Here is a 56,734-nt window from a genome sequence, read left to right on the forward strand (position 1 = left end):
GACACCGATCTGCTCGATGATGACCGGCGCCAGGCCCTCGGTCGGCTCGTCCAGCAGGATCAGATTGGCGCCGGTGCGCAGGATGCGGGCAATCGCCAGCATCTGCTGCTCGCCGCCCGACAGGCGCGTCCCCTGGGTCGAGCCGCGGCCCTTCAGGTTGGGGAACAGCTCATGGATCTGCGGGACCGTCATCCCGCCCTCCTTGACCACCGGCGGCAGCGTCAGGTTCTCGTCCACGCTGAGGCTGGAGAAGATGCCGCGCTCCTCCGGCACATAGCCGATGCCGAGGCGGGGGATCTTGTGCTGGGCCATGCCGATCAGCTCGGTGCCCTGGAAGCGGATCGAGCCGGTGCGCTTGCCCATGATGCCCATGATGGCGCGCATGGTCGAGGTCTTGCCGGCGCCGTTGCGGCCCAGCAGCGTCACCACCTCGCCCTGCCGCACCTCCAGGCTGACGCCGTGCAGCACATGGCTCTCGCCGTAGAAGCCGTGCAGGTCGGCGATCTCCAGCATGGCGGTCTTGGTCATCGCGCCGTCAGGCATGTCCGTTCCCCCCCGTGCCCATATAAGCTTCCATCACCTGCGGGTTCTTCGAGACGACCTCATACGGTCCCTCCGCCAGGATCTCGCCGCGGCGGAGCACGGTGATGGTGTCCGACAGGTGGGCGACGACCGACAGGTTGTGCTCCACCATCAGCACGGTGCGGTCGGCGGCGACGCGCTTGATCAGGGCGGCGGTGCCTTCGATGTCCTCATGGCCCATGCCGGCCAGCGGCTCGTCGAGCAGCATCACCTCCGGGTCGAGCGCCAGCGTGGTGGCGATCTCCAGGGCGCGTTTGCGGCCATAGGGCAGCTCGGCGGCCAGATGGCCGGCCCAGGGGGTGAGGTTCACCGCCTCGATCAGCTCCAGCGCCCGGTCGTGCAGGTCGTAGAGCGACGATTCGGACTTCCAGAAATGGAAGCTGGTGCCGAGCGGGCGCTGGAGTGCCACCCGGACATTCTCCAGCACGCTGAGATGCGGGAAGACGGCCGAGATCTGGAAGGAACGGACGAGCCCCATCAGGGCGATGTCGGCCGGCTTGGTGCGGGTGATGTCGCGGCCCTTGTAGAGGATCTGGCCGCGGGTGGGGGTGAGGAACTTGGTCAGCAGGTTGAACACCGTGCTCTTGCCGGCGCCGTTCGGGCCGATCAGCGCGTGGATGGTGCCGCGGCGAACCTGCAGGTTCACGTCGCGAACCGCGACGAAGCCGCCGAACTCCTTCGTCAGACCACGCGCTTCCAGGATGATGGTGTCATTCATGGTCGCGTTCTGGCGTCCTTCTGTTGCTGGCGGTGGGCCATGGCAATCGGGCCATGGGAATCCCGATGGCGACACGCGATGAACTGTGTTGCGTGAGCTGTGCTTTGACGGCCGTGCGGTATCCGCCGCCGGTGACCGTCGTTCCGCTTATTTCTGGCTGCCCGCGGTGCTGACCAGCGGGCAATCGCTCTGGCTCAGCGGCAGGTAAGCCTCGCTCGCGGGGATCGTTGCGACCACCTTGTAATATTCCCAAGGACCCTTCACCTCGGCCGGCTCCTTGACCTGGACGAGATAAAAATCATGAATGAGCTTGTTGTCCGCACGCAGCTTTGCCCCACGCGCAAAGAAATCGTCCACCGGCGTCGACCTCATTTTTTCCATGACGGCATCGGTCGAATCCGTGCCGGCCGCCGCGACGGACTTCAGGTAATGCAGCACGCCGGAATAGACCGCCGCCTGGGGGGCTGTCGGCATCCTGTTGCGGGCTTGGTAGAACCGCCGGCCGAACGCCCTGGTCTCGTCGTTCAGGTCCCAGTACCAGGCGGTGACCGTCGTCAGGCCCTTTGCGATCTCCGGCCCCATGCTGTGCACGTCAGTCAGGAACATGAGTTCCGCAACCACCTTCTGCGAGCTCTTGTCCATTCCGAACTCGTTCCACTGCTTCATCGCGGCGACGAGCTGGTCGCCGGCGTTCGCGAAGGCAACGACTTTTGCCTGCGAGCTGCCGGCCTGAAGAATGAAGGAGCTGTATTCGACGGTACCGAGCGGATGGAAGATCGCACCGGCCGACCTGCCGCCGACCTCGGACAAGATCCGCTGGGACTCCGACACCATGTTCCGGCCGAAGGCGTAGTCGGCCGCCACGAAAAACCAGCTGTCCTGGCCTTCGGAAACGAGCCTGCGGATCGGGGCGGCGACAAGGTTGTAATTGTCGTGGAGCCAGGCGATGCCGGTCGGCGAACACTGCTTGCCGCTGATCTCGGTCGTTCCGACCGCCGAATAGATGACGATCTTGTTCTTGTCCCGGGCGACCGACTGGATCGCCAGGGCGACGGCGGAGTTTCCGACATCGGCGACCATGTCGACGCCGTCGACGTCGATCCACCGGCGCACGATCTGGGACCCGATGTCGGCCTTGTTCTGATGATCGGCCGTGACAAGTTCGACCTTCAGGTCAGGCTTCAGTTTTTTAAAATCTTCGATCGCCAGCTTGGCAGCGACGACCGAGCCGGGCCCCGTTATGTCTGACAAGGCTCCCGATTGATCGTTGATGATGCCGATCCTCACCACGCCGTCCGAGATTTCAGCCGCCGAAACGGTCGCCGCCGAAAAGGTCGTCATGATCGCCATGGCCGACAGCGCGGCAGCGGCCGTCTTCGATTTCCGGATGGCGGACCGGTACCAGGGCTTGATGAACCGGCTTCGATGATGGTGCATGTTTCTCGTCGTCCCTGCTCTAGTCGGTCATTGCGATTGCTGTGACGCGATGGATTTTTCCGCCCGGCCACGTCCGTGCCTCCGATCCCCTCGCGAGCCGGGTATTCCGACACTCACCGAAAAGACGGCATGGCTCAACCCGGTGCCCGGCCCCGCATTCGGCCTTCAATGGCGAAGAATCCGTGCAAGCTCCCTGTTCTGGTTACAGCACCGCCGCCGACCATGGAGGTCCGGCGGAATGCCTGCCAGATTATGTTAACTTTCTTACTTTGGCCGGGCGTGCAGCAGCCCGCCATCCTCCCAAGGGAGGATGGCGGGTGGATCCGTGCCTCGCCCGGTAGCGGGTACCGTCAGCGGGTCGGCGAGGGGGCCTTGGCTTCGCGGGCGGCGCGGCGCAGGGATTGCGGTGCTTGGCCGAACGCACGGATGAAGGCGCGGCGCATCCGCTCGGGATCGCCGAAGCCGGTGATCAGGGCCACACGCTCGATCATCTCGCTGGAGGACTCGATCCATGCCCGTGCGACTTCGATCCGCAGCTTCTCGATTGCCTTCGACGGAGTCATGCCGGTCTCGGCAATGAAGGTGCGGGCGAAATGCCGGGAACTCATGCCGACGCGTTCGGCAAGATCCTCCACGGTCAGAGTTTGGTCGAGATGCTCGCGCGCCCAGGACAGCAACGCGTCGAAGCGTCCGTTCGGAGCCTTCAATTCGAGAAGAGGCGAGAACTGTGTCTGTCTGCCGCTGCGGCGATGGTAGAGCACGAGCTGGCGTGCGGTTTTCTGCGCGACCGCGTCGCCATGATCCTCGGCGACCAGCGCAAGCGCGAGGTCGATCCCGGCGGTGATGCCGGCGGAGGTCCACACCCCGCCGTCGCAGGTGAATATCTTGTCCGGCTCGAGCTTCACGTCGGGATAGCGTGCCATGAAGTCCTGCGTGCGGCACCAATGGGTGGTGGCGCGGCGGCCTTCGAGCAGCCCGGCCTCGGCCAGGACATAGGCGCCGGAACAGACGCTGGCGATCCGCACCCCCCGGCTTGCGAGCCGCCGCACAAAGGCGACCGTCGTCCTGCACGACGCCGCCGCGGTGACGCCCTCTCCTCCGGCGACGATCAGGGTCGTGACGGGTTTGGCCGACCGCAGCCCGTATGCGAATGTCTCGACGCCCGAGGAACTCCGCACCGGCCCCGCCTCAACGGCATACATCCGGATCGCCGGCGCCTTGCCGGCGAAGCGTCCGGCGATCTCGAACACGGAAATGGGCCCGGCGGCGTCCAGCAGCTGGAAGTCCGGATAGATCAGCACTCCGATCATGCGTCCGTCCGAAAAGGAGGGAATTACGCCGTTTCTGACCCGATGCCATCATGGCAGATTTCTGTCGTCAAGCCGAATATTTGGAGCCAAGCGATGGCAACACCGTTGCAAATCGGACTAATGGTCTTCCCCCAGGTCACGCAACTCGACCTCACGGGGCCATTACAGGTCTTTTCCAGTGTGCTGGGCGCCGAAGTCCACTTGGTCTGGAAAAACATGGAGCCGGTGCCGAGCGATTCCGTCCTTGCGATGACGCCGACCGTGACATTCGCCGACTGCCCGCAACTCGACGTCATCTGCGTGCCGGGCGGATACGGCACCGACGGCCTTCTCGGCGACGACGAGGTGCTCGGCTTCCTCCGCAAGCAGGCTGTGGGCGCCCGGTACATCACCTCGGTCTGCACCGGATCGCTGGTGCTCGGGGCGGCCGGCCTGTTGAGGGGCTATCGCGCGACCACCCATTGGAGCGCGGTCGAGGCGCTTCCGCTGTTCGGGGCGACGCCGTCGCGCGAACGGGTCTGCATCGACCGCAACCGCATCACCGGCGGCGGCGTCACCGCCGGGATCGATTTCGCGCTGACCCTGGTGGCGACCCTCGTCGACCGTGCGACCGCGGAGATGGTGCAGTTGCGCCTGGAATACAATCCCGCCCCGCCGTTCGACGCCGGCTCGCCGGACACCGCGCCGGCGGAGGTTCTCGCAGCGATGAGCGAAAGGATCGCACCGTTCCGGGCGCGCCGGATGGACGCGGTCCGGCAGGCCGCAGCGCGGATGTCCTGATCCCCGCACGGCCATCACGCGGACGGACCCTCCCCGCCGGCCCCCCGCCGGCGGAACCGCCGCGGCCGCTTGGGAAAACACGACCCCGACCTCTACGAAACGAGGGCGAAATGCTGTGTCATGGAGATGCGCAAGGCTGCACCGTTTCCCACCATGGCCTTCTGGCCTCCTGGGCGGAGACGTCGGCGGACCTTGTCGACGCGATCGAAGATCCGGTGTTCCCGAGCATCTTCTCCCGCTCCCTCGCCACATTGATCTCCTTCGAGGAATGCACCCAGCTCCTGTACGACGGCAACCGGCGGCAGGGTCTGGTCGGCCGCGACCGTTCGGGGACCGGATTGGAACACCGGAACGGCGGTACGGCGCGCCATCCATTCGACCGGATGTACCGCGCCGGCGTGAGATCGGGTGTCCACCTGCTGCGCGAGACCTCGCGCGATCCGGCCGGGGCGTTGGGATATCCGGCCAGGGACTGCCGGGCTGACGGGATGCATGAGGGCGGCGAAGAGCTGTGCATCGCCCTGCCGATGTCCGGCGACGCCTGCACCTTGATGGTGATGACGCGCAGGCGCAGCGGACGCCGGTTCACGGACGAAGAGGCCGGGCGGGTGAGGAGCGTCCTCCCGTTCCTGACGTCGGTGTTCCGCCGCCATCGGCACAGTGCCGGACTGCCGGCCGACGGCCGGGGCGACACCATCGACCACAGGCTGCTGCAACGGATCGAGCGGCTGAGCCCGCGTGAAAAGGAGATCGTCGGTCTGCTGATCGGCGGCCACTCGACGCTGTCAATCAGTCTCCGACTGGATATTTCCGGAACGACGGTGAAGACCCACCGCAAGAACCTGTACTCGAAGCTGGGGGTTGGAACGATACACGAGCTGTTCAGTCTTTATGGAAACTCCCTGAAAGAGCGGATGGTGCGCAGCTGATGATACGGGGTCTTGCAATTTTAAAATATTCGCCCCGGTCCTGCGATGGACGGGGCGTCGCGGGAGCCGGCGGCGTGCAGGCCGCCGGCACATGGATCGGGGAGTGACGGGGCCTTGTCGAAAGATACATTTGATCTGGTGATCCGCGGGGGCCGTGTCATCGATCCCGAAAGCGGCCGGGACGAGATCGCCGATGTCGCCATCAGGTCGGGGACCATTGCCTCGGTCGGCGCGATCCCGGCGGCGTCCGGCGAAAAGACCCTCGATGCGTCGGGGAAGGTGGTGTGCCCCGGCTTCGTGGACATCCATGCGCATGGCCAGTCGGTCGCCGCGGATTGGATGCAGGCGTTCGACGGCGTGACCACCGCGCTGGAACTGGAGGTCGGGGTCCTGCCGGTGGCGGCCTGGTACGACCGGCAGCGGGCCGACGGGCGCGTCCTGAACCACGGGGTGTCGGTCGGCTGGATCTTCGCGCGCAAGGCCGTCAAGGCCGGCATCGCCCCCGATCCGGAGCTGCATCCGATGGAGATGATGGGCCAGGGCGCCGGCGACGAGGGCGGATGGTCGAGCGCGGTGGCGTCCGCCGGCGAGATCGCCCGAATCCAGGACATCCTGTCGGCCGGCCTGCGCGAGGGCGGCATCGGCATCGGCATCCCGCACGGCTATGCGCCGGGAGCGGGCGTCAAGGAGATGACGGCGGTCTGCGGAACCGCGGCACAGGCCGCCGTCCCGACCTTCACCCACATCCCCTTCATGTCGAACACCGATCCGCAGAGTTCGGAAGAGGCCTATGTCCGGCTGATCGGCTATGCCGCCGCGACCGGCGCCCACATGCATGTCTGCCATCTGAACTCCACCTCGCTGCACGACATTGGCCGGTGCCGGGAGCTGCTGCTGAACGCGCAGGACAGGGGCTTGCCGATCACGGTCGAAGCCTATCCCTACGGCACCGGCTCGACAGTCGTTTCCGCCGCCTTCTTCGCCGATCCGGCATTCCCGAAACGGACCGGCACCTCCTATGGCAGTATCGAGCTGATCCACAACCGGCACCAGATGCGCGACCGGGACGACCTGCTCGGCGCCCGGCGGGCCGATCCGGGGGCGCTGGTCGCCTGGCATTTCCTGGATCTGGAGCGTGACGACGCCCATCGGGATCTGCTCGACCTGTCCGTCCTGTATCCGGGCGGCGCGATCGCATCCGACGCGATGCCCTGGGTCGAACCGGACGGGTCGCTCTACCGCGGCGCGGAATGGCCGCTGCCGCGGCGGCTGTCGTCCCATCCCAGATCGGCCGGCACCTTCAGCAGGTTCCTCGGCGACTACCACCGCAAGCGCGGGAAGATCGGCCTGGCGGAGGCGATCGGGAAATGCACCCTCATCCCGTCGCGGATCATCGAAGGATGCGTTCCGCAGATGCGCCGGAAGGCCAGGCTGCAGGAGGGCTGCGATGCCGACATCGCCGTCTTCGATCCCGAGACCGTCGCCGAGCGCGCCAGCTTCACCGACATGACCGCGCATGCGGCCGGGATGCATGCCGTGCTGGTGGGAGGTACACCCGTCATCCTCGACGGGATGCTGGACACGCAGGCGCGGCCGGGCCGCGCGGTGAGAGGAGGGAGGCGGAACGATGACTCATGACGCTGTCGCCGGTCCCGTGCCGGTGATGCTCGTCACCGGCGTGCTGGGGTCGGGGAAGACCACGCTGATCAACCGCATCCTGCATGTCAGCGGCGGGCGGAGCTTCGCCGCGATCGTGAACGACTTCGGGGCGGTCAACATCGACGAGGCGATCCTGTCGGCCTCGGGCCGTCCGGTCATCGGCCTGAAGAACGGCTGCATCTGCTGCTCGCTCCAGGGGGATCTGCTGCGGACGCTGCGGACCGTCCTGTCCCACAAGGCCCGCATCGACGGGATCGTGATCGAGGCGAGCGGGGTATCCGATCCGCGCGGCATCGCCGAGGCGTTGTACGACCCGATCCTCCGGGGCGCGGTCAGGCTCGACTCCGTGGTGACGGTCGTCGATGCGGAAGAACATGACGTCTCCGACGGCCTGTGGCGAGCCCAACTGGATGCCGCCGACTTCGTCGTCCTGTCCAAGGCGGACCGCATCGCCGACAAGGAGGTTCTCGGCCTCAGGGCTCTGTTGCGCGCCATGGGGGAGAAGATCGTGTTCGTCATCCGGGAGGATGCCGACATCCCGATCGACATTCTTTTCGGCAGTCCACCGGAGCGGACGGACGGACCGGAGGGCAGCCCCCCTCCACGCTTCTCCGACGATCGGTTCGCGCATCTCGAATGGTCGTCGGAAACCCCGGTCTCCTTCCCCGCTTTCCAGGGCGCGGTCCAGACATTCGCCGCGCAGTTGGCTCGCGGCAAGGGCTTCCTGTCGTTCCGCGAACGGCCGGGCGAGCGGTTCCTGTTCCAGCTCGTCGGCACACGGGCGAGCCTGTCGCCGTCGATGCCGCCGCAACCGGGCCCCGGCGCCCAGCTGGTCTTCATCGGCAGGAAGGAGCAGTTCGACATCGGGCGGGCGAAGGCGGCCCTCGACGCGATCAGGGTCGCCTGAGCAGGGAGCGCGGCGACAACGGAAACACGGAACGGAAGGCGCGGAATGGCGCAGGTCGCGATACTGGGAGCGGGCATGGTCGGCATCTGCACGGCCCTTGCCCTGCAGGAACGGGGACATGATTGCGTGGTCTTCGACCGGCGGCCGCCGGGATCGGAGACCAGTTACGGCAACGCCGGCATCATCCAGGCCGAGGCGGTCGAACCCTACGCCCTGCCGGCTAATCCGCTGGTGATGCTCCGGATGGCGCTCGGCTGGAAGAACGCTGTCGCCCTTCACTGGCCTTCGCTGCCGCGCCAGCTTCCGGCGCTTTATTCCTATTGGCGGTCGTCGTCGGGAAGCCCGCTGGGCAAGGTCGTTCCGGTGTGGCACCGGCTGATCCTGGAAGCGGTGCCGCGGCACAACGCCCTGATCAAGGCGGCAGGAGCCGGTGACCTCATCCGAACGCGCGGCTACTGGGAGGTTCACGCGACCGGGGCCGGACTGGCCGCGGCCCTGCTCGACGCGGAGCGGCGCAAGCGCCGGTACGGCATCGACTTCGAGGCGGCGGATTCGGGCATGCTTGCGCGCGCGGAGCCCAGCCTGCGCGCCGCATTGCCCGGCGCCATCCACTGGACAGCGCCCTGGTCCTGCGTGGCGCCCGGGGAACTGGTCACCGCCTATGCCGACCTCTTCCGGATGCGGGGCGGCAGGATCGTCCAGGCCGACGCAGCCCCGCTGGCGCAGTCCGGCCGCGGCTGGCGCGTCGGCGGTGAAGCGGTGGAGCACGCCGTCGTCGCGCTCGGCCCCTGGTCGCCGGAGCTGCTGAAGGGGCTGGGGTATCGGGTGCCGATGGTGCGCAAGCGCGGCTACCATCTCCATTATGGCTGTGACGACGGCCCCAGCCGGCCGATGCTTCTGGCCGACCATTCGGTCGTCCTCTCCCCCATGCGCGCCGGGTTGCGGATCGCCACGGCGGCGGAGTTGTCAGCAGGGGCGGCGCCGGCGGCCTATCCCGGGCAGCTGGCGCGGGGAGAGGTGGCCGCGAGAGCGCTGTTCCGGTTCGGCAAGGCGGTGGAGGACTCCGCCTGGTCAGGGACGCGGCCTTGCCTTCCCGGCATGCTGCCGCTGGTCTGCAAGGCACCGCGGCATTCCGGGCTGTGGTTCCACTTCGGCCACGGGCATCAGGGCTTCACCCTCGGCCCGGTGACCGCCGAGCGCCTCGCACGCGCCTTCGACGGCGACATGGGGGCTGTCGAGGGCCTCGACGGCGGACTGTCCTAGAGAGCGGCTTCGGTTCACGGATGGCGGCGAGGGCGCACTGAGCCTCGTCGCGACCTTAATTCAGGTGGGCGGGCGGAGTTCGGGCGCGTTCGATCGGTCATCCGTTTCGGGATGGTGGCGCCGCTGATGGCCTCGGCTTGCCGGCCAGGCAGCCGTGCTCGGCGATGCCCTGGATGTGGCGGTCCCGCTGCGTCGGCTCGGTGGCGGCGGTTGCCCTGGGCACCGCTGGTCCGGCAAAGCAACGGGCCGACCTGGAAGGCGTCGCCGTCCGCCGGTCAGCTTCCGCCGTTGGCGGCACTGTTCGGCCGGGCCGGGCCTTCGAACGCCGACATCGCAAGATACCACTGGTCGGACAAGGCTTTTGCGAGGCTGTCGGCAGTGGGGAAGGACCGGCACAGCAGTGCGTCGCCATGGACGAATCTTTCGCGCAGGCTCTCGATCGTCATCGCGATCAGCAGGCGCAGGACGCCCTCGAACCTGCCGCGTTCCTCCAGGCCGAAGGGCCGTCCGCGACGGCGGGCGACGGCCAGGATGATGCGGTCGACCCATTCGGAATTCATCCGCTCACGCATGCGCAACATCTCGGGATCCCGCGTGGCCAGTTCCGAGAACAGGCTGTAGAAGCCTGCGTTCGCCTCATAGGCGCGGCAATAGTCGGTGTTGGCGGTCAAGATCGCCTCGTAGCTGCTTCGTGGCCCCTTCGATGCGGTGCGGCGGTGGGTGACATATTCGAAGAAGAGATTGACGAGGACGACGGCGCATTCATCCATGTCTTTGAAATGATTATAGAAGGTTCCGCGTGAGAGCCCGGCTTCGTCCAGCAGGGCCTCTACCGTCATCAGCTTTCCCCGTGTGGTGCGCAGGTGGCGGGCGACAAGGGAAAGCAGCATGTAGCGCGTCCGCTCCCGCTTCGGCCGCGTCCGCTCCCGGCTCTTGATCGCCAGAACCTCCTCGAAGAAGAGAGGGGGAACGGCTTCATCCCGCTCAGGCCCGCGGCCCTGAATTTTCTCATCCTGCTGCATTTTTATGCCCTCGCTCCCCAACCACCATGGCCCCGGCAAAAATGTTCTGCGAGCTGACGTTCACAGCTTGACGAGGGCTATTTTTATACATAGCGTCATATTTAGACAATGCGTCATCACTGGACAGGCCGATGGTACCTACGATGGTGGACGTCAATAAACCCTCCAGCGGCACCTTGAACAGGGAAGCTTTTTCAAAAGCGAAGGCGACCGGTGCGACGATCGAGTTCCAATCCGTCCGCAAGGCCTATGGATCGGTAACAGCACTGCACGATTTTTCCCTGACCATTCATCCCGGCGAGTTCCTGACGATCCTCGGGTCGAGCGGATCGGGGAAAACAACGGCTCTGAATGCACTTGCGGGCTTCTCCGGGGCGGACTCGGGCGACATCCTCATCGACGGCAAGTCGGTGATCGACGAACCGCCGGAACGCCGGAATCTGGGGATGGTGTTCCAGAACTATTCGCTGTTCCCGCACATGACGGTGTTCGACAACATCGCCTTCCCGCTGCGGATGCGCCGCGCTCCGCGGCGCGAGATCAACGAACGGGTGGAGCGGGTCCTGGAGATCGTCCGGCTCGGCGCGCTCGCCAGGCGGATGCCCCGCGATCTCTCCGGCGGGCAGCAGCAGCGTGTGGCCTTCGCCCGCGCCATCGTGTTCGAGCCGCCCGTCCTGCTGATGGACGAACCGCTCGGCGCGCTCGATCTCAAGCTGCGCGAAGCGTTGCAGTTCGAGATCAAGGAAATCCAGCATCAGCTCGGCTGCACCGTGGTCTATGTGACCCACGATCAGCGCGAGGCGCTCGCCATGTCATCGCGCATCGTCGTGCTGCGCGACGGACGGATCGAGCAGGTCGGCACGCCGTCCGAAATGTACGACGCGCCGAAAAGCCGCTTCGTCGCCGATTTCATCGGGCAGACCAACCTGCTGGCCGCGGATCTGTCGATGGCCGGATCGGTGTCGATCTCCGAACTGGGTGCCGTCTACCGGGACGCGGACTCCCGGGCCCGCCAGGGGGCCTGGTACGCCAGCGTCCGCCCCGAAAAGCTTCAGCGCCGTCCGGCCGAAGGGTCGGACATCGCCGTGGACGTGACCGTTCAAGAGGCGGTGTTCCTCGGCGACGTGATCGAATACAGCGCCCGCACCGCCCATGGTGCGCTCATCCACTTCCGGGAACAGAGACGCGACAGGGACCGGATCCCGGAACGCGGCGAGACCATCGGTCTCGTCCTGCGCCCCTCCGACGTTGTCCTCGTTCCGGATCTCGCCAAGACCGGTCGCTAAAGAACTGATTGGGAGTGCCGTTATGAAGAAGCTGCTGTGGAGCCTCTCCGTTGGAGCGGCGATTGTCGGCGGTGCCGGCGACGCCGCCCTGGCCCAGTCCGGCAACAAGTCGATCACGATTGCCAATTACGGCGGTGCATGGGCGGAAACCCTGAACCGCATCTGCATCGAGCCGTTCACCAAGGAGACCGGCATCACCGTCACCCAGGCGGCGACCGAGGACTCCCTTGCCCAGATCCGCGTCCAGCAGACCACCCGGAACATCCTGTGGGACATTGCGCCCACCGAGCGCTCGGGCCTGCCGGTCTCGTCCAAGAATGGCTGGCTGGAGCCGATCGACTGGTCGGTGGTCGACCCGGAGAACAAGCTCCCGCCGGTTGCCCGCAAACAGTACGCCATCGGCGCGATCGCCTATTCCACCACGATCGGCGTGCGCACCGACAAGCTGCCGGAAGGCAAGAGCTTTAGCGGCTGGAAGGACTTCTGGGACGTCAAGACCTTCCCCGGCCCGCGCACGCTGCGCAACTCCCCGGCGGAAAACCTCGAATTCGCCCTGATCGCCGACGGCGTGAAGCCGTCCGATGTGTACACCGTTCTGCGGTCGCCGGACGGCGTCGACCGCGCGTTCAGGAAGCTGGACGAGATCAAGCCGGCGATCACCGTCTGGTGGACCAGCGGCCAGCAGCCGGTCCAGCTTCTCGCCAGCGGCGAGGTCTTCTACGCGACCGCCTTCAACGGCCGCATCCAGCAGCTGCAGAAGGACAAGCTGCCGGTCAAAATCATCTGGGACGGCGGGTCGCTGGACGTCAGCTACTATTCCATCGTGAAGGGCGCCCGCAACATGGCCGACGCCCAGAAATTCATGAACTACTGCTGGAACACGCCGACGCGCCTGGCCGAGATCGCCCGCGCCATGCCCTATTCCTCCTTCAACCCCGACATCTACAAGATCCTCTCGGCGGACGAGGCCAAGGAGCTGCCGACCAGCCCGGCGAACCTCGACGTTCAGTTCGCGCTGGATTCCGAATATTGGGCTGAAAACCTGCCGCGCATCCAGAAGCGGTGGGAAGCTTGGCGCCTGCAATGAGCGACGGCGTCGCCATGCCGCGCGATGGGAAAGGGGCGGCGCGCGGCAGGCGCGCGCCTCTCTCCTCCCTCTGGCTGCTTGCGCCGGCGGCCGTGCTGTTCCTCTTCGTGTTCATCCTCCCGGTGGGCGAGGTCGCGTTGTGGAGCGTGCAGGGGGAAGCCGGGCTGTCGGCGGAGAATTACGAGGCGGCACTCGGCGCGGGGCCGTACCGGACGATCCTGTTCGGAACCTTGCAGCTTTCCTTCGGCGTGGCCTGCGCCTGCATCCTGGTCGGCTATCCGGCCGCCTATTTCCTTGCATCCCGTCCGCCGCGCAACCGGACCTTGCTGCTGCTCCTCATCCTGACCCCGCTGTGGGTCAGCGTGCTGGTGCGCACCTTCGGCTGGATCGTCGTTCTCGGCCGGGAAGGGCTGGTCAACTCCATGCTGATCGGGATCGGCGCCGTCGATGGGCCGCTCCAGATGCTGTACACGCGCGGAGCCGTCTACGTCGCGATGGTCCAGGTCCTGCTGCCGGTTGCCATTCTGGTCATGTTCTCGACCATGACCACCATCAACCGTTCCCTGCTGATGGCGTCCCGGATTCTGGGTGCATCGCCGTGGCGCGGCTTCGTCCACATCTTCCTTCCGCTGAGCGCGGGGGGAGCGGTCAATGCCTGGATGCTCACCTTCGTGCTGGCTCTCGGTTTCTTCATCACCCCGGCACTGGTCGGCGGTCCGAAGGAGACGATGATCGCGAACCTGATCGCGACGCAGATCACGCTGACCCTCGACTGGGGCCTAGGTTCCGCGCTCGGCATGGTGCTGGTGGTCGCGGGCTTTGCCGTGGTGGGTGCCATCGCTCTGCTCTTCCGGCGGGTGACGGGGCTGAGCGGCCATGGAGGCTCGCGATGAAACGATCGCTTTGGGAAAAATCCGGGCGCTACCTGCTTCCGGTCTATTTCGTCGGCGTCCTGCTTTACCTGCTGCTGCCGTTGCTGCTGGTCATCCCGATGTCGATCAGCGAAACGCGCTATCTGAAATTCCCGCCTCAGGGCTTCACGTTCCGCTGGTATCAGGAGTTCTTCGCGTCCGCCGGCTGGATCGACGCCACCCTGCGCAGCCTGCTGATCGCCGCGGCGAGTGCTGCGCTGGCCACCGCCATCGGCACCGCGGCCGCCCTGGTGCTGAGCCGGGAGGGCAGCAAGGCCGCGCGGGCGGCCGGACCGGTCTTCCTGGGGCCGCAGGTGGTGCCGGTCATCATCCTGGCGCTGGGCACCCTGCTGGTCTTCAGCCGCTTCGGCCTTTACGGCTCGCTGTGGGGCGTGGCCCTGGTCCATGCCGTTCTGGCTCTGCCCTTCGTCACCACCACGGTGTCCGGGGCGCTGCGTCAGACCGGCGACACGCTGGCCCGTGCCGCCCGCGTGCTGGGGGCCCGGCCGCATGAGGCCTTCTGGCACGTCACCTTGCCGACGATCCGTCCGGCGGTGATCTCGGCCGGCGTGTTCGCCTTCTTCATCTCCTTCGATGAGCTGGTCATCGCCCTGTTCGTCATGGGGCAGAACGAAACCCTGCCCATGCGCATCTGGGCGGACATGCGTCACGACCTGACGCCGGTCGTGGCCGCCGTCGCCACGCTGCTGATCGTCGTCACCTTCGCCGCCGTCTTCATGAGCGATCTGATCCAACGCCGCGCCCAACGGCGCGCGGGGTGACGGGTCGCCCGGCACCGCGCGCCAGCGCCGCACCTCACATGGGCCACCGCACCCGACGGCCCCATCACCCAGGGAAAGTGTGATGTTCTCAGATTTCCGCAGGGAAGAACCCGATGCTCTCGCCCGCCGCCTGGAGGCGATGACGCTTCCGGATTCGGTGTACGACCTGCTGCTGACCACCGCCACCCGCGTCCCGGCGGCGCCCGCCTGGCGCTTCCTCGACGATGGGGTGGAACGGAGCTGGGGCGAGGTTCTGGCCAGCGTCGACAGCGCCGCCGCCGCGCTGTCCGCGGTCGGCATCGGACCGGGCGTCCATGTCGCGGTGATGGCCTGGAACCGCGAGGAGTTCCCGATCACCTGGCTGGCGCTGTCGCGTCTCCAGGCGGTGATGGTGCCGGTCAACGCCACCTACACCGCGCGCGAGGTCGAGTATGTCCTGAAGACCTCGCTCGCCACCCACATGGTGCTGGAGGCGGAATTCCTGCCGCATCTGGACAGGCTGGAAGCGGTGAGGCTCGATCCCTCGCACGTCATCGTGATCGGGGATGCGGTGTCGGACCGTCACCGCAACTGGCGGGTGCTGATGGACGAGGCCCGCGGCCGTCAGGCTCCGGCGATCCCGCGGTCGATGGACGCCACGCTGAACCTCCAATACACCTCGGGCACGACGGGCTTCTCGAAGGCCTGCATGCTGAGCAACGAGTACTGGCTGTGCCTCGGCATCAGCTCGACCGAGTTCTTCGCCACCGACCTGCGCCGCTTCTATGTCGGCTCCAGCTTCTTCTACATGGTGGGGCAGCGCATCCTGCTGAACGCCATGGCCAGCGGCGGCTGCGCCTTCTTCCCGCGCAAGCCGGGCGCCAAGCGCTTCATGCCCGACGTGTCGGCGCTGGATTGCGATTACTGCGCCCTGTTCGAGATGGTCTACAAGCAGCCGCCGCGCGCCGGCGACGCAGACAACAGTCTGAAGATCGCCACGATCTTCGCCTTCGGCCCCGAAAGCCACGCCGACTTCCAGCGCCGCTTCGACGTGTATGGCCAGGAATTCTACGGCATGACGGAGATCGGCGGCGGCAGCTACGTCCCCGCCCATCGCCTGCCGGAGATGACCGGTTCGGGAAGCTGCGGCGTGGCCGCGCCCTTCCGCGAGCTGATGGTCGCGGGCGAGGACGGCAAGCCGGTTCCGACCGGCGAGACGGGCGAGCTGTGGGTCCGCGGCCGCGGCATCCTCAAGGGCTATTTCGGCAACGAGGACGCGACGGCGGACGCCTTCACCGACGGGTGGTTCCGCACCGGCGACCTTTGCCGGGTGGATTCCGGGGGCTATCACTACATCCTCGGCCGCACCAAGGACATGGTCCGCCGCATGGGCGAGAACATCGCCGCGCGCGAGGTCGAGGTGGTGTTGCGCACGCTCGACGACATCCAGGACGCCGCCATCGTGCCGGTGCCCGACGATTACCGCGGCGAGGAGATCAAGGCCTATATCCTGCTGGCCCCCGGCGCATCCCCGGACAGCTGCACGCCGGAGTTCATCGCCGATCACTGTTCCCGCCATCTCGCCGGGTTTAAGGTCCCCCGCTATTACGAGTACCGCGACAGCTTGCCCCTGACCGACTCCCAGCGGGTCCAGAAGAAGCACCTGATCGCCGAGAAGCCCGACCTGCGCGCCGGCTCCTATGACCGGCAGGACAAGATCTGGCGCTGACGCCATCCCCGTCCCATCCCAATCGATCCAATCCGAAAAGGCCAGCCGGCCTTGAATGAGGACCATTGCCATGCCCGAAATTTCCACGCGGACCGAGGGCGCCATCCGCATCCTGACCATCTCCAACGAACGCAAGCGGAATGCGTTCGAAGGGTCGATGGCGGCGGACTTCCTCCGGCTCCTGAACGAAGCGGAAAGCGATGACGCGGTGCGTGTGATCGTGGTCACCGGGGCCGGGGACATCGCCTTCTCCAGCGGCCATGACCTGAACGAGATCGCGTCCGGCGCCCACGCCGAAAGCAACCTGGGGGAAGAGCCCTTCCTGCGACCGCGCAGCATGCACAAGCCGGTGATCGCGGCGGTCAACGGCCATTGCTATGCCGCCGCCCTGATCTTCGCGGTGAACTGCGACCTGCGGGTGGCGAGCAGGAATGCGTCCTTCGGGTCGCCGGGGGCGCGTCTCGGCATGCTGCCGGAGGGCGGCCAGATCGGCCGTCTGCCGCGTCTGATGACATCGGCCCGCGCGCTGGAACTGATGTTGACGGCGAACCCGTTGTCGGCCGACGAGGCTTACCGGACCGGCTTCATCAACCGGCTGGCCGAAAGGGGCGAGGCCTTGAGCGAAGCCCTCGCCCTGGCGGGCGACATCGCCAGGAATTCCCCGTCGGTGGTCGCCGCGATCAAGGCCGGGGTGATCCTGGGGGAGGTCGAGGGGATCGAGGCTGCGACCGCCTATGAGGCGACCGTCGCCCGTCGCCTGGAGAAGGAGGCCGACGCCCAGGAAGGCGTCAGCGCCTTCCTGGAAAAGCGCCCGCCGGTGTTCGGCGGCGGCAAGCAACGATAGGCCGGGGTGGCGGCAAGCCGCGGCTGCCGGCGCCGACAGCGGGTGCACCTCATGGTCAAGCCGCCGGATGGCGCCTATGTTCACCATGATCCGCCGTCCCGGCATCGGCTGCCTGCCGTTCAACGGCGCCGTGCTGATCCAAAATTCTCATTATCGCGGGGAGGGTCCCAACCATGGCCGAGAACTTCAAGGCCTTCGTGATCGAAGATGTCGACGGCAAGCCCAAGGGCGGCTTCACGACGCTGACACTCGCCGACCTGCCGGACAACGATGTGCTGGTGGAGGTCGCTTACTCCACCCTCAACTACAAGGACGGGCTTGCCGTCTCCGGAAAGGGCAGGATCGCCCGCAAGCTGCCGATGGTCGCCGGCATCGATCTGGCCGGCACCGTGATCGAGTCCCGGTCTCCCGACTGGAAAGCCGGCGACAGGGTGGTCGCCAACGGCTGGGGCATGTCGGAAACGCAGTGGGGTGGCTACACCCGCTTCCAGCGCCTGAAGGCGGAGTGGCTGACCCGCCTGCCGGACGTTTTCTCGTTCGAAGAGGCCATGGGCATCGGCACCGCCGGCTACACCGCCGCGTTGTGCGTGGACGCGTTGGAGCGGTGGGGCGCCGTTCGTCCTGGCGGCAAGGAGGTGCTGGTCACCGGAGCTGCCGGCGGGGTCGGCTCCGTCGCGGTGGCGCTGCTCGCCAAGAGCGGTTACCCGGTGGTGGCCTCCACCGGTCGGCCCGAGACGCACGACTATCTGCGGGAGCTCGGCGCCACCGGCTTCATCGACCGTGCGGTGCTTCTGGAAAAAGGCGCGCCTTTGCAGAAGGAGCGTTGGGCCGGCGGCATCGACTCGGTGGGCGGGCAGACGCTGGTCAGCGCGCTGTCGCAAACCATGTGGGGTGGGGCAATTGCCGCCTGCGGCTTGGCCGGTTCGTCCGACCTGCCCGCTACGGTCCTGCCGCATATCCTGCGCAGCGTCGCACTTCTCGGTGTCGATTCGGTGATGGCTCCGCAGCATCTCCGCGACGCCGCCTGGAAACGTCTGGCCCGCGACCTTGACAGGACGGCATTGAAGGCAATGTACGACGTGCAGCCCTTCGACGCGCTGCCCGATCTGGCAACCCGGATCCTCGCTGGACAGATCCGTGGCCGCGTTGTTGTCGACGTAACCCGTTGAGGCGGTTTCCAGTGCAAAGGGTCCGGACTCATAACCAGTAGGCGACAGTGGCGGCGATGTTTATCGCCGCCATGACGCTGTTGGCGGAGCGGTCATGGCGGGTGGCGATGCGGCGGAAATCATTGAGGACAGGCGCTCGATGACGTCAGGGCTCCGGTGGAGGCAGGGAGAAAAGCGGTTTTTCCAGCGCCCGTGTGCTTCAACATGACGACCCCGCTGATCGCATGGCGATCATCCACACGCGGCTTGCCTCAGGTATTGCGCCGAAGGTGCGGCTCATGCCGTCCGAACTGCTCCACCGTCAACCGGAACAGGCCTTGTTTATCACAATGCCCCTTTACAGGACGTTGAATCACAACGATTCTCTTCAGGAAAGGCTCTTTATCGGTCCGGCCCCAGACGGAAAACCAAAATCTTAGAGTCTGTCTGGTGCTTCGATAAGCATCAGGCAGACTCCAAATCATCGAATTCGCATATTACCTGCAGAATTTCGACCTGTATTGGGTAGGAGAGACGCCGACAAATTTTTTGAAAGACCGCGCGAGATTTGCGCCGGAAGAGAAGCCAGTCGATAGTGCTATTTCGTCAATAGTCATATATGGATCTTTTAAGAGAGTTTTCGCCTTACCGATCCGAACCTCCGATATGTATCGGAAAGGCGACGCACCAGTCGCTGTCTTAAAGGCCCGGCAAAAATGAAATACGCTGAGACAGGCGATCTTGGCCAGATCGTCCAAGGAAAAATCAGTTTCCAAGTTTTCCTGGATAAATTCCACCACCCGGCGGAGGCGGAATCGATCCAATCCCCTGCCTGAATAAGCATAGAAATACGATTCCGACAAACCGCGCTGATCATCGCGCGTGTAACGCTGCATAAGGCGGGCTGCCAAGCCAACCCCGAATGACTCCAAGAGCATTTGAGTTACTCTTTCACTTCTCTCCTCCTGCATCAGTTCTTCTGCGACCGCAAAGCCGATGCTCTGGATAAGGGGATCGTTGATCCCGCCTTTGTACAACAGGCACGCGATATGTGTCCCATCGCTGGTGGTCTGCAAGGCACCGAACAGATCCGTCGGCAGGTAGAAATGAAGCAGCTTGAGGGGGCCGGCCTCGATGTGGAGATAGCGTACCTCCACACCAGCGGGGCAAATGCTTGCAGAGCCGACCTGAGAAAGATATTTCTGTTCCGCACCGTCGGCGCGCCTGCGAAAGTTTGCGCTCCCGGAAACGTTGACCACAATCTCCGTAACAGGCTGCACGAAAGAGTTGCAATTTAGGCGATTGTGTTGATAAATCTCGGCGCATACCGAATTGACATCCCCAGTCTTGGGTGACGCTCTGATGAGTTCGCTGCCTCCATTGGTGTATTTTCCGCCAACGATTGAACCGATGCTTTGATCGTCCTGCGGCGGCACACCAAATTTCAGCGGATAACTCGGACGTGAAGCTGCGGTTGAATTCGCTGCGGACATTCATTCCTCCTGACGTTACCACGCTGGAAACCGGTGCGAGCCTGCTGTTTGCTCACAAACAGGATTCCAGTGATTTCATATTCCCCGGCAACAGCCCGTATGTGCCCACGGTCTCCGCTCTCCCGGACAGATGGCTTTGCCGCGCCAGCCGATCATCGGCCCAAGTAGCTGGATGCAGCATGGAAGAATATTGGGAAGATCGTGCGATATTTTTTTACGAACGTCCACTCAGCTGTGATTGTGGTGAGCGAAGCCGAAGGATTGCCCTCCTTTGACTGCGGTTTCAATCCGGGTGGCCAGAGCCAGCAGCGCATGATCGCTTCCAGGTCCGCCAGACAAAAGGAAACCGGTTGGGATACCGTTATCGTCGAATCCATTTGGGATGGAAATTCCGCACCAGTCGAGGAAGCTGCCGAGCATGGTATTTCGCAATACAAGCATATTGGTGGCGGCGAATAGATGATCGTCGAATTCCAGGAGTCGAAGGAGAGGCGCGGCGATCGCAACGGTGGGGTAACCGATGAATGTTGTGCCATCGAACAGATCCGCCATCTCGTCAATCAGGTGCAGCCGTGCCTGCCTGACGATTTTCTCCGACGCCGCGCTCATATGGTTGCCGAGGAGCATCCGCGTCCGCACCCGTGGGTCCATGCGCTTGGCTGCGGGTGAAGCGAGCCGGCTTTTGTGCAGCTCGAAGGCTTCTTTCCCCACGAGAGCGCCATGCTGTGACGCGACCGAAAGCACCTCATCGAGGACCGGCAAGTGGCGGTGCTCAATTCTGATACCGCAACTCTCCAGTCTTTGGACGGCTTCTTTAAAGTTTCTGATTACCTCGGCGTCGGCGCTTTCCCAGACCGCATTGGTCGGCACGACCAAACGGATTTGGCCGTCGATATCGGGCAGAATCTCGGACGGGGGAAGACCACATGCGGCCGCATCGACGACGATTGCGTCGGCGACTGTGCGTGTCAACACACCCGCGGTATCCAGTGTGCCGGACAATGGAAATGCCCCTTCCAACGGCCATCGCCCCCCTGACGGCTTGAAGCCGACGACGCCATTGAATGCAGCGGGAATTCTGACCGAACCGCTCGTGTCCGTCCCAATCGCGATGGGAACCAGTCCAAGCGCCACCGCGACCGCCGAGCCTGAAGATGATCCGCCGGGAATGCGATTCTCGCCGCGACCCCATGGGTTCCTTGGTGTGCCGAAATGCGGGTTCAATCCCAGTCCCGAAAATGCGAATTCCGTCATATTCAGCTTTCCGGTGGTGACCGCACCACAGGCCGCGATACGACGCACCAGTTCCGCATCACGAGGGGCAGGGCCATTGTCCAACACCAAAGAGCCTGCCCGGGTAACCTCTCCTTGAATATCGAAGAGGTCCTTCCAGGCCACGGGAACGCCGTCCAGTATGCTGAGCGGCCGGTCCTCCAGGTAGCGCCTTGACGCTGCGGCAGCTTCAACTTCCGCTCTTGCAACAGTTTGTCGAGTGAATACAGCCGGGTCACTCGATGCAATGCGGCGCAGCGTTTCATGCAGCAGATGGGACGGTGTCACTGCTCCTGCAGCCAGCAATTTTTGCAGCTCCAGGGCTGACTTTGCAAAAAGGAAATCGCGCACCCTCACTCCTCCTTCTTTCAGCAAAACCGGCGAGAGTATCGATCTCGAAGCGACCCAATCACGGTCGTAACTGAAATGTCAACCAAGGCCAGATAACCCTCTAAGATTGTTTTTTATCGTAAGAATTTCTCTATATGGATGTTTTGAACGGGGGAGGTCTGGTGGAATAGCGCACGGCTTAGAGCTGCTAACTTATTGAATTGACGATATAATAGCGAGCTTGTGACTGGGGAGCGCCAAGTGAGGCACGATCCTCGACCACTTTGCGGGGCGTCATTGATCCCGCACAAGAGACGCAACGAACCGCAATTTGTGCTGCCACACTCCGCAATCCTCGAAAGGGCCGGCGGCGCGATCGGTGTTATTTAATCTCGGAGTTCATCTGAACCAGAACGAATATCCCGAGGCACCAATGACAAAGTTCCAGACTATCGACGTCCCACACTTGGGCGGTTCGAAGATCGGCTGCAGAACCGCCACAGACTACGATCCCCGGCTTCCGACGCTGGTGATGATCAATTCATTCACGACGTCATCGGAACTGTACCGGCGTCAATTCTCCGACGCGTCTCTGACCGGCAAGGTCAATCTCCTCGCACTTGAGCCGTACGGGCATGGAGCGACGCGAACGGCAAGCGAGCAATTCACCTATTGGGACAGTGCGATCGCAAATATCCAGGTTCTCGATCGCCTTGGAATCAAGTCTGCGTTCGTCCTGGGCACGTCGCAGGGCGGTTGGATCGCCATGAGGATGGCGCTTCTCGCTCCATCGAAAATCGATGGCGTCATCCCCCTTGGCACGTCGATGGACTACGAAAGTGCAGCGAGCCGGGACCTCGGATGCTGGGACGCCCCCGCGTTCTGCGATCCGTGGATCGCCGACCTGGCGACGGAGGTGGATTCAGCGTGGGCGCCGTCGGATCAATATTGCAACGACCTGATCGATCCAGCCTTCGGTGTCAACATCGACCAGGAAACGCGTGCCTTCTGGACGTCTCGGCTGAAGGAAAACTACAAAGGCGACGATGGCCGCAGCCGTCTGCGCATGTGTACCATCAATCTTCGCGACCGCGACGGTCTGTGCGGGCGGCTTGACGGCGTCGTGAGCCCGGTGCTGTGGCTGCATGGAACCGAAGACGTCGTGTATTCCGTCTCGCATGCGCAGAGAGAAGCCAAGCTGTTCCCCCGTGCGAAAAGCGTGTCGTTCAAGGCCATCGAGGGCGGACATCACTTCCTGAGTGCGACGAATCCCGAAGAGGTCAATCGGGAAGCCCTGGCATTCATCCAGGAATACTGGAGCGGCGAAGCCAGGCAGGCCGCAGAGTGATGCGCGGGGCCCGCCGGAATCCTTGATCGGCGGCATGCTCAATCCTTGCCTCTGGTTGATGCATGAGCAGCGGGCCGCCTGGCCCGCAAGAGGCAAAGGGACTTCGCTCGCCCAGGCCGATGCGGCCGGAAAGGAGCGTCACAATAAAAAATGCTGGAAACAGGACTTCAACGACCGGAGAGGGAGCAATGACCTCAAACATTCTGCACGCGGCGATTTTTCTCGGAGCAACGGCGATATGCCATCAAGGCATCTCAGCCGGTGTCGCCTTCGCGGAAGAACAATCCGCCATCTTTTCGAAGCCGATCAAAATATTCATCCCCGACAAGAGCGACGTCAAGACGGTGTCGGAGTCGGTCTGGCTCCCCCCGGCGAAAGCCGAAAAGAAAAGCTATGTGTGCGTCAGCTTCCCGACGATGCAGGACCCTTACTGGATTGCGGCCAATTACGGGATCGTCACTGAAGCAAAACGTCTCGGCGTGCATGTGGACATCCTGAACGCCGGCTCGTTCAGCAATCTGAGCGCCCAGGTCAACCAGTTGAACGACTGCGCAGCCAAGGGTGCCGATGCCGTGCTGGTGGCCCCGATCAGCGCAGAGGGCGTGTCTTCGGCGGTGTCTTCTCTTAAGAAGAGCGGTATTCCCGTCATCAACATCATTCCTCGGATCGCCGCCGCCGACAATCTCATGGGGCGTTCGACTTTGGACTATTACCAGGTCGGAATCGCGAGTGCGAAATATCTCAAGGAAAGCATCGGCGACGCAGCTGTCAAAGTGGCTCTCCTTCCCGGCCCCGCCGGCGCAGACTGGGCGGCGCGCACCCTCGAAGGATTCAAAGTCGGGATCGCCGATTCAAAAATCGAAATCGTCGCAATCAAGTACGGCGATACCGACAAGAACACGCAATACAATCTCGTCGCAGATACCCTGAACGCCTTCCCGGACCTGAATTGGGTCATCGGCAACGCCGTCGCCGCGGACGCCGCAAGCGGTGCCGTGAAAGCGGCCGGCCTCTCGGGCAAGGTCAAGATCGGATCGACCTATCAGACGGGACCGGTCAGAGACGGCATCGAGAAAGGCGATATCGAGTGGGCGCTCAGCGACAACGTTGCGCTGATGGCGTCGATTGGACTTGATATGGCGGTCAAGGCGGTCGACGGCTCCTTGGAGCAGGGCACCGAGGTGTGGCCGGTTCCGCAGAAGCTGACGAAGGACAACGCCGCTTCCGATGCAGCAATGGCCGGTTTCGCTCCAAACGGCTTCAAGCCGGTGTTTTCGGTGCGGCCGTGATGGCGGGCGGACTTCAGCACTCGGCGCCCATCCCTGACCCTGGCCTTGGTGCTATCCTCGAAGCGTTCGGCATCGAGAAAAGCTTTCCCGGCGTACGCGTGCTTGACGGCGTTTCATTGGATGTGCGGGCGGGAGAGGTGCATGTCCTGTTCGGCGAAAACGGCGCCGGAAAATCCACGCTGGTGAACGTCATCCTCGGAAACTACGCGCCTGAGGGTGGCACGGTCCGTTTCGACGGAAAGGTCCTGCCGTCGGGATCGCCGCGCGCGGCGCGTGATGCTGGGATCAGCGTGGTTTTCCAGGAATTGAGTCTGATTCCGACCCTTTCCGCTTGCGCCAATATCTTTCTTGGACGGGAAAAGCGACGGTCGGCGTTGCTCGACGAAGGCGCCATGTCGAGGGAAGCCGCGGCGATGTTTGCCCGGCTCGGCATTGCACTCGATCCGCAGGCTCCGGTTGCCGGCCTCTCGCGCGCCGAACAGCAGATGGTCGAGATCGCCAAGGCGCTGCAGAACGATCCCCGGCTTCTGATCCTCGATGAACCGACCACGGCCTTCACCGATGTCGAAACCCAAAGACTGTTCTCGATCGTGGCGGAACTCAAGCGACTCGGTGTCGGAATCATCTACATCACCCACCGCATGGCGGAAATCCAGGCAATTGGAGACCGCATCAGCATATTGCGCGACGGTCGCCGCATCGCCACCAAGCTCGTGTCGGAAACGGATGAAGATGAACTCATCCAGCTCATGACCGGCCGTGAGACGCTGAATGTCTACCCGACAATCGCTTTCAAACCGGCGGATGAAGCCATAGCACTGGACGGGGCAAGCGCCGCGTCGGGGCGTTTCCAGAATGTGTCGATCAGCGTCCGCGCCGGTGAGATTGTCGGCATAGCCGGGTTGGTCGGTTGCGGCAAGTCGGCGGTCGGTCGCAGTCTGTTCGGCGAGGAGCGGCTGGCGGCCGGCCAGGTAAAGCTGTTTGGAAAAACTCTGCGATCCCCATCGCCTCAATCGATGCTCGAAGCCGGGGTCGTCTACCTGCCGCCCGACAGACGCAGGCAAGGACTCGTTCTCAACAGGTCGGTACGGGAGAATGCGACACTCTCTTGCCTCAACCTGCGGTCTTTTGCCTTCGGGCAATGGCTGAGGAAGAAATCCGAAGACGACGCGGTGCAGCGGGTTCTGAACCGCCTGAACCTCACCCCCCCGCTTCTCGATCGGAACGTTTCGGCATATTCCGGAGGCAATCAGCAGAAAGTCGTTTTCGCCAGGGCATTCCTGCGTGAAACGAAGGTTCTCATCGTCGATGAGCCGACGGTCGGTGTGGATGTGGGAGCCAGGCTCGAGTTTTACGGGATCCTCAAGCAGCTGTGCGAGGCCGGGGCCGCCATCCTTCTCATATCATCGGACCTTCCGGAAATCCTTCACCTCACGCACCGGACATACGTGCTGGCCTTCGGCCGACAGACCGCGGAGTTCCAGCGGGAAGAGATCAGCGAAGCGGCGATCCTATCGTCATTCTTCGCGGCCGGTCCGAAAGAAGGCGGCATAAAGACAGGAGCGGCGGCATGACGCCTTTGCAGCAAATCTCCCGACCGGCGCAACCGTTTGCTCTGCGCCGCGTTGCTGACCGGATGCTTTCGCGCCTCAAAACGACCGGCATCATCAGCGCGCTCGTTCTTGTGGTGTTTGCTTTCTTCGCAGTGGCGAACTCCCGGTTCACGAATAGCAATAACCTCATCAACATTCTGAATCAGTCCTCATACCTGATGATCGTCTCACTCGGGCAGGGTCTGGTTCTGATCAGCGGAGGTTTCGACCTGGCGGTGGCCGCTCTGCTCGGCCTCACGAGTGTGGTGTCGGCCACGCTGATGATCGCTCTGGCGGCCAATGGGGTCGACCTCCCGCTTGCCATCGCGATCTCGGTCGCATGCGGCTTGTCGGTCGGACTGATACTTGGCATGGTAAACGGCGTCGCCGTCGCCTACCTGAATGTTCCATCGTTCATCGTGACTTTGGGCATTGCAGGAATAGCGGCCGGCGCAGGATACCAAATTTCCGGGGGTGCTCCGGTCACCGGTCTTCCGGAGAATTTCATAGCAGTCTTTGGCACGCCCGATCTTCGCAGCATTTCCACATCGGTCTACATTGCGGTGCTCTTCGCCGTCGCCCTGCATCTCACGATGACGCGAACGAGGGCGGGACGCTATATTTACGCCGTGGGCGGCAATCCTGTCGCTGCGCGACTGTCCGGCATCAATGTCAGGCGCCATATCGTTTTCGTCTTCATGACCAGCGGCATGCTGGCCTCGCTTGCCGGCATCCTCCTGAGCGCACGCGTATCGACCGGCGACACCAATCTGGGCGGAAATTTCGTCCTTCAATCCATCACCGCGGGCGTGCTCGGTGGAATTTCGCTTCGTGGAGGAGAGGGTACGCTTTTCGGCGCGGCCCTCGGCGCCCTCTTCATCGCCGTACTGAGCAACGGCATGAATCTGGAAAATATTTCTTCCTACTATCAGATGATCATCTTGGGTGGACTTCTTGTTCTGGCCGTCCTGGCGGAACAGCTGCGTCTTCTGATTTCGGGAAGACGATAGGGCAGATCGCCACCCTCATGCGTGCCGGCCGAGGTCGGTACGCATGAATATCCACTGAGTCGTTCATCACATTTGTTCGCGCCCACCTGAGGTTGCCCAGCGGGAGCCGGTGACGGTGGATGCCGTTCGAATTCGCTCGGACAACCAGCGGATCGAACGCATCGGCTTGCGGACGGGAAGGGGAGACAACAATGAAACAGACAAAAAATAAGACGAGCTGGAGGTCGCTGAGCGCAATCTCTGTCGGGAATGCGCTGGAGTGGTTCGACTGGACCCTGTATGCGACTTTTTCCGTATACCTGGCCAACAACCTGTTCGACAAAACCGATTCGCGATCAGCGATGCTATCCACGCTCGCAGTCTTCGCAGCCGGCTTCTTCGCGCGGCCGGTCGGTGGCCTCGTCTTCGGGCGGTTGGGTGATCGATTGGGCCGCAAGGGCGTTCTGGTCGCCACGATGCTGCTGTTGGCTTTCAGCAGCCTTGGAATTGCGCTCATTCCAACTTACGAAAGCAGCGGATTGTTCGCGTCCTTTGCCCTGCTGGTCTTCCGCATGTTCCAAGGCTTGGCCCACGGCGGAGAAACGGGCGTATCCTATACCTACGTGGCTGAAATCGCGCCCAGAAGACACCGCGGCTTGTGGTCGAGTTCCGTCTATGCCGGTGTCATCGTCGGTGTGATCGCCGCCACGCTCGTCGCGGCCGCCCTGACCGCGCTTCTGGATGCGGGCGCGATGAACAGCTACGGTTGGCGCATCGGCTTTGCGATCGGCGGCGTTCTCGGCATCTACGCCATCTTCATGCGGAAATCGGTGGAAGAGTCGCACGTCTTCGAGCAGCAGGAGAAGGTTGCCGAGAAGAAATTGTCGCGAGGCGACATGTTTCGCATCGCCCGCAACCTCGTCATGCTGAATTGCACGACGAACGTCGCCTACTACACCTGGGTGACGTTCGCACCCGCGACCGCAATTTCCAACGGCATGGATCCTGGCGGAGCCTATCGCGCCAGCTTGATCGCCATGGCCCTCTGCGTAGTCTGGCTGCCGGTCTGCGGGATGATTTCGGATCGCTTCGGGCGGAAACCCGTGATGATCGCCTGGGGACTGTCGGTCGTCGCGCTTACTTACCCCATTGCCACAATGGTCACGACGGAACCGCACACTCTGTTCTTCGCCCAGCTGATGGCGCTGGGGGCATGGGGGTTGATTGCATCGATATTCCCCGCGGTATTGTCTGAACAGGTCCCCACCCAGGCACGGGCGCAGGGCGTTGGCTTTGTGTCCTCGGTTTCCGTGGCAATTTTCGGGGGAACCGCTCCCTATCTCAATGCTTACCTTTCCGACATCGGGCAACAGAATCTCTATCACTACTACGTTATGTTCTTAGGCTTGGTGGCGATTGCCGCCGGATTGATCATCCGCGAAACGGCCGGAGTGGATCTCGCAGAAATCGGCACCTCCCATACACGGGCCGATAGTACCGAAATTGGCGGTTCCAACTTGCACGCAACCGAGCTGGCCGAACGGTAACCTCGTTCGCAGTGATGCCGAGATCCATAGTCCCGTGAGACCCGGCCCGTTCAATCCGAACATCCTGACGTCCAGCAAAATAGAGGAAGCGGCCCATGCGCTCGAATCCAAATCATTCGTCTTCCCGATCCGCTGAATTATACGCGATGGATGTCGCAACGCTTTCCGCGGCCTATCGGAAGCGCGAGCTGTCCCCCGTGGAGGTCGTCTGCTCAGCGTTGGAGCGCGCGGAGGAAATCTCCCATTTGAATGCCTTCACCTTTCTCGATTTCGACAGCGCAATGCGAGCCGCCGAAGCGTCGGAGCGACGTTGGTGCAAAGGCGAAGCGCGCTCGCCGATCGATGGCGTGCCGACGACGGTCAAGGACATCCTGCATGTCGAGGGTTGGTCGGTTCGTTATGGCAGCCGTGTGACGGATCCCGCCCCCTTTGAAAAAGACGCTCCGGCAGTTGAAAGGTTGCGGCAAGCGGGAGCGGTTTTCATCGGGCAAACCACCACCCCGGAATATGGCTGGAAAGCTGTCACCGACAGTCCTGCGTTTGGCGTCACGAGAAGCCCCTGGAACCCGAAGCTGACGCCGGGCGGCTCGTCTGGTGGCGCCGCGGTTGCGGCGGCCTGCGGCGCAGGCGTGCTCCATGTCGGCACGGACGGTGGGGGATCGGTGCGAATCCCTGCATCCTTCACCGGTATCGTCGGACATAAGCCTTCCTATGGCAGGGTGGCATTCGCTCCTCCGAGTTCATTTGGCACCGTTGCCCACATCGGGCCAATGGCGCGCAGGGTCGCGGATGCCACGGTGATGCTGCAAATCATGTCAGGCAGGGATTTGCGCGACTGGACCCAGCCTTCCATGCCTTTTCCCGATCTCGATGTCTTCGAATACGGTTGGAAAGGAAAGCGGATTGGCTATTGGCGGACACCGTGCGTGGGAGATGTGGATGTCGAGGTGCTGAACGCCGTAGACGGCGTCATTTCCGATCTGCGGAGGGAGGGCGCGCACGTCGAGGAATTGCGTCTTCCCGATCAAGACGATCTGTTGGAAATCTATACACGGCATTGGTGCGTCGGTGCGGCGAACCGCCTTTCGACAATCGACGTTGGACGAATTTCGGAACTCGATCCGGGCTTCGTTGCCGCAGCGCAGGTCGGCCAGAAATATAGCGGTGCTCAGAGAATGAGTGCTGAAGTCGGCCGTAGCCGTTTTGGCAGTGCCATGGACGCTTTGCTCTGCGAGTACGATCTCATCATTTCGCCGACCGTGCCGATCCTGCCTTTCGAAGCAGGGAGGAACACGCCAGACGGCGACAAGCGGAGCTGGGTCGAGTGGTCGTCCTTCAGTTTCCCGATCAACCTAAGTCAACAGCCCGCCTGTTCGCTGCCTTGCGGTTTCAGTCATCAAGGGCTTCCAATCGGTCTTCAGATCATAGGGGCCAGAGGAGACGACAGGTCCGTTCTCAGCGCCGCACAGAGTTATGAAGCAATGTACCGGGACCGATTCATCCAACCCGGCGGTCGATGGCCCGGACAGCACTGACAGGGCGATGGAAAGGCCCGATAGGTTGCAATCTGTCACTTGGTGTTGGGCTGGTTGGTTTGGTACGGCAACCCTGCGTTTTTGCCGGCGAAACGGAGCGTCAGACGGTTTGCGGCACGCTCCGCCACCGAAATGGGCAGTCAACGGAAAGCATCAGGGCCTGAAGCTCTGTAACAATCCAGGGTTGGCGGGATTGCTGACCCTGGAATCCCGCTTTGCACAGCAAAAACATGTTCTGAGCAATTCAAATTATGGCAGGAGGAAATGATGTCGCGAAAGCCGCTTGGTCAGGTTCCTGGAATCTATCATCGCGCAATCGGTGATATCGTCGTAACCGCGATTTCCGACGGATATGCCGATGCAGGTATTGAACCTTTGAGGAATATCGATCCTTCTGAAGCTTTGCTTTTGTTCGAGGAAAAGCTTCGTCCGGCCAGACGGGCATCGATCAATTGCTACCTCGTCCACTCGGAAGGACAGATCGCCCTGATCGACACCGGCTGCGGCCCCTATTTCGGCCCGACCGCCGGACAGCTTCAGCGAAACCTCAGCGCCATCGGCATCAGGAGCGATGAAATCGATGCAATACTTCTGACGCACATCCATCCAGATCATTCAGCGGGCCTGACGGACGTGGCAGACGGGCGTCGCATCTTCGCGAATGCCAGACTTGCGGTCCACCGGAACGAGTTGGTTCACTGGTTCGATGATGTCGAGATGGCCAAGGCAAGCGACCAGGACCGCCGCTTCTTCTTCGACACCGCTCGCGAGCAGGTCACCCCTTATAAAGACGTCGTTCAAGCTTTCGAAGGTCGGACCGAAGTATTCCCAGGTGTCCTGTCGAAGCCCTTGCTGGGGCACACACCCGGGCATTCCGGCTTCACGATCTCATCGAAGGGGGAAGAGCTCCTGATTTGGGGCGACACAATTCATATTCCCGAAATACAGATTTCCAGACCGGATGTGACGCTCACATTCGACTGTGATCAGGCGCTCGCCGCGGAGACGAGAAAAAACCTCTTCCAGGAGGTTTCTTCGAGGAGAACTCTCATCGCCGGTTCCCACATTGACTTCCCCGGGTTTGCGCATGTCGTACAGCGGCGTGATGGCTATCATCTTTTGCCGGAGCCGTGGTCCTACACCATGCGTTAGCAGGACGCGGAGAACGCGCTGTGCCATGGCGGCTGGTCATGATTCTCTCACTTGGCGAAGGAGGCGGCCGAAAAGAGGGCGATGGGGGCACGGATGAACGCAGCGAAGACGCTGCTGCGGGCTTTGCTGCTTCAGGCCTTCTCCCGGGAGCCTCGGAGCGCACGCCGATCGGAAATGCCGCAGCATCGCGAAGGCCGGAACGGCTCGACGCCATTGACAGGCGTATGGCCTGCCTCTATCACCGGAGGCATTGTCGGTGGTTCTCCCAGGCGCAAGCCGGGAGATTAAAAGGGAACGACGGAAGCGACAGGTGTCAAAGCCTGATGCAAGCCGTGGCTGTCCCCGCAACTGTGAGCGGCGAGTCGGCGCCGAAAAGCCACTGATCGGAGATCCCAGGATCCCGGTCGGGAAGGCGGTGCCGGATGACGACCCGCGAGCCAGGAGACCTGCCTCCGACAGCGTCACTCTGCCTTCGATCGGGGTGTGTCGAAGGTGCGGAAACCCGTCGTGGTGACGCGTCCATTGGCGTTGCCGCGGCCGGAGTCCGGGAAGATCGATCCTCCCTGAAGCAAGTCGCAGCTGAATGGTTCTCCAGGCGCGGGGCCTCGCGTCGTGGCGTCCGTTCGGCAACGCCCGTTCAACGGCTCCGGTCTCCGGGGCCGGCATGGATGTGTGGTCCCGGACGGGCGGCTTTGCGGCCGCATCGCTTGTCCGAACGCGCCTCCATGCCTGTGGCAGGACGTGGCAGAGCATGCAGACAAGCCGTTCCATCAAGTATTTCCACCTTCGGTTCGCCCTGGCCTGTTTGGGGGCCGGTCTCGGGGTTGTGGCTGGAGCGCCCATCGTTTCGCCGGACAACCTTCACCTTGCCCCTCTGGAGATCATGGTGCCGAAGGATGTGGCGGTGCCGCAGGAGCCGGCGACCACCGCCACCAGGGTGATCGGCGGCGAGGAGATCGAACGTCAGCAGATCCGCCGTCTCGACGATGCGCTGGGGCTCGTTCCCGGCCCCAGCCTGTCGGGCCGGCAGGCGCTGGGCGTTGTCCAGACCGTGAGGCTGCGCGGACCGGGGCCGCGCAACACCCGCGTCTTCATCGACGGCGTCGACATCGTCACCCGCCGTCCGGCCTGTCCGCTCGCTGGACAGGTCGGGGCAGAATATGGCGGCTTCGATAGCAAGGCACGCCGCGCAACCCGGTCGATCCGGAGCTTGCCCGCATCCGCCGGACCGCGCGGGCCGAGATGTACCGTGTCCTGGGGGCTAACGGCGCACCGCGGAGCTGGGGCCTGCGGCTGTTCAACGGCACGGGAGACCAGCAGATGAGGCTGTTCTTTCCCAATCCCTTCCTTGGCGAGAACGACCGCATCCTGAAGGAGCCGGACTGGAGCCGCCTGTCGATGTGGGACCGGTTCCGTGAGCGCTATCTCGGGCTGATGCCCGATCCGCTCGACCGCAGCGGAAGGGGGTTCCGGTGCGGCGGCTGACCCTCCGCCTGACAGGGGCCTGCCTTTTGAGCGCGGCCACCCCGGTTGGGATTGCCGTTGCCGCCGACCCCTGGCTGTCGCTGCTGGCCGGCGAGGCGGGTCCCTTCCGGCAGATCCGGCCGAGCGCCGAGGCCTACCTGTCGCTCGGCGTCGGGGTGGTCCTCGCCAATGGCTGGAGCGCCCACAAGACCGTGGAACTGCTGGAGCGGTTCGGTGTGCGGGTGGTGCGCATCCCGCTGGTCGAGCGGTTCGAGGACATCGAGACGGTGACGGCGAAGGTCGCCGAGGCTCTGGGCCATCCCGAACGCGGCGCGGGTCCTGGCGACGGACGCCCCGGTGCTCCTCGCCGACGAGCCGACGGCAGCCCTCGATCCCGGCCACCAATTCCGCATCATGATGCTGCTGCGGGCCGAAGCGGTCGAGCGGCACCGTGCCGCCGTCGTCGTGCTCCACGACCTGTCGCTGGCCGCCCTCTGCAACGATCTTGTCCTGCTGATGCCGGACCTTCGCGTGATCGCGGGAGACGTGGCGACCATTCTGACGCCCTTCCTGCTGCGCGAGGCCCATGGCGTGCCCTTCGCCGTGACACAGGCCGCCGGCACCCCGGTGGTGCTTCCCCAATGCCCAACCATGATTCAATCCGGAAACTGACCAACCATGACCGTCGACGTGATCGTCTGTGAAACCTGCCGCCAGCCCGGCACAGGACCGGGGGTGGACCCGGAGGCCGGGTGGACCGGAGCGATGTTCGCGGCCCTGCTCGAAGGGGTTCTCGCATCCGCCGGGGCCGACGATGTCCGTGTCGGCACCATGCGCTGCCTGATGAGCTGCCGCCGGCCCTGCGCCGTCCACATCCGCTCGCCGGGGCGCATGGGATATGTCCTCGGCGACTTGGCTCCCGAGCGGTCGGCCGTCGAGGCGCTCGTCGGCTATCTGCTGGCCTATCGTGGGACCGACAGCGGTGTCGTCGCGTATCGGGACTGGCCGGATGGCGTCAAGGGCCGCTTCGTCGCACGGGTTCCCGCCCCTGACATGCAACCTTTGGGAAAATGACGCTTATCCTCGATGCGGCTCTTCGGCTATTGTGCCGCACCCGCAACGGACGGACTCACGGACCGGCATGAGCGCGACCCAGGAGAGACTGCGACCCGCGCGACGGGCCGGCCTTGCGGCCGGTGCGATCGCGCTGCTGTTGCAGATCGTCGCCTGGGCCTGGATGCCGGCCATGATCGCATCCGCCAACGCGGCCGAAGCCAGCTGGATCGTGATCTGCACGGCGGACGGGTTCAAGACCGTTGCTCTGGACGATCACGGCGTACCGGCCGACCCGGACGGCGCCCCTTCCGATGCGGCCGTTGCCGATGGCTCCTGCCCCTTGTGCCCCCTGGTCGGCGGTCTGGCGATGCCGCCGCTCGGCCTGCTTCCGGTGACCGTCGGATATGTCCGGCATGGGCCCGAGTTCCTGCCCGGACGCCGCATCGCCGCCGGATGGTTCCTGTCCTCCCTTCAAGCCCGGGCGCCGCCGGCCAACGGTTGATCCGTCTTCGGCATCGGTGGGTTTTCAGACCCGCCGTTGCCGCACCATGACCGATTGACCGGAGCCTCCGCATGCCCGACGCCTGTTTCGGGGACGCGGCCGTCGTACCCGTGTTCGCATCCGTCGTCCCGCCTGCTCGCGCGGCGAAGACGGACGAACCGCTGTTCGACGCCGTTGCCACCTCCAATGACGGCGGCACCCGCAATGGCCGCCTCATCTTCGTTGCCGTTCTGACCGCCTATTCCGCAATCACCCTGTTCGCCTGGCTGTGCCTCGGGGCGTGGCCGATGGCGCTCTATTCCCTGATCGTCCTTGCCTTCGCCATCTGGTCGGTGATCGGCGATGCACGGCGCCGGCGGCAGTCCAAGCGTATCCGCGTCTGGCCGGACCGCACCCTGGTCGAACGCATCGACGTGGCAGGGCGGCGCACATCCAGCGAATGGCAGACCGGCTGGCTGCGGCTGACCGTCGAACACGGTCAACCCGGCGGCCCATGCCTGCGCCTGACCAGCCATGGCCGGTCGGAAACGGTCGGTGCCTTCCTGACCGGCCGCGAGCGGCTGGATCCGGCGAAGGCGCTGGCCCGCCACCCCGGCCCGGCGCCCGCATTGCGCTGATCGCATTGCGCCGATCCGCCGGTTGGCCGGCGGCTTCCACTGAAAATCCCAATCGCACCGACACCGCAGGGCGGAGCCGGCGGCTCCTCTGCGCTACCCTGGAGAATCTCGATGTCAAGACTATGCCCGCGGCGTACCTGCCATCCGGCCCTGCTGGCCGCGCTGATGGTGAGCGCGGCGCCGGCGGCGTTCGCGCAGGATGCCGTGTCTCCGACGCTGCTGCCGCCGGTCACCGTGACGGGAACCTCCGCCGGTTCGCTCACCGTGCCGACGGCTGAGGATGCGGACCAGCGGATCCGGCTAATTCCCGGCGCTGTCGAACTGGTGCCCGACACGGCTTTCAAGAACGGTACGGCGAACACGATCAGGGACGTTCTCGGCTGGGTGCCGGGTGTGGTGACTCAGCCCAAGTCCAACATCGACAACCGGGTGTCGATCCGCGGTTCGGGGCTGACGCGCAACTACGGCAATCGTGGCGTCAACCTCTATATGGATGGCATCCCGATCAACACGTCCGACGGCCTGTTCGACGTGTTCGAGATCGATCCGAGCGCCTACCGCTATGTCGAGGTCTACAAGGGCGCCAACGCCCTGCGCTACGGCGGCAACGCGCTCGGCGGTGCCGTCAATTTCGTCACCCCGACCGGCCGCGACGCCTCGCCGTTCGACGGCCGCATCGATACGGGGAGCTTCGGTTTCCTGAAGGGGCAGTCCAGCACGGGCGGCGCCTCCGGGGCCTTCGATTACTTCGCCAACCTGTCGGTCCAGCGCGAGGACGGCTATCGCGACCACAGCGAGGGCCATATGGGGCGCGGCAGCATCAATCTGGGCTATCGGCTGTCGCCGGATGCCGAGACCCGCTTCTATCTGAACGCAAACAGCTGGAGGCAACGCCTTCCCGGAGAGCTGACCAAGAGCGCGGCGTTGAACGCACCGAAGTCGGCGGATCCGGAGTTCGTGCGCCAGGACCAGCAGCGCAACATCGATTCGATCAGGATCGCCAACAAGACCACGCTGCATTTCGACGGCACCGAGGTGGAGTTCGGCGTCTTCAACCACCGCCGCCATGTCGATCATCCGATCTACCGCTATCTCGATTACACCGTGAACGACTATGGCGGCTTCGTCAGCGCCACCGACGACCGGACCGTCGGCGGCTTCCGTAACCGCCTCGCCGTCGGGGCGAACGCCCTCAACGGCACGATCGACTACAAGGAATTCAATAATCTGAGCGGAGCGGTCAAGGGCGCGCTGGCCTTCTCGACGCGGGACAAGGCCGAGAATTATTCGGCCTATGCGGAGAACTCCTTCTATGTCCTGCCAGACGTTGCCCTGGTTGCCGGTGTACAGTTCCTGCATGCCATGCGTGATCGGAAAGACCGGTTCCTGACCGATGGCGACCAGTCGGGCCGCCGCACCTACGATCTCTGGAGCCCCAAGGTCGGGGTTCTGTGGGAGGTCGATCCGGATTGGCGGGTGTTCGGCAACATTTCGCGCAGCGCGGAGGTGCCGACCTTCGACGCCAACAGTTTCGCGACCCCGGCCAGTTCGACCCTCAATGCCCAGACGGCAACCACCTACGAGATCGGCACGCGAGGCCGCAGGGCCGACGTCACCTGGGATCTGGCGCTCTACCGGTCAGAACTCCGCAACGAGCTGCAATGCGTCACCACCTCGCCCTACAGCACCTGCACCGTCCGCAATGCCGACAAGACGGTGCATCAGGGGGTGGAGTTGGGGTTCGGCGTCGCCATCCTGAAGGCGCTCGCCGCCCAGGAGGACCGCACCTGGCTCAACCTGACCTACAGCTACAACGACTTCTTCTTCGACGGCACGACCTATCACGGCAACAGCTTGCCCGGCGTGCCGCCGCAGTCCGTCCGCGCCGAACTGCTCTACAAGCACCCGAGCGGCTTCTATGCGGGCCCCAGCGTCGACTGGATGCCGAAGAGCTTCTATGCCGACAATGCCAACACCCTCAAGGTCGATCCGTATGGGTTGATGAACGCCAAGATCGGCTTCGACCAGGGTTCGGGTCTGTCCGGCTATCTGGAGGGACGGAACCTGCTGGACAAGCGCTACATCTCGTCCACGATCACGGCGGAAAAGGCCAGTGCCGGGTCGGCCCTGTTCAATCCCGGCTACGGCCGCGCCGTCTATGCCGGCCTGCGCTTCGTCTGGTGAAATTGGTGGGATGAAACCGGTGGGGTGAAAGCGAAGCAGGGGGTTTCCTTGAGGGAAGCCTGCATACCGCCCGGCACCCGCGCCGCTCCGTCCGGTCACGCCCTTCGGCAGTGGCCGGGCGGCCTGTCCACACCTCCGTCGATGCCCGATAGAAGGCCGATCAATGGAGGATCTGGTGCAGGAAGCTGCGGGTCCGTTCGTGACGCGGGGCGTCGAAAAACTCGTCGGGCCCGGCGCATTCGACGATCCGTCCCGCATCCATGAAGACCACCCGGTCGGCGACGCGGCGGGCGAAGCCCATCTCGTGCGTCACCACGATCATGGTCATGCCGTCCTCGGCCAGCGACACCATGGTTTCCAGCACCTCCTTCACCATCTCCGGATCGAGCGCCGAGGTCGGCTCGTCGAACAGCATCACCTGCGGCTCCATGCACAGGGCGCGGGCGATGGCCACCCGCTGCTGTTGCCCCCCGGAAAGCTGGCCGGGGAATTTCGCCGCCTGCTCGGCGATGCGGACGCGCCGCAGCAGATGCATCGCCCTGTCCTCGGCCTCCCGGCGCGGAGTGCCGCGCGCCAGCATCTGCGGCAGGGCGCAGTTGTCGAGGATCGACAGATGGGGGAACAGGTTGAAGTGCTGAAACACCATGCCGACGCCGCGGCGGACGGCGTCGATGTTGCGCACGCTGTCGGTCAACTCCACCCCGTTGACGGCGATGCGGCCGGCCTGATGCTCTTCCAGCCGGTTGATGCAGCGGATCAGCGTCGATTTGCCGGACCCGGACGGACCGCAGACGACGATGCGTTCTCCTGCCGCCACGGTCAGGTCGACCTTCGAGAGAACCTGGAAGGTGCCGTACCATTTGTCGACCGCCTCGATAAGGATGGCGGGGCTTGCGGCGGCAGGGGCAGGGGAGTGGACGGGCATGGGGGAGGTCATCAGCGCAGATCCTTGTCCTGGACGCGGCCTTCCAGCCAGCGGGCGTAGAGAGAGATGGCGAAGCAGATGAGGAAATAGACCGCCCCCACGAACAGGTAGCTTTCCGAATAGGGAGCCGGCCAGACGGGGTCGGATGCGGCGGTGCGCGCGGCGCTCAGCATGTCGAAGACGCCGACGATCAGCACCAGGCTGGTGTTCTTGACCATGACGATGGCGGTGTTGGTCAGCGGCGGGATGACCTTCTGGATCGCCTGGGGCAGCACCACATGCCACACCGCCTTCCACACCGGGATGCCGAGCGCGCGGGCGGCCTCCATCTGTCCGCCGGGGACGCCCTGCAGGCCGCCGCGGATCACCTCCGCCAGATAGGCGGCGGCGAAGATGGTCAGGGCGGCCAGCGTGCGGCCCAGCTTGTCGACCGACCAGCCGGCCGGCAGCAGCAGCGGCATCATGATCGAGGAGATGAAGAGCAGCCCGACCAGCGGCATGCCGCGGATGGTCTCGATCACCAGCACCGACAGGAAGCGCGGGACCGGCACCTTGGATCGGCGGCCGAGCGCCAGCGTGACGGCGATGGGAAAGCCCATCCCCAACGAGAGGATCGCCAGCAGCAGCGTGACCGGCAGGCCGCCCCAGTTGGCGGTGGAGACGAAGGGCAGGCCGGCGAAGCCGCCCCACATCAGCGCCAGCATCGCGCCGATTGCCACCCCCCAGGCCGTCAGCAGGCGGCGCCCCCAATGGCGGGGCGGCAGCGACACCAGCACCATCGCCAGAACCAGACCGATCACGGCCAGCGGCCGCCACTGCTCGTCGGCGGGATAGACGCCGAACAGGATGAAGCGGATCTTGGCGGCGACGAAGGCCCAGCAGGCACCGCCGGCACCGCAGCGGCCGGGATCGGCCGTGCTCCACACGGCATCCAGCACGCCCCAGCGCAGCGCCGGCAAGAGCGCCAGGACGAGGGCGCCGGTCATCACGGTCAGGCCGGCCGCGAGCAGGTCGCCGAACAGGATTTGCAGGATCGGGGTGCGGCGGCGCTTCGGCGGTCCGTCCGCTGCCGCGGCGGGAATGGCGGTGGTCATGGTCATGATCGGAAACTCTCCCTTCGGCCGGCTCATCAGGTGCCCCTCACCGCGTGACCAGCGCGGTTCTGGCGTTGCACCAGTTCATCAGCAGCGAGACGGCGGCGCCGATGGTCAGGTAGACGGCGAGCAGGATGGCGATGCTTTCCAGCGCCTGGCCGGTCTGGTTGATGACGGTGCCGATCACCAGCCCCAGCTCCGGGAAGCCGACGGCAAGCGCCAGGGTGGAATTCTTGACCGTCGAGAGATATTGCGTGGTCAGCGGCGGGATGATGACCCGCAGGGCCTGCGGCATGACGATCCGCATCAGCGTCTGCCGCTCGCTGAGGCCGAGCGCCCGCCCGGCCTCCCACTGGCCGCGGCCGACGGCGTCGATGCCGCCGCGGATGATCTCGCCGATGAAGGCCGCGGTGTAGAACACCAGCCCGACCATCAGCGCCGCAAATTCCGGCGACAGCCGCATCCCGCCGGCGAAGTTGAACCCGCGCAGTTCCGGCAGGCTCGCAGCGGCGCCAATGCCGGTCGTCCAGGCGAGGAGCAGGATAGCGGCCGCCGCCGCTGCAATGGCGGGCAGGGCAGGGGCCGTCCGGCCTCGCCGGCGCAGCCGCCGGACCAGCACCGCCGCGGCCACGAGGATGGCAGCCGTCCCCGCCGCGAAGCCCCAGCCGTTGCCGCTCCACTCGATGCCCGGCAGATAGAGGCCGCGCTGCGACAGATAGACGTAGGGCAGGGGGTGCAGCGCGTTGCGCGGCGCCGGCAGGGCCGTGGTGGCGAGCGCGTACCAGAACAGCAGCTGCACGATCAGCGGCGTGTTGCGGACCGCCGTGACGAAGACCCCGGCCACGCCCGACAGCATCGGGTGCCTGGCCCGCCGGGCCAGCCCGACGAACAGGCCGAGCAGGGTGGCGGCCAGGATCGCCATCGCCGAGATCATCAGGGTGTTGCCGATCCCGACCACATAGGCCCAGGCGAAGCTGTCCATCGGGCTGTAGGGAACCACGCTTTCCGAGATCGGAAAGTTGGCCGGGCGGGCGAGGAAGTCGAAGCCGACGCGGATGCTGCGGACGGCCAGATTCTCCACCGTGTTGGCGGCGAGCCAGACCAGGGTCCCGACGAAGAGGAGCAGCAGAAGTGCCTGGCCGGCCCAGGCCCGGAGGCGCGGGCTGTCCCAAAGGGCAGTGATCTGGGCGGCGAGCATGGGCCGATCTCCCGGTTGCCGTGCGGATGCGGGGGGCTTACTGGAAGGCCAGCGGGAACATCAGCCCGCCGTCGCGGAAGAGGCGGTTGTAGCCGCGGTCGATCTTCAGCGGGCTGCCGGAACCGAGGTTGCGGTCGAAGACCTCGCCATAGTTCCCGATCTGCTTGACGATGTTGTAGGCGAACTTGTCGTCCAGCCCGATCGCCGTGCCGTTGCCGGGCTCCACCCCCAGGAAGCGGCGGATGCGCGGATCGCCGGAGCCGAGTTTCTGGTCGATGTTGGCCTGGGTGATGCCGAACATCTCCGCCGCGGTCAGCGCCTGGAACGACCAGGTGACGATGTCCATCCACTGGTCGTCGCCATGCCGCACCGCCGGGGTCAGCGCATCCATGTAGGGGGTGGCCGGGAAGATGACGTAGTCGGCCGGGTTCTTCGCCTGGGTGGCGCGGATGGAGGCGAGTGCCGCCGCGTCGGTGATCAGCGCGTCGCAGCGGCCGGAGAAGAAGGCCTGCCGCAACGCCGACACGCTGTCGAAGACCACGGTCGTCAGCCCGAGCTGGTGCTCGCGCGACACGTCGTTCACCACCACCTCGGTGGTCGAGCCGGTCTGGACGCACACCGACGCGCCCTTCATGTCCTGAACCTTGGTGACGCCGAGGTTTTTCGGCATCAGGAATCCGGTGAACTCGTAATAGTTGGGGGTGGTGAAATTGATGCCGTTGCCGTCGCGCTGGATCGTCCAGGTCAGGGTGCGCGGCAGGATGTCGATCTCGCCGCTCTGCAGGGCCGGAATCCGCTGCTGGCCGCTGAGCGGCACGAATTCCGCCTTCTCCTTGTCGTTGAACACGGCGACCGCCACAGCACGGCAGGTCTCGACGTCCAGCCCGCGCCAATAGCCCTTGTCGTCCGGGGCGCTGAAGCCGATGGTGCCGGAGCTGGCGGCGCAGATCACCTTGCCGCGCGCCTTCACGGCGTCCAGCGTGGTGCCGGCGGTCGCCGGAAGCGTCGCCGCGGCGAGGGCCAGGAGTGCCACGGCTGTCGCCACGGCAAGGCTGGCGGCGCGGCGACAGCCGGATGTCTGTTCGGTCATGCGGGAAACCCCTGGTCGTCGTCTTGCTTGTTGTCCGGCCGCCTTCAGACGGCCATTGAGATCCTGTCGCCGTCAGGCGGCCTGCGCCCCGGCCGTCCGTGCGGCGATGTCGTCGAGGAAGGCGGTGAGGTCGTCGTGCAGGTCGGACGGATCCTCCAGCCCGATGCTGATGCGCAGGATCAGATCCTCGCCGGTCCATGGCCGGGCGGTGCGGTTGCGCCTGACCGGCATCGGCGCCATCAGGCTGCGGGTGCCGCCCCAGGAGGCGCCGATGGCGAAGGTGCGCAGCACGTCCAGCGCCGGTGAGACATGCGGCGTCGCCGCGGGCGTGAACACGACGCTGAAGACGCCGCTGGCTCCGAGGAAGTCGCGCTTCCACACCGCATGGCCGGGTGAGCCGGGGAGTGCCGGATACAGCACCTCTTCCACCAGCGGATGGCCGGCAAGCCGTTCGACCAGGGCCATGGCCCCATCGGACGCCTGCCGCATCCGCACGCCGAGCGTCTCCATTCCCCGCAGCACCAGCGAGGCGTCATCGGGCGAAACGCCGATCCCGTAGCGGCCGAGAGCGCTGCGGATCGGCGCGATCAGGGCCTCGCTCCGAATGGTGAGCGACCCCATCAGCAGATCGGAATGGCCGCCGACATATTTCGTCAGCGCTTCGGTCACCAGATCGGCGCCATGGTCCAGCGGCTTGAAGTTCAGCGGGGTGGCCCAGGTGTTGTCGCAGCCGACCAGCGCGCCGTGGCGGTGCGCCACCGCCGCGATGGCCGGCAGGTCCTGGACCTCCATGGTGGTGGAGCCGGGGGATTCGCACCACACGACCTTGGTGCGTCCGTCGATCCGCCGCTCCAGATCGGCGACGGAGGTCGGATCGTAATAGTCGACCGCGATGCCGAACCTGACCAGATCACGGTTGGCGAAGTCGCGCACCGGCGGATAGGAGGTGTCGGCGATCAGCATCCTGTCGCCCGCCTGCAGGAAGGGCAGGACGGCAAAGCTGTTGGCAGCCTGCCCCGATGGGAGAAGGAAAGTCCAGGCACCGTTCTCGAGCGCCGTCAGCTTGGCTTCCAGCGTCCGGGTCGTCGGGGTGCCGTAAAGGCCATAGGTATAGCCGGTGTGCCCGCGGTCCCCGCGCGTCGCATAGCCTTCGGCATTGGCGAAGACGATTGTCGATCCACGGTGAACGGGCACGCTGAGGCTATCGAATCCTTCGGCGGGGACCGAGGGATTCACCACGCATTGGGTGAGATCTTTCATGGGAGGCGTCCTTTGACTGACGCCCCCGATTTGATGGCAACGGGCCTATTTCGTCCAATATTGATTTCCAGCTACTCTATTCTCCTGGGTTATAGGGGGGTGCCATGAATCTGCGGCAGGTCGAGGTGTTCCACGCGGTGATGACGAACGGCACCGCATCGCGTGCGGCCGAGGTGCTGCGGATTTCGCAGCCGGCCGTCAGCAAGGCGATCCAGGAGTTGGAGCGGGAAATCGGCTTTCCGCTGTTCCATCGCGCCAAGGGGCGCATGATCGCGACGGAGGAGGCGCGCCTGTTCTTCCAGGAGGTGTCCTCGTCCTTCTCCGGTCTGATCCATCTGCGTGCCGCCGCCGCCCGCATCCGCGATTTCGGCTCGGGCGAAATCCGGGTCGCCTGCCAGTCGGCGATCAGCACCACCGTCCTTCCCAAGGCACTGCGTGCGTTCCAACTCCGGCACCCCGATGTGTCGATCACGGTGCAGGCGCGCATGTCGTCGGTGGTGAAGGACCTGATCGCCTCTGGCCAGTTCGACGTCGGGCTGGCGGCCGACGAGATCGACGTGACCGGGGTGGATGCGACGCTGTTCATGCAGCAGCGCCTGGTGATCGCGGTCCCGGCCGGCCATCCGCTGGCGCAGCGCCGGGTCCTGCATCCCGCCGACCTTCACGGCACGCCCTTCATCGCCCTCGCGCCGGAGGACACCGCGCGCCGCCGGCTCGACGGGGTGCTGGCCGCCCACGGCGTGATGCCGAAGATCGTGCTGGAAACACCCTATTCGACGACGGTCTGCGCCATGGTGCAGGCCGGCATCGGCTGCGGCCTGGTCAGTCCGCTGACCACCGAACCCTATCTCGGCCGCGGTCTGGTCGCCTGCGCGTTCGAGCCGGTGATCCGGTCGCGCACCCTGCTCCTGCTGCCGCCGAACCGCCGTCCGTCCCGCATCGTCGCCGACTGCATCGAGGAATTGATGGCCTTCTCGTCCACCGGGGCGGACGCTTTCGACTGAAGGCAGGACGGCTTGCTCAGCGCGCATGAACCGCCCCGGGTTTCCCGGAAGCCATTCGTGTCGAGTCACGCGGCTATTTCAGGGGCGTATTCGGGCGATGCCTGCTTCATCATGTTGAGCCCAACCGTTCAAGAAGCGGGGGCCTCCAGCAAAGCCGGGGCGCTTCACCCCCCGATGCCGCCGCCGTCAAACCGCGGTTCGGCGGACCACCAGTTCGGGCAGGACGAGATCGACCTCGCGGTTCGGCGGGCTCCCCTTGCCGATGCCCTCGATCATCGCCATCAGCCGGCCGACCTGGCTGTCCAGGTTCGGGCGCAGGCTGCTCAGGCCGAAGGCCGGCCAGGAGGCCATGGGAATGTCGTCGAAGCCGAGGATCGCCACATCGTCCGGCACCCGCAAACGGAAGGTGGCGGCAGCCTGGAGTGCGCCCAGCGCGATGATGTCGTTGAAACAGAACAGCGCGTCGGGGCGGTCCGAGCGGGCGAACAGCCGCGTTGCCGCGTTGTAGCCGCCCTCGAAGCTGTTGTCCTCGGACTCCTCCTCCATGAAGGGCAGGCCGGCATCCTCCAGCGCGGCGGCAAGCCCGGCCCGTCGCCGCCGGTTGGCGTCGGTCTGCGCCGTCTTGGTGACGTAGGCGATGCGGCGCCGGCCGGACTGCACCAGAAAGCGGCCCCCCATCAGCCCGCCGAGCCGGTTGTCGCAGGCCACCCCGCCAAGCCCTTCGATCTGACGGCCGAACTGGAACACCGGGGTGTCGAGCGCGCGGAGCCGGTCGACGACATGGTCCGACACGGTCCCGCCCATCACCACGATGGCATCCACCTGATAATCGAGCGCATGCATGGTCGAGCTGGTCAGATCGTGCTGCCGCGTTTCCGGGATGACCAGGGCGCGCCTGTCGGCCTCCGCGATGGCCACCAGCAGCTTCTTCAGCACCAGATCGGTGTGCGGGTTCTCCAGTTCGGCCAGCAGCAGGGCGACGAGGCCGGTGTTCTGGCCGGTCAGCGAGCGGGCGATGACGTTGGGGCGGTATCCCAGCGCTTCCGACGCCGCCACGATGCGCTTGCGCGTCTCCTCGGACACCAGCCCATCGCCGAAGCAGCGTGAAACCGCCGAGCGTGAAACGCCCGCCATATCGGCCACCTGCTGGGCGGTCACCCGCGATTTCATTGACGACACTGGGGTCCCGTCCCTTGCCCGCATCCGGATCCTTGCCAAGGGATACTGAGGGCGAAGCCGTTTGATCGCAAGCGCTATGCGTCGCGCGGAAATTCCACTGAATGCGGCATCATATTGCACGCGCGTGCAGTGCCGGAAATATTCGAGGCGATGGCGGCTGGGGCGGGGGTTTGGTCCATATGTGGGGGCCGTTTGATCGGCCCCGCTGGGGCAATGCCTTCAACATCGCTATTTTTAGCCATTTCCTGGTTGATGCGCCCACCTTCAGCCATCGGCATGATTCCGGAGGAGCGCGCCTGTCTGGGGATTGACAGTTGTTCGCATCTCAAATAGCGTGACTTACGAATGAACGCGCGTGCATAAACAATTCAAAGCGGTGGGCCATGCCGGCATCGCCGAAAGAAGCCGTCCGTTTCCTTGAAGGGAGGAACTTCATGCATTGCAAAACACGACGCCCGGCCACGGCCGCGGGCCGGAAGCGCCTGCGCTCGATGCTGCTGGCGGTCGCTGCGGCGGCGGGAGTCGCCGTCCTGGCCGGACCGTCGCCGGCCGCCGCGGCGGAGGTGGTCGTCTACTGCTCGGTCAACGAGGACTGGTGCCGCGAGGTGGTGACCTCCTTCGAGCGCAAGACCGGCATCAAGGCGCTGATGACCCGCAAGAGTGCGGGCGAAGTCTATGCACAGCTTCGGGCCGAGAAAACCAATCCGAAGGCCGACATCTGGTTCGGCGGCTCGGGCGATCCCCATTTGCAGGCGGCGGAGGAGGGGCTGACGGAACCGTACAAGTCGCCGGAACTCGACGGGCTGTATGGCTGGGCGATCCGCCAGGCGGAGATCTCCGGTTACCGCACGGTCGGCATCTACATGGGCGCGCTCGGCTTCGGCTATAACAAGGACTTGCTGGCCAAGCGCAAGATCGCGGCCCCCGCCTGCTGGTCCGATCTGGTCAAGCCCGATTTCCGGGACGAAATCCAGATCGCCGATCCCAATTCGTCCGGCACCGCCTACACCATGCTGGCGACGATGGTGCAGTTGATGGGCGAGGATGCTGCCTTCGATTACCTGAAGAAGCTGCACCGCAACGTCAACCAGTACACCAAATCCGGCGCGGCTCCGGCGAAGTCGGCGGCGCAGGGCGAAACCATGCTGGGCATCGCGTTCCAGCACGACCTGCTGGTGGAGGCGATTGCCGGCGCCCCGGTCGCCATCGTCGCCCCGTGCGAGGGCACAGGCTACGAGATCGGCTCGATGAGCCTCGTCAAGGGTGCGCGCAACCCCGACACCGCCAAAATCTTCTACGATTGGGCGCTGACGCCCGAGGTGCAGGCGCTGGGCGCCAAGGCCAGGAATTTCCAGATTCCCAGCAACAGCGGCGCCCAGATCCCGCCGGAATCGCCGCGTGTCGACAAGATGAAGCTGATCTCCTACGACTTCGCGCGCTACGGCTCGAGCGCGGAACGCACCCGCCTGCTCGCCAAGTGGGATCACGAGGTCAAGTCCCTGTCCAGATAGGTCCCGCGATCATGAAACGACATCTCGGTTTCTGGCTGGCCGCGGGCTGGGCGGCTGTGCTTGTCCTGCCCTGGCACATCGGCGGCGTCTGGCCGGTCTTTTGGCCGGCCGGTCCGCAGAACGGCCCCTCCGCCGGTGACGGAATGCCTGCGCTGATCCAGGGGCTGCTGCTGGGACGGCCGTGGCTGCTGGCGTCGGTCCTGCCGCTGCTGGCGGCGCTGGCCGGCCTGTGGGCGAAGGGCCGGGCGAAGGACGGGGCAAAAGGCGAGGCAGACGAACGGGCGCGGTCGGCGTGGCTGACCGCCGCCGGGGGCGGCGGTCTCGGCTGGCTGCTGGTGGAAAGCCTCGCCGTCACCCAGCCGGGCCTGGGGCTCGGTGCCGCCGCCTATGCGGTGGTCTGCCTCGTGCTGGGCGCCCATGGGCTGGCGCTGCGCGGCTGGTGCAAAGGCGATGTCTTCATCGTCGCCTCCATCGGGCTGGTGCTGGGCTCGATCCTGGTCTTCGTCGGCTTCCCGGTGGTCACCATCCTGCTGTCGGCGGTCCAGGACAACGATGGCCGGCTGACGGTCGCGGGCCTGTTCGACAAGCTGACCGACAGCGGCATCTGGGGCCTCGGCTGCGTGCTGGGCACCGGCAGCACCTGCGGGGTGGCGTGGAACACGCTGGCCCTGGCGGGCGTGGTCGGGGTGCTGACCACCGGCACGGGGCTGGCCTTCGCGCTGATCGCGGTGCGCACCGGCTTCCGCTTCAAGGCGGCCCTGCGGCTGGCCTCGATCCTGCCGGTGATCACGCCGCCCTTCGTCATCGGGCTTGCCATCATCCTGCTGTTCGGCCGCGCCGGCGTGGTGACCGATCTGCTGTCCACCCTGTTCGACATTCCGCGGTCGCGCTGGATCTACGGCATGCCGGGGGTGGCGATGGCGCAGATCCTCGCCTTCACGCCGATTTCCTTCCTGGTGCTGGTCGGCGTGCTGCAAGGGGTGAGCCCGACGTTGGAGGAGGCGTCGCAGACCTTGCGCGCCACCCCGTGGATCACCTTCCGCACGGTGACGCTGCCGCTGATCCGTCCCGGCCTCGCCAACGCCTTCCTGATCTCTTTCATCGAAAGCCTGGCGGACTTCGGCAACCCGCTGGTGCTCGGCGGCAATTTCGACGTGCTGTCGACCAAAATCTTCTATGCGGTGGTCGGTGCCGCCCATGACCAGGGGCGGGCAGCCGTGTTGGCGATCATCCTGTTGTCCTTCACCCTGTCGGCCTTCCTGGCGCAGCGACGGTGGCTCGGCCGCCGGTCCTACGCCACCGTGGCCGGCAAGGGCGATGCCGGCCTGCCCAGCCCGCTGCCGTCGGGGGTGCGGATCGCCGCGTCGGCCGTCGCGGCGCTGTGGACGGCGCTGACCGTTCTGGTCTACGGCACCATCCTGGTCGGCGGCTTCCTGAAGAGCCTGGGGCGCGACAACACGCTGACGCTGATCCATTACCAGACCGCCTTCGGCATCGAAACCGGGCCGAACGGCTGGTGGTTCAGCGGGTCGGCCTGGGATTCGCTGTTCACGACGCTGGGCGTGTCGCTGGTCGCCATGCCGCTGACGGCGGCGCTCGGGCTGCTGACCGCCTATCTGCTGGTGCGCCAGTCCTTCCTCGGCCGCGGGGCGTTCGAGTTCCTGACGATGCTGAGCTTCGCCATCCCCGGCACGGTGATCGGCGTCAGCTACATCCTCGCCTTCAACACGCCGCCGCTGGAACTGACGGGGACCGGGCTGATCCTGATCATCGCCTTCGTCTTCCGCAACATGCCCGTCGGCATCCGCGCCGGCATCGCCACGCTGAGCCAGATCGACAAGAGCCTGGACGAGGCGTCGCTGACGCTGGGGGCGCGGTCCTTCACCACGCTGCGCCGGGTGATCCTGCCGCTGCTGCGCCCGGCCATCGTCACCGCCATGGTCTACAGCTTCGTCCGCGCCATCACCAGCGTCAGCGCGGTCATCTTCCTGGTGACGGCCAAATACAACCTCGCCACCGCCTACATCGTCGGCCGGGCCGAAGTCGGCGAATACGGCCTCGCCATCGCCTACTCCTCCGCCCTCATCGCGATCATGGTGGTGGCGCTGCTGGCGATCCAACTGCTGGTCGGCGAACGCCGCCTGGGCCGCCGCACCGCCGCCTTGCCCGTCAGCACTTCAGCCTCGAAGGTCAACGCATGACCCATATCCGGACCCTGTCCCCCGGGACGACGACCCTTGAGCCGGCGCCGGCCGCTGCCAGAGCCCGGCCGGCGGTGGAGTTCCGCTCCGTCGTCAAGCGCTATGGCGCCTTCACCGCCGTGCATGAGCTGAACTTCTCCATCGAGGCCGGAACCCTGGTCACGCTGCTCGGGCCCTCGGGCTGCGGCAAGACCACCACCCTGCGCATGATCGCCGGGCTGGAGCAGGCGTCGTCCGGCACCATCCTGATCGGCGGCGAGAACGTCACCGCCCGCTCCGCGGCGGAACGCGACGTCAGCATGGTGTTCCAGAGCTACGCCCTGTTCCCGCACATGACCATCCTCGACAATGTGGCCTATGGGCTGACGGTCGGCGGCATGGCCAAGCGCGCGGCGCTGGAGGCGGCACGCGACAAGCTGGCCCTGGTCGGTCTCGCCGGGCTTGAGGGCCGCCTGCCCAGCGAGCTGTCGGGTGGCCAGCAGCAGCGCGTGGCCGTGGCCCGCGCCATCGTGCTGGAGCCGCGCGTCCTGCTGTTCGACGAGCCGCTGTCGAACCTGGACGCCAAGATGCGCCGGCAGGTGCGGGAGGACATCCGGCAACTCCAGCAGTCGCTGAAGCTGACCGTGGTCTATGTCACGCACGACCAGGAGGAGGCGCTGGCTGTGTCCGACCGCATCATCGTGATGGCCGGCGGGAGGATCGCCCAGGACGGCACGCCGCGCGACCTCTACCAGCGGCCGGCCAGCCGGTTCATCGCCGATTTCATCGGCGACGCCAACATCGTTCCGGCTCTGCTGGAGGGGCGGGACGGTGCGCTGGGCCGGGTGAGGGTCGGGATGGCCACACTGACATTGCCGCACCGCGATCTGGCCGATGGGCCGGTCGAGCTGGCGGTGCGACCCAACGCGATCCGTCTCACATCCGACCAAGATCCATCCGACGGCCTGCTGGGCCGGGTGCATTTTGCGGCCTATCTCGGCGACCACATGGAATATGAGGTGGCCGTGGCGCTGGGCGGACGCGAGGTCATGCTGTTCGCGCGCACCCCGGATGTCGATGCGCCGCTGTCCGTCGGCGATGCCGTCTGTGTCGGCTTCGCGCCGCGCGGCGTCACCGTCGTTCCCCCCTGATCCGTCCGCCCCGATCCTTCTGCCCCGATCCCTTTCCCCACGACATCCCGGGCCGGCGCTGCCGGCTGCCGGCGGAGCTTTCCTGTCATGACCGATTTCGACGACCGCCTGCGTTTCGCCATCGACCTCGCCACCGAGGCGGGAGCCCTGGCGCGGTCCATGCGCCAAGGGCTGGGCACGGTTGAGACCAAGAGCAGCATCGATTTCTGCACCGCGGCCGACCTTGCGGTGGAAGCGCTGGTGCGCCGGCGCCTCGACGAGGCTTTCGGCGACCCGGTGATCGGCGAGGAGGCCGGTGGCACCCCGGCCGATCTTGTCTGGGTGGTCGACCCCATCGACGGCACGACCAACTACATCCACGGCACGGCCAACTGGTGCATCTCGCTGGCCCTGGTCCATCGAGGCGTGGTCGAGATCGGCGTGATCCATGCCCCCGACCTCGAACAGCTGTTCGTCGCCCGCCGCGGCCAGGGGGCGACCCTGAACGGCCGTCCGCTGCGCACCAGCGGCCTGCGCCATGGCGGCGGGGCGGTGGTCGAGGTCGGCTGGTCGGCGCGGCGCCCGCTGGCGCTCAGCCTCGACCTGATCAGCCAGATGATCGCCGACGACATCGAATTCCGCCGCTGCGGATCGGGCGCGATGGGCCTCGCCAATGTCGCGGCCGGCATCAGCGACGGCTATGTCGAGTTGCACATCAACGCCTGGGACGCTCTGGCCGGCCTGCTGCTGGTGCGCGAGGCGGGCGGCTGGACCAACGACTTCCTTGCCGGCGACGGGCTGCGGCTGGGCAACGTCGTCGTCGCCTGCACGGCCGAACTGACCGGACGATTGCAGGCGCTGGGACCGCTGCGGGGCGTCGCCTGACGCGCCACGGGACTTCGAACATCCAAAAAAATCGGTGGAGGAAACAATGAAGCGAGCCAGGGTTCGGACATCCGCCCTGCTGGGTGCCGCTCTCGTCGTGGGTGGACTGCTGCCGGCACCGGTGCCGGCAAGGGCCGCGGAGACCCGCGAGAGTGTCGAGAAGGTGGTGATCTTCAGCCGTCACGGCGTTCGGCCTCCGACCGAAACCCACAAGATCGTTCCGCTTTCGACCAAGGACTGGCCGTCCTGGCCGGTGCCGGATGGGCATCTGACGCCGCATGGCCGTGAGGGGGCGGTGCTGATGGGCCAGTTCTACCGGCTGCGCTTCGTCAGAAACGGGCTATTGCCGGCCGGCGGCTGCCCGGCGGCCGGCGATGTCTTCGCCTGGGCCAACACCGACCAGCGCACCCGCGAGACCGGCAACGGCATTCTGGAGGGGTTGTTTCCCGGCTGCGGCCTGAAAGCGGCGTCGAAACCACCGCAGGGCGGGCGCGACGTGCTGTTCGCGCCGATTGCGCAGGGGTTGTCGCCGCTCGACCCCGCCAGCGCCAGGGCCGGTGTGCTGGAGGCGATGGGCGGCAGCATCGACGCCTACAAGGCCAGGCTGGCGCCGCTGTTCGCACGGCTCGACCCCGTGCTGCCGGGGCCGCGTCCGGAGACCTGCCGGAAGGCGGGGCTGGCCGAGGGCTGTCACCTGATCGACCTGCCCTGGGCCATCGACCAGGGGAAGGACAAGGGGCGCAACATCGGGTTGGACGGCCCGCTCGATCTCGCCTCCACCATCGCCGAGACCTTCCGGCTGGAATATATGGAGGGCATGGCCGCCGATCAGGTCGGCTGGGGCAGGGTGGGGGCGGACGAGGTCCGCGACCTGATGGCCCTGCGCATGGCGAAATACGACGTGATCGAGCATGTGCCCTACATTGCCCGCCGCGGCGCCTCCTTCCTGTTGCAGCAGATCGTCACGGCGATGAACGAGGGCGCCGGCCCGCAAAGCTCCGGAGCGGAGAATGCCGGTCCTCCGCCGGCCAAGCTGACCCTGCTGGTGGGGCATGACACCAACATCGGCCATATGCGCGCGGTGATGCAGGTGGGCTGGGCGTTGGAGGGATCGCAGCCGAACGATTCCTCGCCGACCGGAGCGTTGCTGTTCGAGCGACTGAAGGACGGCGCCAGCGGCAAGCGCTATGTCCGGCTGTCCTTCGCCGCTCCCACGGCCGATCAGGTCCGCGGCCTGACGCCGCTGACCGGCGATGCCGGGCCGAGGGTGGCGGCGCTGGAGCTTCCCGGCTGCACCGACAGGCTCGGGCCCGGCACCTGCGAGCTGTCGCAGTTCACCGCGCTGGTCAGCCAGCGTCTGGACCCGACCGCGGTGGGGAAGCCGGACTACACCCAGTGACGGCGATGGCCGGGCCGGTTATGCCGGATCGCCGGCCATCGCCGGTCCGCTCTGCCGGCGGACCAGCCGGTGGGGAAGCAGCACCTCCCCGACGCTGTTTCCCCCCCGCAGATCGCGCAGGCTGGTCACGATGGCGTCACCGAACCGCTGGTAGGGGATCTTGACCGAGCTGAGCCAGGGAGCGATCCAGTCGTTGAGGTCGTTGTCGTCGATGCCGACCGGGCGGCAGTCGTCCGGGATGCGCACACCCTGCTCGCCGGCGGCGCGGAACAGGCCGTAGGCCATCAGGTCGCTGGGGCAGAGGATGCCGTCGGGCCAGCCGCCGTCGGCGGTCAGCCGCTTCGCGGCGGCGTAGCCGCAATCGAGATGGTTGCCGCCCGGCCCGTCGCAGCGGCGGACCGCCATGCCGGGCCGCCGCTCCTCCAGCCGGTCGAGAAATCCCTCCACCCGTTCCCGGATGGTCGAGGACAGGTCCGCCGGGTGGATCACCGCCGGCGCTCGCACGCCGCAGGCCAGCAGATGGTCGGCGGCGTCGGCGCCCGCCTGCCTGTTGTCGATCCCGATGAAGGGACCGCCGCCATAGGGATTGCGGCGGTTCACGAAGACGATCGGCTCGCGCCGGTCCAGCGATGCCTCCAGTTCCGGGCTGGCGACCGCGCTCACCACGATGAACCCTTCGGCGAAGCGTGACCGCATCGCGCGCAGATACTCGTCCTGCAGGTCGGGACGGTCGTGGGTGTCGCACAGGATCATCACATAGCCGGCGGCGCGCAGGGCCGCCTCCGTCGACGCGGCAATGGCGGCCATGGCAGGGTTGTCGAGATTGGGCGCCAGCATGGCGACCAGACGGCTGTCGCCCCCGCGCAGGCTGCGCCCGACGGGGTTCGGCCGATAGCCGCGCTCCGCGATCAGACGCTGCACCTTCGCCACCGTCGCCGCCGATGCCCGTCCCAGATCGCCGTTGGCGATGCGCGAGACGGTGGAGACGGACACCCCCGCCTCGGCCGCGATGTCGGCCAGGGAAGTCTGTCCGGAAATCTGTCCGGACGTCTGGCCGGAGGCCTGTCCCGGTTCCCGGCGCTGATCGTTCATGGCCCCCTCCATTTGTGCATCGAACATTGCCGTTGACAGTTTAGGCAAACGTTTGCCATGTTCAAGGAAGAAGAGCGGAGCCGGGAAATTCCGGCCTGCGCCGATCTGCCGGCTTTGGCAGGAAACAGGTCCGGACAGGGACCGACCGAGGGTCCGCAAGCGACCCCATAGGAGGAAACGCAATGAAGAAGGCAGCATGGATGGCCGGCTGTGCGCTGGCGTTGTCGATCCTCGGGGCCGCTGGCGCCCAGGCCGAAACCACGCTCCGCATCATGTGGTACTCGGACGGCAACGAGGGCGAGGTCATGAACGACCTGCTCCGCCGGTTCGAGGAGAAGAACAAGGACGTCAAGGTCGTCCTCGACCAGGTGCCCTTCAAGGCGATCAACGAGACCCTGCCGGTGCAGCTGGCCTCCGGCCAAGGGCCGGATCTGGCCCGCATCACCGACATGGGCGGGCTGGCCCCCTATCTGCTGGACGTCCGCGCCCATGTGAAGGACGCCGCCTATTGGGAACAGAATTACGGGCCGTTCCTGCAATGGATGCGGGTCCCGGGCAACACCACCGCGATTCCCGGCTACATGACGCAGCTGACGGTGACCGGCCCCTTCGTCAACAAGACGCTGTTCGAGCAGGCGGGCGTCGCCATGCCGGGCGCCAACGCGACCTGGGAGGATTGGGCCAAGGCGGCGAAGGCGGTCGCCGACAAGGTGCAGGCGCCGTTCCCGGTCGCCTTCGACCGCTCCGGCCACCGCTTCTTCGGCCTTGCCGTCTCGCAAGGGGCGCAGATGGCCGAGACCGGCGGCGCGCTGAATCCGGTCGATGACGGGTTCAAGCGCGCCGCCAAGCTGGTCGTCGACTGGCACAAGTCCGGCGTGATGTCGAAGGAGCTGTGGGGGGCGGTGTCCGGCACCGCCTATCGCGGCGCCAACGAGGAATTCAAGAACGCGCAGGTCGTCTTCTACGAATCGGGATCCTGGCAGACCGCGCAGTTCGACAAGACCATCGGCGATGCCTTCGACTGGATCGCGGTGCCGACGCCCTGCGGCCCGGCCAACTGCTCCGGCATGCCCGGCGGCGCCGCGCTGGTGGCCCTGAAGACCAGCAGCCATCCGGCCGAGGTCGGGCGCCTGCTCGACTATCTCGCCAGCGAGGAGGTCGCCAGCGAGTTCTATGCGCGCACGCTGTTCGTGCCGGGCCATATCGGCCTCGCCAAGAAGGGCATCGCCTACAAGTCGGCCTCGCTGCAGGCAGCATCCGCGCTGAAGGTGTTCGGCGATGCGGTCGGCAAGCTCGATCCGGTCGCCTACCGCATCCAGGGCGACCCCAGCAGCCGCATCGTCTTCAACGCCGCCATCAGCCGCCTGGGTCAGGTGGTGGTCGGCGAAACGAGCCTGGACGACGCCTATCAGCGGATCTCCGCCGACGTCGCCCAGCAGATCGCCGAGCGCAAGAAGAAGCAGTAACTCCCGGCTTTCGCTCCCAACCCTGGGCCCTCAAACCTGGGCCCCAACCTTGGGCGGTGGAACATGACCGATACCATGAGATCGCACGGCGCCCCCGCGCGCGGTCCGTCCGCCGCCGCGGCTGCCGTCACCACGGGCAGCGCCAACATCCTGATGCGGCTGACCGACCCGCCGATGCGGGCGGTCCAGCGCCTGATCGGTGCTGCGCGCATGCCCTATGTCTTCCTGCTGCCGAACCTTCTCTTCTTCGGGCTGTTCGTCTTCCTGCCCATCGGGATCAACATCGTCTTCTCGGTGACGGGCGGGACGGGGCTGTTCCCGTCGGAGCGGCCCTATGTCGGGGCGGAGCATTACGCCCGCCTGCTCGATTGCGGCTCCTATCTGGAGGCCGGGAGCTGCCGGGAGGATCTGTTCTGGCGCGGTGTGGGAAACACGCTGACCTTCACCGTCTTCCAGATGGTGGCGATGGTGCTGTTCTCACTGGTCACCGCCCTGGTGCTGAACCGGCCCATCCGCGGCCGCGGCTTCTTCCGGGCGGTCTATTTCTTCCCCGTCCTGCTGTCGCCGGTCGTCGTCGCCCTGATCTGGAAATGGATTTTGCAGCGTGACGGCCTGCTGAACGCCGTGCTGACCACGGCGGGCGGCGAAAAGATCCTGTTCTTCGTCGATCCCGGCTGGGCGATGTTCTGGGCGGTCTTCGTTTCGGTGTGGGCCCATATGGGCTTCTACACGCTGATCCTACTGGCCGGCCTCCAGGCCATCCCGCGCGACGTCTACGAAGCGGCGGAGATGGACGGCACCCGCCCCTGGCGCGTCTTCCACCGCATCACGCTGCCGCTGCTGTGGCCCAACCTGCTGGTCGTGCTGGTGCTGGTGCTGATCCGCTCGGTGCAGGTGTTCGACGAGGTGTTCGTGCTGACCGGCGGCGGTCCCGGGACGGCGACGATGATGGTCGTCCAGTACATCTACACCACCGCCTTCGCCAATCAGGTGCAGAATTTCGGTCTGGCCGGTGCGGCATCGGTGCTGCTGGGGGCCGTGCTGTTCGTCCTGACCCTGATCCAGCTTTTCCTGACCCGGCGGAGGGCATCATGACCGGAAAACTCCGCACCGGAAAACTTGGGCGCCTGCTGCTGGCGCGGCGTGGCGGCGCCTCCTGGCATTGGACCGATGTCGCCAGCTATGCCTATCTGGCGCTGGGCGTGCTGCTGATGTTCGGGCCGGTGCTCTGGCTGGCGCTGTCGTCCTTCAAGACGCCGGCGGCCCTGCTGGAATTCCCGCCGTCGCTGCTGCCGATGGCGCAGAGCGAGGTGTCGGTGCAGGGCTATCCGCAGCCGCTGCCGCTGTTCCGGGTGACGATGGAGGACGGTTCGGTCCGCGAGCTGGCGCAGGTCCGCCGCGTCGGCATCGTCGCCCAGATGGTCGATCCGGCAGCGCCCGGCCAGACCATCCGCGTGCCGGCCGACCGCCGGACGCCGGTGCGCCACATGGCGCTGGCGGTCGAGAACTACACCGACCCGCTGACCCAGTTCGACTTCCTGCGCTTCCTGCGCAACTCGCTGGTGGTGACGGTGGTGGCGACCATCATCACGCTGATCATCAACTCGATGGCCGCCTATGCGCTGTCCGTCTACGAGTTCCGCGGCAAGTCGGTGGCGATGCTGGGGGTGATCGGGACGCTGATGATCCCCATCACCATCATCCTGGCGCCGGTCTATCTGGTGGTCACCAAGCTGGGCTTCGTCGACTCGCTGTGGGCGGTGATCCTGCCGGGTGCGGCCACCCCGACCGGCGTCTTCCTGCTGCGCCAGTACATGCTGACCATCCCGCGCGACCTGATCGAGGCGGCGCGGATGGACAAGGCGTCGGAATGGCGCATCTACGCCCGCATCGTCATGCCGCTGTCGATGCCGGCGCTGGCGGTCCTGGCGATCTTCTCGGTCATGTGGCGCTGGAACGAGTTCCTGTGGCCGCTGGCCGTCCTGACCAAGACCGAAGTCCACACGCTGCCCATCGCTCTCAACGCCTTCCAGGGCGAGTTGCAGACGCAATGGCATTATCTGCTCGCCATGACCGTGGTGACCCTGCTGCCGGTGGCGCTCGTCTTCGCCTTCCTGCAGCGCTTCATCACCAGCGGCATCGCGAATACCGGCATGAAATGAGGGGGATGAAATAAATGGCCGGATTGGAGCTTCGCGGCATCCGCAAGGACTATGGCAGCACCGCCGTCCTGAAGGGCATCGACCTCAGCATCGCCGACGGCGAGTTCGTGGTCTTCGTCGGCCCGTCGGGCTGCGGGAAATCGACGCTGCTGCGCGTCATCGCCGGGCTGGAGACGGTCACGGCGGGCGATATCCGCATCGACGGGGCGGAGGTGACGCGGACCGCCGCGTCGGACCGCGGGCTGGCGATGGTGTTCCAGTCCTACGCGCTCTATCCGCACATGACCGTCCACCAGAACATGAGCTTCGCGCTGGAGAATATGGGGATCGCCAAGCCGGAGATCGCGGCAAGGGTGGACCGCGCCGCCCGCATGCTGCGGCTGACCGACTATCTCCAGCGCAGGCCAGCCGCCTTG

50 protein-coding genes, 1 pseudogene and 1 riboswitch (1 of these 52 cut by a window edge) are annotated in these 56,734 nt (G+C 65.3%); of the genes and pseudogenes, 36 read left to right on the top strand and 15 right to left on the bottom strand.

Features of this window, described 5'->3' with window-relative positions:
• The 4 genes from TSH64_RS32715 to TSH64_RS32730 form a co-directional block, all read right to left on the bottom strand.
• A partial coding sequence (locus tag TSH64_RS32715; protein ID WP_109453263.1) for an ATP-binding cassette domain-containing protein occupies positions 1-543 on the bottom strand: 543 nt, incomplete at its 3' end.
• Positions 536-1,300, bottom strand: a complete 765-nt coding sequence (locus tag TSH64_RS32720; RefSeq protein WP_109451444.1) for an ABC transporter ATP-binding protein — start codon at positions 1,298-1,300, stop codon at positions 536-538. The genes TSH64_RS32715 and TSH64_RS32720, both read right to left, overlap by 8 nt.
• A gap of 147 nt (positions 1,301-1,447) precedes the next feature.
• Positions 1,448-2,737, bottom strand: a complete 1,290-nt coding sequence (locus TSH64_RS32725; RefSeq protein WP_247873282.1) for an ABC transporter substrate-binding protein — start codon at positions 2,735-2,737, stop codon at positions 1,448-1,450.
• 350 nt (positions 2,738-3,087) lie between these two features.
• Positions 3,088-4,047 (bottom strand): GlxA family transcriptional regulator, encoded by a 960-nt coding sequence (locus TSH64_RS32730; RefSeq protein WP_109451448.1) that lies wholly within the window; start codon positions 4,045-4,047, stop codon positions 3,088-3,090.
• 93 nt (positions 4,048-4,140) lie between these two features.
• Here TSH64_RS32730 and TSH64_RS32735 point away from each other — a divergent pair, with 93 nt between their 5' ends.
• From TSH64_RS32735 to TSH64_RS32755, 5 genes are all read left to right on the top strand, one after another.
• The gene (locus tag TSH64_RS32735) at positions 4,141-4,827 is read left to right on the top strand and encodes a DJ-1/PfpI family protein (RefSeq protein WP_109451450.1); all 687 of its coding nucleotides are present in this window, start codon (positions 4,141-4,143) and stop codon (positions 4,825-4,827) included.
• A gap of 110 nt (positions 4,828-4,937) precedes the next feature.
• Positions 4,938-5,756, top strand: coding sequence for a helix-turn-helix transcriptional regulator (locus TSH64_RS32740; protein ID WP_109451452.1), 819 nt, complete (start codon positions 4,938-4,940; stop codon positions 5,754-5,756).
• Between the two features lie 114 nt (positions 5,757-5,870).
• The gene (locus TSH64_RS32745; RefSeq protein ID WP_247873283.1) at positions 5,871-7,394 is read left to right on the top strand and encodes an amidohydrolase family protein; all 1,524 of its coding nucleotides are present in this window, start codon (positions 5,871-5,873) and stop codon (positions 7,392-7,394) included.
• The gene (locus TSH64_RS32750; protein WP_109451457.1) at positions 7,384-8,322 is read left to right on the top strand and encodes a CobW family GTP-binding protein; all 939 of its coding nucleotides are present in this window, start codon (positions 7,384-7,386) and stop codon (positions 8,320-8,322) included. Before TSH64_RS32745 ends, TSH64_RS32750 begins: the two co-directional genes overlap by 11 nt.
• 45 nt (positions 8,323-8,367) lie before the next feature.
• Positions 8,368-9,585, top strand: a complete 1,218-nt coding sequence (locus TSH64_RS32755) for an FAD-dependent oxidoreductase (protein WP_109451459.1) — start codon at positions 8,368-8,370, stop codon at positions 9,583-9,585.
• Between the two features lie 275 nt (positions 9,586-9,860).
• Here the strand turns inward: TSH64_RS32755 and TSH64_RS32760 are convergent, their stop codons facing one another.
• Positions 9,861-10,628, bottom strand: a complete 768-nt coding sequence (locus TSH64_RS32760; RefSeq protein WP_247873284.1) for a TetR/AcrR family transcriptional regulator — start codon at positions 10,626-10,628, stop codon at positions 9,861-9,863.
• 122 nt (positions 10,629-10,750) lie between these two features.
• Here TSH64_RS32760 and TSH64_RS32765 point away from each other — a divergent pair, with 122 nt between their 5' ends.
• The 7 genes from TSH64_RS32765 to TSH64_RS32795 all read left to right on the top strand — a co-directional run bounded on the left by TSH64_RS32765 (position 10,751) and on the right by TSH64_RS32795 (position 18,394).
• Positions 10,751-11,893 carry an ABC transporter ATP-binding protein gene (locus TSH64_RS32765; protein WP_247873285.1) on the top strand — a complete coding sequence of 381 codons (1,143 nt, stop codon included), beginning with the start codon at positions 10,751-10,753 and terminating at the stop codon, positions 11,891-11,893.
• 22 nt (positions 11,894-11,915) lie between these two features.
• Positions 11,916-12,980, top strand: coding sequence for an ABC transporter substrate-binding protein (locus TSH64_RS32770; protein ID WP_109451466.1), 1,065 nt, complete (start codon positions 11,916-11,918; stop codon positions 12,978-12,980).
• Positions 12,977-13,873 (top strand): ABC transporter permease, encoded by an 897-nt coding sequence (locus TSH64_RS32775; protein ID WP_109451468.1) that lies wholly within the window; start codon positions 12,977-12,979, stop codon positions 13,871-13,873. The genes TSH64_RS32770 and TSH64_RS32775 overlap by 4 nt, the downstream gene beginning before the upstream one ends.
• The gene (locus TSH64_RS32780; RefSeq protein ID WP_109451470.1) at positions 13,870-14,673 is read left to right on the top strand and encodes an ABC transporter permease; all 804 of its coding nucleotides are present in this window, start codon (positions 13,870-13,872) and stop codon (positions 14,671-14,673) included. The genes TSH64_RS32775 and TSH64_RS32780 overlap by 4 nt, the downstream gene beginning before the upstream one ends.
• An 82-nt stretch (positions 14,674-14,755) precedes the next feature.
• The gene (locus TSH64_RS32785) at positions 14,756-16,381 is read left to right on the top strand and encodes a class I adenylate-forming enzyme family protein (RefSeq protein WP_109451472.1); all 1,626 of its coding nucleotides are present in this window, start codon (positions 14,756-14,758) and stop codon (positions 16,379-16,381) included.
• A 70-nt stretch (positions 16,382-16,451) separates the two neighbouring features.
• Complete coding sequence (locus TSH64_RS32790) at positions 16,452-17,225, top strand: enoyl-CoA hydratase/isomerase family protein (RefSeq protein WP_109451474.1); 774 nt, start codon at positions 16,452-16,454, stop codon at positions 17,223-17,225.
• 173 nt (positions 17,226-17,398) lie between these two features.
• Positions 17,399-18,394 (top strand): MDR family oxidoreductase, encoded by a 996-nt coding sequence (locus tag TSH64_RS32795; RefSeq protein WP_109451476.1) that lies wholly within the window; start codon positions 17,399-17,401, stop codon positions 18,392-18,394.
• A 28-nt stretch (positions 18,395-18,422) separates the two neighbouring features.
• Here TSH64_RS32795 and TSH64_RS36505 read toward each other — a convergent pair.
• The 3 genes and pseudogenes from TSH64_RS36505 to TSH64_RS32805 form a co-directional block, all read right to left on the bottom strand.
• Positions 18,423-18,583 (bottom strand): annotated as a pseudogene (locus TSH64_RS36505) (IS5/IS1182 family transposase); the annotation flags it as partial.
• A 287-nt stretch (positions 18,584-18,870) separates the two neighbouring features.
• The gene (locus TSH64_RS32800) at positions 18,871-19,866 is read right to left on the bottom strand and encodes an AraC family transcriptional regulator (RefSeq protein WP_109451478.1); all 996 of its coding nucleotides are present in this window, start codon (positions 19,864-19,866) and stop codon (positions 18,871-18,873) included.
• 228 nt (positions 19,867-20,094) lie between these two features.
• The gene (locus TSH64_RS32805) at positions 20,095-21,489 is read right to left on the bottom strand and encodes an amidase family protein (RefSeq protein WP_158285441.1); all 1,395 of its coding nucleotides are present in this window, start codon (positions 21,487-21,489) and stop codon (positions 20,095-20,097) included.
• Between the two features lie 412 nt (positions 21,490-21,901).
• Between TSH64_RS32805 and TSH64_RS32810 the strand changes: the two genes are divergently transcribed.
• The 14 genes from TSH64_RS32810 to TSH64_RS32880 all read left to right on the top strand — a co-directional run bounded on the left by TSH64_RS32810 (position 21,902) and on the right by TSH64_RS32880 (position 36,743).
• On the top strand, positions 21,902-22,816 hold the full coding sequence (locus TSH64_RS32810) for an alpha/beta hydrolase (RefSeq protein WP_109451482.1): 915 nt from the start codon (positions 21,902-21,904) through the stop codon (positions 22,814-22,816).
• A 188-nt stretch (positions 22,817-23,004) separates the two neighbouring features.
• Positions 23,005-24,105 (top strand): TMAO reductase system periplasmic protein TorT, encoded by a 1,101-nt coding sequence (gene torT / locus TSH64_RS32815; RefSeq protein WP_158285442.1) that lies wholly within the window; start codon positions 23,005-23,007, stop codon positions 24,103-24,105.
• Positions 24,105-25,679 carry a sugar ABC transporter ATP-binding protein gene (locus TSH64_RS32820; protein ID WP_109451486.1) on the top strand — a complete coding sequence of 525 codons (1,575 nt, stop codon included), beginning with the start codon at positions 24,105-24,107 and terminating at the stop codon, positions 25,677-25,679. Before torT ends, TSH64_RS32820 begins: the two co-directional genes overlap by 1 nt.
• Complete coding sequence (locus TSH64_RS32825) at positions 25,676-26,707, top strand: ABC transporter permease (RefSeq protein WP_109451488.1); 1,032 nt, start codon at positions 25,676-25,678, stop codon at positions 26,705-26,707. Before TSH64_RS32820 ends, TSH64_RS32825 begins: the two co-directional genes overlap by 4 nt.
• Positions 26,708-26,898: 191 nt before the next feature.
• The gene (locus TSH64_RS32830) at positions 26,899-28,233 is read left to right on the top strand and encodes an MFS transporter (protein ID WP_109451490.1); all 1,335 of its coding nucleotides are present in this window, start codon (positions 26,899-26,901) and stop codon (positions 28,231-28,233) included.
• Positions 28,234-28,379: 146 nt separating this feature from the next.
• Positions 28,380-29,768, top strand: coding sequence for an amidase (locus TSH64_RS32835; protein WP_247873286.1), 1,389 nt, complete (start codon positions 28,380-28,382; stop codon positions 29,766-29,768).
• Between the two features lie 264 nt (positions 29,769-30,032).
• Entirely contained in the window at positions 30,033-30,920 is an 888-nt protein-coding gene (locus TSH64_RS32840) for an MBL fold metallo-hydrolase (RefSeq protein WP_109451495.1), read from the top strand.
• Positions 30,921-31,160: 240 nt separating this feature from the next.
• Positions 31,161-31,389, top strand: a riboswitch (cobalamin riboswitch).
• A gap of 282 nt (positions 31,390-31,671) precedes the next feature.
• Positions 31,672-32,244 carry a Plug domain-containing protein gene (locus TSH64_RS32845; protein WP_247873287.1) on the top strand — a complete coding sequence of 191 codons (573 nt, stop codon included), beginning with the start codon at positions 31,672-31,674 and terminating at the stop codon, positions 32,242-32,244.
• Positions 32,241-32,405 (top strand): hypothetical protein, encoded by a 165-nt coding sequence (locus tag TSH64_RS36065; RefSeq protein ID WP_199237721.1) that lies wholly within the window; start codon positions 32,241-32,243, stop codon positions 32,403-32,405. Before TSH64_RS32845 ends, TSH64_RS36065 begins: the two co-directional genes overlap by 4 nt.
• Positions 32,406-32,741: 336 nt before the next feature.
• Complete coding sequence (locus TSH64_RS32860; protein WP_199237722.1) at positions 32,742-33,056, top strand: ABC transporter ATP-binding protein; 315 nt, start codon at positions 32,742-32,744, stop codon at positions 33,054-33,056.
• A gap of 6 nt (positions 33,057-33,062) precedes the next feature.
• Entirely contained in the window at positions 33,063-33,458 is a 396-nt protein-coding gene (locus TSH64_RS32865) for a DUF1636 domain-containing protein (RefSeq protein ID WP_109451497.1), read from the top strand.
• Positions 33,459-33,525: 67 nt separating this feature from the next.
• Positions 33,526-33,942: a DUF2946 family protein gene (locus TSH64_RS32870; RefSeq protein ID WP_109451499.1), complete on the top strand. Its 417-nt coding sequence runs from the start codon at positions 33,526-33,528 to the stop codon at positions 33,940-33,942.
• Positions 33,943-34,013: 71 nt separating this feature from the next.
• The gene (locus TSH64_RS32875) at positions 34,014-34,559 is read left to right on the top strand and encodes a DUF2244 domain-containing protein (protein ID WP_109451501.1); all 546 of its coding nucleotides are present in this window, start codon (positions 34,014-34,016) and stop codon (positions 34,557-34,559) included.
• 111 nt (positions 34,560-34,670) lie between these two features.
• Entirely contained in the window at positions 34,671-36,743 is a 2,073-nt protein-coding gene (locus TSH64_RS32880; RefSeq protein WP_109451503.1) for a TonB-dependent receptor, read from the top strand.
• Positions 36,744-36,903: 160 nt separating this feature from the next.
• Here the strand turns inward: TSH64_RS32880 and TSH64_RS32885 are convergent, their stop codons facing one another.
• From TSH64_RS32885 to TSH64_RS32905, 5 genes are all read right to left on the bottom strand, one after another.
• Entirely contained in the window at positions 36,904-37,668 is a 765-nt protein-coding gene (locus TSH64_RS32885) for an amino acid ABC transporter ATP-binding protein (protein ID WP_109453265.1), read from the bottom strand.
• A gap of 11 nt (positions 37,669-37,679) precedes the next feature.
• Positions 37,680-38,768 (bottom strand): amino acid ABC transporter permease, encoded by a 1,089-nt coding sequence (locus tag TSH64_RS32890; protein WP_109451505.1) that lies wholly within the window; start codon positions 38,766-38,768, stop codon positions 37,680-37,682.
• A 40-nt stretch (positions 38,769-38,808) separates the two neighbouring features.
• Positions 38,809-39,960 carry an ABC transporter permease subunit gene (locus tag TSH64_RS32895; RefSeq protein ID WP_109451507.1) on the bottom strand — a complete coding sequence of 384 codons (1,152 nt, stop codon included), beginning with the start codon at positions 39,958-39,960 and terminating at the stop codon, positions 38,809-38,811.
• 37 nt (positions 39,961-39,997) lie between these two features.
• Positions 39,998-41,050 carry an amino acid ABC transporter substrate-binding protein gene (locus tag TSH64_RS32900; RefSeq protein ID WP_109451509.1) on the bottom strand — a complete coding sequence of 351 codons (1,053 nt, stop codon included), beginning with the start codon at positions 41,048-41,050 and terminating at the stop codon, positions 39,998-40,000.
• Between the two features lie 72 nt (positions 41,051-41,122).
• Complete coding sequence (locus tag TSH64_RS32905; protein ID WP_109451510.1) at positions 41,123-42,310, bottom strand: PLP-dependent transferase; 1,188 nt, start codon at positions 42,308-42,310, stop codon at positions 41,123-41,125.
• A gap of 104 nt (positions 42,311-42,414) precedes the next feature.
• On the opposite strand from TSH64_RS32905, the gene TSH64_RS32910 reads away from it, so the two are divergent.
• Positions 42,415-43,314 (top strand): LysR substrate-binding domain-containing protein, encoded by a 900-nt coding sequence (locus TSH64_RS32910; RefSeq protein ID WP_109451511.1) that lies wholly within the window; start codon positions 42,415-42,417, stop codon positions 43,312-43,314.
• A 186-nt stretch (positions 43,315-43,500) separates the two neighbouring features.
• Here TSH64_RS32910 and TSH64_RS32915 read toward each other — a convergent pair whose 3' ends face one another.
• Positions 43,501-44,472, bottom strand: a complete 972-nt coding sequence (locus TSH64_RS32915) for a substrate-binding domain-containing protein (protein WP_158285444.1) — start codon at positions 44,470-44,472, stop codon at positions 43,501-43,503.
• Positions 44,473-44,927: 455 nt separating this feature from the next.
• On the opposite strand from TSH64_RS32915, the gene TSH64_RS32920 reads away from it, so the two are divergent.
• The 5 genes from TSH64_RS32920 to TSH64_RS32940 all read left to right on the top strand — a co-directional run bounded on the left by TSH64_RS32920 (position 44,928) and on the right by TSH64_RS32940 (position 51,598).
• The gene (locus TSH64_RS32920) at positions 44,928-46,004 is read left to right on the top strand and encodes an ABC transporter substrate-binding protein (RefSeq protein ID WP_282188142.1); all 1,077 of its coding nucleotides are present in this window, start codon (positions 44,928-44,930) and stop codon (positions 46,002-46,004) included.
• Positions 46,005-46,015: 11 nt separating this feature from the next.
• The gene (locus TSH64_RS32925) at positions 46,016-48,205 is read left to right on the top strand and encodes an iron ABC transporter permease (RefSeq protein WP_109451514.1); all 2,190 of its coding nucleotides are present in this window, start codon (positions 46,016-46,018) and stop codon (positions 48,203-48,205) included.
• A complete protein-coding gene (locus tag TSH64_RS32930; RefSeq protein ID WP_109451515.1) occupies positions 48,202-49,335 on the top strand; it encodes an ABC transporter ATP-binding protein in 1,134 nt (377 codons plus the stop codon). The genes TSH64_RS32925 and TSH64_RS32930 overlap by 4 nt, the downstream gene beginning before the upstream one ends.
• A gap of 87 nt (positions 49,336-49,422) precedes the next feature.
• Positions 49,423-50,199 (top strand): inositol monophosphatase family protein, encoded by a 777-nt coding sequence (locus tag TSH64_RS32935; protein ID WP_109451517.1) that lies wholly within the window; start codon positions 49,423-49,425, stop codon positions 50,197-50,199.
• Positions 50,200-50,245: 46 nt separating this feature from the next.
• Positions 50,246-51,598: a histidine-type phosphatase gene (locus TSH64_RS32940; protein WP_109451519.1), complete on the top strand. Its 1,353-nt coding sequence runs from the start codon at positions 50,246-50,248 to the stop codon at positions 51,596-51,598.
• 18 nt (positions 51,599-51,616) lie between these two features.
• On the opposite strand, the gene TSH64_RS32945 is transcribed toward TSH64_RS32940, so the two are convergent.
• Positions 51,617-52,690: a LacI family DNA-binding transcriptional regulator gene (locus TSH64_RS32945; RefSeq protein WP_109453267.1), complete on the bottom strand. Its 1,074-nt coding sequence runs from the start codon at positions 52,688-52,690 to the stop codon at positions 51,617-51,619.
• A gap of 182 nt (positions 52,691-52,872) precedes the next feature.
• Between TSH64_RS32945 and TSH64_RS32950 the strand changes: the two genes are divergently transcribed.
• The 4 genes from TSH64_RS32950 to ugpC all read left to right on the top strand — a co-directional run.
• On the top strand, positions 52,873-54,156 hold the full coding sequence (locus tag TSH64_RS32950) for an ABC transporter substrate-binding protein (protein WP_109451521.1): 1,284 nt from the start codon (positions 52,873-52,875) through the stop codon (positions 54,154-54,156).
• A gap of 63 nt (positions 54,157-54,219) precedes the next feature.
• On the top strand, positions 54,220-55,251 hold the full coding sequence (locus TSH64_RS32955; RefSeq protein WP_199237723.1) for a sugar ABC transporter permease: 1,032 nt from the start codon (positions 54,220-54,222) through the stop codon (positions 55,249-55,251).
• A complete protein-coding gene (locus TSH64_RS32960; RefSeq protein ID WP_109451525.1) occupies positions 55,248-56,318 on the top strand; it encodes a carbohydrate ABC transporter permease in 1,071 nt (356 codons plus the stop codon). The genes TSH64_RS32955 and TSH64_RS32960 overlap by 4 nt, the downstream gene beginning before the upstream one ends.
• A gap of 14 nt (positions 56,319-56,332) precedes the next feature.
• Positions 56,333-56,734, top strand: the 5' portion of a protein-coding gene (gene ugpC / locus TSH64_RS32965; protein ID WP_109451527.1) for a sn-glycerol-3-phosphate ABC transporter ATP-binding protein UgpC. Its footprint extends 666 nt past the window's final position; 402 of the gene's 1,068 nt are visible here — the first part of the coding sequence; its start codon is at positions 56,333-56,335; its stop codon lies off the right edge, out of view.

The organism is Azospirillum sp. TSH64, assembly GCF_003116035.1.
In the GTDB taxonomy this organism is placed as follows: Bacteria; Pseudomonadota; Alphaproteobacteria; order Azospirillales; family Azospirillaceae; genus Azospirillum.

What these genes read in the sequence shown, in the direction of transcription:
- TSH64_RS32720 (WP_109451444.1), bottom strand. Translation starts at nt 1,300, where the DNA reads ATGAATGACACCATCATCCTGGAAGCGCGTGGTCTGACGAAGGAGTTC.
- TSH64_RS32725 (WP_247873282.1), bottom strand. Translation starts at nt 2,737, where the DNA reads ATGCACCATCATCGAAGCCGGTTCATCAAGCCCTGGTACCGGTCCGCC.
- TSH64_RS32730 (WP_109451448.1), bottom strand. Translation starts at nt 4,047, where the DNA reads ATGATCGGAGTGCTGATCTATCCGGACTTCCAGCTGCTGGACGCCGCC.
- TSH64_RS32735 (WP_109451450.1), top strand. Translation starts at nt 4,141, where the DNA reads ATGGCAACACCGTTGCAAATCGGACTAATGGTCTTCCCCCAGGTCACG.
- TSH64_RS32740 (WP_109451452.1), top strand. Translation starts at nt 4,938, where the DNA reads ATGCTGTGTCATGGAGATGCGCAAGGCTGCACCGTTTCCCACCATGGC.
- TSH64_RS32750 (WP_109451457.1), top strand. Translation starts at nt 7,384, where the DNA reads ATGACTCATGACGCTGTCGCCGGTCCCGTGCCGGTGATGCTCGTCACC.
- TSH64_RS32755 (WP_109451459.1), top strand. Translation starts at nt 8,368, where the DNA reads ATGGCGCAGGTCGCGATACTGGGAGCGGGCATGGTCGGCATCTGCACG.
- TSH64_RS32765 (WP_247873285.1), top strand. Translation starts at nt 10,751, where the DNA reads ATGGTGGACGTCAATAAACCCTCCAGCGGCACCTTGAACAGGGAAGCT.
- TSH64_RS32770 (WP_109451466.1), top strand. Translation starts at nt 11,916, where the DNA reads ATGAAGAAGCTGCTGTGGAGCCTCTCCGTTGGAGCGGCGATTGTCGGC.
- TSH64_RS32775 (WP_109451468.1), top strand. Translation starts at nt 12,977, where the DNA reads ATGAGCGACGGCGTCGCCATGCCGCGCGATGGGAAAGGGGCGGCGCGC.
- TSH64_RS32780 (WP_109451470.1), top strand. Translation starts at nt 13,870, where the DNA reads ATGAAACGATCGCTTTGGGAAAAATCCGGGCGCTACCTGCTTCCGGTC.
- TSH64_RS32785 (WP_109451472.1), top strand. Translation starts at nt 14,756, where the DNA reads ATGTTCTCAGATTTCCGCAGGGAAGAACCCGATGCTCTCGCCCGCCGC.
- TSH64_RS32790 (WP_109451474.1), top strand. Translation starts at nt 16,452, where the DNA reads ATGCCCGAAATTTCCACGCGGACCGAGGGCGCCATCCGCATCCTGACC.
- TSH64_RS32795 (WP_109451476.1), top strand. Translation starts at nt 17,399, where the DNA reads ATGGCCGAGAACTTCAAGGCCTTCGTGATCGAAGATGTCGACGGCAAG.
- TSH64_RS32800 (WP_109451478.1), bottom strand. Translation starts at nt 19,866, where the DNA reads ATGTCCGCAGCGAATTCAACCGCAGCTTCACGTCCGAGTTATCCGCTG.
- TSH64_RS32810 (WP_109451482.1), top strand. Translation starts at nt 21,902, where the DNA reads ATGACAAAGTTCCAGACTATCGACGTCCCACACTTGGGCGGTTCGAAG.
- torT (WP_158285442.1), top strand. Translation starts at nt 23,005, where the DNA reads ATGACCTCAAACATTCTGCACGCGGCGATTTTTCTCGGAGCAACGGCG.
- TSH64_RS32820 (WP_109451486.1), top strand. Translation starts at nt 24,105, where the DNA reads ATGGCGGGCGGACTTCAGCACTCGGCGCCCATCCCTGACCCTGGCCTT.
- TSH64_RS32825 (WP_109451488.1), top strand. Translation starts at nt 25,676, where the DNA reads ATGACGCCTTTGCAGCAAATCTCCCGACCGGCGCAACCGTTTGCTCTG.
- TSH64_RS32830 (WP_109451490.1), top strand. Translation starts at nt 26,899, where the DNA reads ATGAAACAGACAAAAAATAAGACGAGCTGGAGGTCGCTGAGCGCAATC.
- TSH64_RS32835 (WP_247873286.1), top strand. Translation starts at nt 28,380, where the DNA reads ATGGATGTCGCAACGCTTTCCGCGGCCTATCGGAAGCGCGAGCTGTCC.
- TSH64_RS32840 (WP_109451495.1), top strand. Translation starts at nt 30,033, where the DNA reads ATGATGTCGCGAAAGCCGCTTGGTCAGGTTCCTGGAATCTATCATCGC.
- TSH64_RS32845 (WP_247873287.1), top strand. Translation starts at nt 31,672, where the DNA reads ATGCAGACAAGCCGTTCCATCAAGTATTTCCACCTTCGGTTCGCCCTG.
- TSH64_RS36065 (WP_199237721.1), top strand. Translation starts at nt 32,241, where the DNA reads ATGAGGCTGTTCTTTCCCAATCCCTTCCTTGGCGAGAACGACCGCATC.
- TSH64_RS32865 (WP_109451497.1), top strand. Translation starts at nt 33,063, where the DNA reads ATGACCGTCGACGTGATCGTCTGTGAAACCTGCCGCCAGCCCGGCACA.
- TSH64_RS32870 (WP_109451499.1), top strand. Translation starts at nt 33,526, where the DNA reads ATGAGCGCGACCCAGGAGAGACTGCGACCCGCGCGACGGGCCGGCCTT.
- TSH64_RS32875 (WP_109451501.1), top strand. Translation starts at nt 34,014, where the DNA reads ATGCCCGACGCCTGTTTCGGGGACGCGGCCGTCGTACCCGTGTTCGCA.
- TSH64_RS32880 (WP_109451503.1), top strand. Translation starts at nt 34,671, where the DNA reads ATGTCAAGACTATGCCCGCGGCGTACCTGCCATCCGGCCCTGCTGGCC.
- TSH64_RS32885 (WP_109453265.1), bottom strand. Translation starts at nt 37,668, where the DNA reads ATGCCCGTCCACTCCCCTGCCCCTGCCGCCGCAAGCCCCGCCATCCTT.
- TSH64_RS32890 (WP_109451505.1), bottom strand. Translation starts at nt 38,768, where the DNA reads ATGACCATGACCACCGCCATTCCCGCCGCGGCAGCGGACGGACCGCCG.
- TSH64_RS32895 (WP_109451507.1), bottom strand. Translation starts at nt 39,960, where the DNA reads ATGCTCGCCGCCCAGATCACTGCCCTTTGGGACAGCCCGCGCCTCCGG.
- TSH64_RS32900 (WP_109451509.1), bottom strand. Translation starts at nt 41,050, where the DNA reads ATGACCGAACAGACATCCGGCTGTCGCCGCGCCGCCAGCCTTGCCGTG.
- TSH64_RS32905 (WP_109451510.1), bottom strand. Translation starts at nt 42,310, where the DNA reads ATGAAAGATCTCACCCAATGCGTGGTGAATCCCTCGGTCCCCGCCGAA.
- TSH64_RS32910 (WP_109451511.1), top strand. Translation starts at nt 42,415, where the DNA reads ATGAATCTGCGGCAGGTCGAGGTGTTCCACGCGGTGATGACGAACGGC.
- TSH64_RS32920 (WP_282188142.1), top strand. Translation starts at nt 44,928, where the DNA reads ATGCATTGCAAAACACGACGCCCGGCCACGGCCGCGGGCCGGAAGCGC.
- TSH64_RS32925 (WP_109451514.1), top strand. Translation starts at nt 46,016, where the DNA reads ATGAAACGACATCTCGGTTTCTGGCTGGCCGCGGGCTGGGCGGCTGTG.
- TSH64_RS32930 (WP_109451515.1), top strand. Translation starts at nt 48,202, where the DNA reads ATGACCCATATCCGGACCCTGTCCCCCGGGACGACGACCCTTGAGCCG.
- TSH64_RS32935 (WP_109451517.1), top strand. Translation starts at nt 49,423, where the DNA reads ATGACCGATTTCGACGACCGCCTGCGTTTCGCCATCGACCTCGCCACC.
- TSH64_RS32940 (WP_109451519.1), top strand. Translation starts at nt 50,246, where the DNA reads ATGAAGCGAGCCAGGGTTCGGACATCCGCCCTGCTGGGTGCCGCTCTC.
- TSH64_RS32945 (WP_109453267.1), bottom strand. Translation starts at nt 52,690, where the DNA reads ATGAACGATCAGCGCCGGGAACCGGGACAGGCCTCCGGCCAGACGTCC.
- TSH64_RS32950 (WP_109451521.1), top strand. Translation starts at nt 52,873, where the DNA reads ATGAAGAAGGCAGCATGGATGGCCGGCTGTGCGCTGGCGTTGTCGATC.
- TSH64_RS32955 (WP_199237723.1), top strand. Translation starts at nt 54,220, where the DNA reads ATGACCGATACCATGAGATCGCACGGCGCCCCCGCGCGCGGTCCGTCC.
- TSH64_RS32960 (WP_109451525.1), top strand. Translation starts at nt 55,248, where the DNA reads ATGACCGGAAAACTCCGCACCGGAAAACTTGGGCGCCTGCTGCTGGCG.